This window comes from Brachybacterium sp. HMSC06H03 (genome assembly GCF_001807385.1).
In the GTDB taxonomy this organism is placed as follows: Bacteria; Actinomycetota; Actinomycetes; order Actinomycetales; family Dermabacteraceae; genus Brachybacterium; species Brachybacterium conglomeratum.
Genome location: NZ_KV788775.1, coordinates 1 through 47943, shown reverse-complemented (window position 1 = coordinate 47943; position 47943 = coordinate 1). Strand labels below are relative to the sequence as shown.

At 70.0% G+C, this 47943-nt stretch carries 45 protein-coding genes, 3 tRNA genes, 1 other RNA gene and 4 pseudogenes; 24 read left to right on the top strand and 29 right to left on the bottom strand.

What is annotated here, in order from left to right; translation table 11 throughout:
* The 13 genes and pseudogenes from HMPREF3159_RS18190 to HMPREF3159_RS08240 all read right to left on the bottom strand — a co-directional run.
* Positions 1-75: pseudogene (locus tag HMPREF3159_RS18190) on the bottom strand (heavy metal transporter); the annotation flags it as partial.
* 124 nt (positions 76-199) lie between these two features.
* Entirely contained in the window at positions 200-445 is a 246-nt protein-coding gene (locus tag HMPREF3159_RS08300) for a hypothetical protein (protein ID WP_070500600.1), read from the bottom strand.
* A 13-nt stretch (positions 446-458) separates the two neighbouring features.
* Positions 459-1880, bottom strand: coding sequence for an NADH-quinone oxidoreductase subunit N (locus HMPREF3159_RS08295; protein ID WP_246821571.1), 1422 nt, complete (start codon positions 1878-1880; stop codon positions 459-461).
* A gap of 15 nt (positions 1881-1895) precedes the next feature.
* Positions 1896-3392: a complex I subunit 4 family protein gene (locus HMPREF3159_RS08290; RefSeq protein ID WP_246821570.1), complete on the bottom strand. Its 1497-nt coding sequence runs from the start codon at positions 3390-3392 to the stop codon at positions 1896-1898.
* Entirely contained in the window at positions 3389-5302 is a 1914-nt protein-coding gene (locus tag HMPREF3159_RS08285; RefSeq protein ID WP_070500598.1) for an NADH-quinone oxidoreductase subunit 5 family protein, read from the bottom strand. The genes HMPREF3159_RS08290 and HMPREF3159_RS08285 overlap by 4 nt, the downstream gene beginning before the upstream one ends.
* A complete protein-coding gene (locus tag HMPREF3159_RS08280) occupies positions 5299-5601 on the bottom strand; it encodes an NADH-quinone oxidoreductase subunit NuoK (RefSeq protein WP_010534530.1) in 303 nt (100 codons plus the stop codon). The genes HMPREF3159_RS08285 and HMPREF3159_RS08280 overlap by 4 nt, the downstream gene beginning before the upstream one ends.
* The gene (locus HMPREF3159_RS08275) at positions 5598-6161 is read right to left on the bottom strand and encodes an NADH-quinone oxidoreductase subunit J (RefSeq protein WP_010534531.1); all 564 of its coding nucleotides are present in this window, start codon (positions 6159-6161) and stop codon (positions 5598-5600) included. The genes HMPREF3159_RS08280 and HMPREF3159_RS08275 overlap by 4 nt, the downstream gene beginning before the upstream one ends.
* Before the next feature lie 3 nt (positions 6162-6164).
* Positions 6165-7100: a complex I subunit 1 family protein gene (locus tag HMPREF3159_RS08270; protein WP_070500597.1), complete on the bottom strand. Its 936-nt coding sequence runs from the start codon at positions 7098-7100 to the stop codon at positions 6165-6167.
* On the bottom strand, positions 7093-8304 hold the full coding sequence (locus HMPREF3159_RS17860; RefSeq protein WP_246821569.1) for a hypothetical protein: 1212 nt from the start codon (positions 8302-8304) through the stop codon (positions 7093-7095). The genes HMPREF3159_RS08270 and HMPREF3159_RS17860 overlap by 8 nt, the downstream gene beginning before the upstream one ends.
* A complete protein-coding gene (locus HMPREF3159_RS08255; protein WP_070500594.1) occupies positions 8295-8639 on the bottom strand; it encodes an NADH-quinone oxidoreductase subunit A in 345 nt (114 codons plus the stop codon). Before HMPREF3159_RS08255 ends, HMPREF3159_RS17860 begins: the two co-directional genes overlap by 10 nt.
* Before the next feature lie 239 nt (positions 8640-8878).
* Complete coding sequence (locus HMPREF3159_RS18065) at positions 8879-9001, bottom strand: hypothetical protein (protein WP_256374516.1); 123 nt, start codon at positions 8999-9001, stop codon at positions 8879-8881.
* A gap of 210 nt (positions 9002-9211) precedes the next feature.
* A complete protein-coding gene (locus HMPREF3159_RS08245) occupies positions 9212-10714 on the bottom strand; it encodes a multicopper oxidase family protein (RefSeq protein WP_070500593.1) in 1503 nt (500 codons plus the stop codon).
* 13 nt (positions 10715-10727) lie between these two features.
* Positions 10728-10943: an SHOCT domain-containing protein gene (locus HMPREF3159_RS08240; RefSeq protein ID WP_246821574.1), complete on the bottom strand. Its 216-nt coding sequence runs from the start codon at positions 10941-10943 to the stop codon at positions 10728-10730.
* Between the two features lie 233 nt (positions 10944-11176).
* Between HMPREF3159_RS08240 and HMPREF3159_RS08235 the strand changes: the two genes are divergently transcribed.
* Positions 11177-11860: a response regulator transcription factor gene (locus HMPREF3159_RS08235; protein ID WP_083305873.1), complete on the top strand. Its 684-nt coding sequence runs from the start codon at positions 11177-11179 to the stop codon at positions 11858-11860.
* 67 nt (positions 11861-11927) lie between these two features.
* Positions 11928-12995 carry a sensor histidine kinase gene (locus tag HMPREF3159_RS08230; RefSeq protein WP_371441703.1) on the top strand — a complete coding sequence of 356 codons (1068 nt, stop codon included), beginning with the start codon at positions 11928-11930 and terminating at the stop codon, positions 12993-12995.
* A gap of 39 nt (positions 12996-13034) precedes the next feature.
* Here HMPREF3159_RS08230 and HMPREF3159_RS08225 read toward each other — a convergent pair whose 3' ends face one another.
* From HMPREF3159_RS08225 to HMPREF3159_RS08210, 4 genes are all read right to left on the bottom strand, one after another.
* Positions 13035-13802: a cytochrome c biogenesis CcdA family protein gene (locus HMPREF3159_RS08225; protein ID WP_070500590.1), complete on the bottom strand. Its 768-nt coding sequence runs from the start codon at positions 13800-13802 to the stop codon at positions 13035-13037.
* The gene (locus HMPREF3159_RS08220; protein ID WP_070500589.1) at positions 13802-14425 is read right to left on the bottom strand and encodes a TlpA family protein disulfide reductase; all 624 of its coding nucleotides are present in this window, start codon (positions 14423-14425) and stop codon (positions 13802-13804) included. Before HMPREF3159_RS08220 ends, HMPREF3159_RS08225 begins: the two co-directional genes overlap by 1 nt.
* A gap of 35 nt (positions 14426-14460) precedes the next feature.
* Positions 14461-15024 carry a CueP family metal-binding protein gene (locus HMPREF3159_RS08215; protein WP_070500588.1) on the bottom strand — a complete coding sequence of 188 codons (564 nt, stop codon included), beginning with the start codon at positions 15022-15024 and terminating at the stop codon, positions 14461-14463.
* Between the two features lie 86 nt (positions 15025-15110).
* A complete protein-coding gene (locus tag HMPREF3159_RS08210) occupies positions 15111-15698 on the bottom strand; it encodes a YdhK family protein (RefSeq protein ID WP_070500587.1) in 588 nt (195 codons plus the stop codon).
* Positions 15699-15918: 220 nt separating this feature from the next.
* Between HMPREF3159_RS08210 and HMPREF3159_RS08205 the strand changes: the two are divergent.
* Positions 15919-16122: pseudogene (locus HMPREF3159_RS08205) on the top strand (four-helix bundle copper-binding protein); the annotation flags it as partial.
* 129 nt (positions 16123-16251) lie between these two features.
* Here HMPREF3159_RS08205 and HMPREF3159_RS08200 read toward each other — a convergent pair.
* On the bottom strand, positions 16252-17085 hold the full coding sequence (locus HMPREF3159_RS08200) for a C40 family peptidase (protein ID WP_070500586.1): 834 nt from the start codon (positions 17083-17085) through the stop codon (positions 16252-16254).
* Positions 17086-17636: 551 nt separating this feature from the next.
* Between HMPREF3159_RS08200 and HMPREF3159_RS08195 the strand changes: the two are divergent.
* A pseudogene (locus HMPREF3159_RS08195) lies at positions 17637-18762 on the top strand (IS3 family transposase).
* Positions 18763-19562: 800 nt separating this feature from the next.
* Positions 19563-20720: a tyrosine-type recombinase/integrase gene (locus tag HMPREF3159_RS16675; RefSeq protein ID WP_168165397.1), complete on the top strand. Its 1158-nt coding sequence runs from the start codon at positions 19563-19565 to the stop codon at positions 20718-20720.
* 81 nt (positions 20721-20801) lie between these two features.
* On the opposite strand, the gene HMPREF3159_RS08185 is transcribed toward HMPREF3159_RS16675, so the two are convergent.
* Positions 20802-20875 (bottom strand) — tRNA-Ile (locus HMPREF3159_RS08185).
* A 309-nt stretch (positions 20876-21184) separates the two neighbouring features.
* Between HMPREF3159_RS08185 and HMPREF3159_RS08180 the strand changes: the two genes are divergently transcribed.
* The 4 genes from HMPREF3159_RS08180 (at position 21185) to HMPREF3159_RS08165 (ending at position 22866) form a co-directional block, all read left to right on the top strand.
* Positions 21185-21256 (top strand) — tRNA-Asn (locus tag HMPREF3159_RS08180).
* Between the two features lie 70 nt (positions 21257-21326).
* Entirely contained in the window at positions 21327-21797 is a 471-nt protein-coding gene (locus HMPREF3159_RS08175; RefSeq protein WP_070500583.1) for an OsmC family protein, read from the top strand.
* Entirely contained in the window at positions 21794-22285 is a 492-nt protein-coding gene (locus tag HMPREF3159_RS08170) for a peptide deformylase (RefSeq protein WP_062950737.1), read from the top strand. Before HMPREF3159_RS08175 ends, HMPREF3159_RS08170 begins: the two co-directional genes overlap by 4 nt.
* 89 nt (positions 22286-22374) lie before the next feature.
* Positions 22375-22866, top strand: coding sequence for a DUF3145 domain-containing protein (locus HMPREF3159_RS08165; protein WP_070500582.1), 492 nt, complete (start codon positions 22375-22377; stop codon positions 22864-22866).
* 101 nt (positions 22867-22967) lie between these two features.
* Here the strand turns inward: HMPREF3159_RS08165 and HMPREF3159_RS08160 are convergent, their stop codons facing one another.
* The 5 genes from HMPREF3159_RS08160 to aceE all read right to left on the bottom strand — a co-directional run bounded on the left by HMPREF3159_RS08160 (position 22968) and on the right by aceE (position 29491).
* Positions 22968-24209, bottom strand: a complete 1242-nt coding sequence (locus HMPREF3159_RS08160) for a beta-ketoacyl-[acyl-carrier-protein] synthase family protein (protein WP_070500581.1) — start codon at positions 24207-24209, stop codon at positions 22968-22970.
* A gap of 73 nt (positions 24210-24282) precedes the next feature.
* Complete coding sequence (locus tag HMPREF3159_RS08155) at positions 24283-24531, bottom strand: acyl carrier protein (protein ID WP_010551652.1); 249 nt, start codon at positions 24529-24531, stop codon at positions 24283-24285.
* A 146-nt stretch (positions 24532-24677) separates the two neighbouring features.
* Complete coding sequence (locus HMPREF3159_RS08150) at positions 24678-25679, bottom strand: beta-ketoacyl-ACP synthase III (RefSeq protein ID WP_070500580.1); 1002 nt, start codon at positions 25677-25679, stop codon at positions 24678-24680.
* Position 25680: 1 nt separating this feature from the next.
* Positions 25681-26628, bottom strand: a complete 948-nt coding sequence (locus HMPREF3159_RS08145) for an ACP S-malonyltransferase (RefSeq protein ID WP_070500579.1) — start codon at positions 26626-26628, stop codon at positions 25681-25683.
* Positions 26629-26743: 115 nt separating this feature from the next.
* The gene (gene aceE / locus HMPREF3159_RS08140) at positions 26744-29491 is read right to left on the bottom strand and encodes a pyruvate dehydrogenase (acetyl-transferring), homodimeric type (protein WP_070500578.1); all 2748 of its coding nucleotides are present in this window, start codon (positions 29489-29491) and stop codon (positions 26744-26746) included.
* Between the two features lie 307 nt (positions 29492-29798).
* Between aceE and HMPREF3159_RS08135 the strand changes: the two genes are divergently transcribed.
* Positions 29799-30218, top strand: a complete 420-nt coding sequence (locus HMPREF3159_RS08135) for a DUF3052 domain-containing protein (protein ID WP_053915699.1) — start codon at positions 29799-29801, stop codon at positions 30216-30218.
* A 105-nt stretch (positions 30219-30323) separates the two neighbouring features.
* Positions 30324-30397: transfer RNA gene (locus HMPREF3159_RS08130), tRNA-Val, on the top strand.
* A gap of 271 nt (positions 30398-30668) precedes the next feature.
* Here the strand turns inward: HMPREF3159_RS08130 and HMPREF3159_RS08125 are convergent.
* Positions 30669-30959 (bottom strand): hypothetical protein, encoded by a 291-nt coding sequence (locus HMPREF3159_RS08125; protein WP_246821567.1) that lies wholly within the window; start codon positions 30957-30959, stop codon positions 30669-30671.
* A 70-nt stretch (positions 30960-31029) separates the two neighbouring features.
* On the opposite strand from HMPREF3159_RS08125, the gene HMPREF3159_RS08120 reads away from it, so the two are divergent.
* The 3 genes from HMPREF3159_RS08120 to HMPREF3159_RS08110 are packed head-to-tail and all read left to right on the top strand — an operon-like array spanning position 31030 to position 33640.
* Positions 31030-32307 (top strand): aminotransferase class V-fold PLP-dependent enzyme, encoded by a 1278-nt coding sequence (locus HMPREF3159_RS08120; RefSeq protein WP_070500576.1) that lies wholly within the window; start codon positions 31030-31032, stop codon positions 32305-32307.
* Positions 32304-32762 carry a Fe-S cluster assembly sulfur transfer protein SufU gene (gene sufU / locus HMPREF3159_RS08115; RefSeq protein ID WP_010551644.1) on the top strand — a complete coding sequence of 153 codons (459 nt, stop codon included), beginning with the start codon at positions 32304-32306 and terminating at the stop codon, positions 32760-32762. Before HMPREF3159_RS08120 ends, sufU begins: the two co-directional genes overlap by 4 nt.
* Positions 32763-32767: 5 nt before the next feature.
* Complete coding sequence (locus tag HMPREF3159_RS08110) at positions 32768-33640, top strand: Nif3-like dinuclear metal center hexameric protein (RefSeq protein ID WP_246821566.1); 873 nt, start codon at positions 32768-32770, stop codon at positions 33638-33640.
* A 108-nt stretch (positions 33641-33748) separates the two neighbouring features.
* Here the strand turns inward: HMPREF3159_RS08110 and yaaA are convergent, their stop codons facing one another.
* Complete coding sequence (gene yaaA / locus HMPREF3159_RS08105) at positions 33749-34549, bottom strand: peroxide stress protein YaaA (protein ID WP_070500574.1); 801 nt, start codon at positions 34547-34549, stop codon at positions 33749-33751.
* A gap of 127 nt (positions 34550-34676) precedes the next feature.
* Here yaaA and rnpB point away from each other — a divergent pair.
* Positions 34677-35037: RNase P RNA component class A (rnpB, locus tag HMPREF3159_RS08100), an RNA gene on the top strand.
* Positions 35038-35112: 75 nt separating this feature from the next.
* Here the strand turns inward: rnpB and ppgK are convergent.
* The gene (gene ppgK, locus HMPREF3159_RS08095) at positions 35113-35913 is read right to left on the bottom strand and encodes a polyphosphate--glucose phosphotransferase (protein ID WP_070500573.1); all 801 of its coding nucleotides are present in this window, start codon (positions 35911-35913) and stop codon (positions 35113-35115) included.
* Between the two features lie 197 nt (positions 35914-36110).
* The gene (gene map, locus HMPREF3159_RS08090; protein WP_070500572.1) at positions 36111-36998 is read right to left on the bottom strand and encodes a type I methionyl aminopeptidase; all 888 of its coding nucleotides are present in this window, start codon (positions 36996-36998) and stop codon (positions 36111-36113) included.
* Between the two features lie 37 nt (positions 36999-37035).
* Between map and HMPREF3159_RS08085 the strand changes: the two genes are divergently transcribed.
* Positions 37036-37221, top strand: a complete 186-nt coding sequence (locus tag HMPREF3159_RS08085; RefSeq protein ID WP_070500571.1) for a hypothetical protein — start codon at positions 37036-37038, stop codon at positions 37219-37221.
* Between the two features lie 77 nt (positions 37222-37298).
* Here the strand turns inward: HMPREF3159_RS08085 and panB are convergent, their stop codons facing one another.
* Positions 37299-38129 carry a 3-methyl-2-oxobutanoate hydroxymethyltransferase gene (panB, locus tag HMPREF3159_RS08080; RefSeq protein ID WP_070500570.1) on the bottom strand — a complete coding sequence of 277 codons (831 nt, stop codon included), beginning with the start codon at positions 38127-38129 and terminating at the stop codon, positions 37299-37301.
* A gap of 156 nt (positions 38130-38285) precedes the next feature.
* On the opposite strand from panB, the gene HMPREF3159_RS08075 reads away from it, so the two are divergent.
* From HMPREF3159_RS08075 to HMPREF3159_RS08040, 8 genes and pseudogenes are all read left to right on the top strand, one after another.
* On the top strand, positions 38286-38813 hold the full coding sequence (locus HMPREF3159_RS08075; protein ID WP_070500569.1) for a hypothetical protein: 528 nt from the start codon (positions 38286-38288) through the stop codon (positions 38811-38813).
* Between the two features lie 121 nt (positions 38814-38934).
* Complete coding sequence (locus HMPREF3159_RS08070; protein WP_070500568.1) at positions 38935-39615, top strand: hypothetical protein; 681 nt, start codon at positions 38935-38937, stop codon at positions 39613-39615.
* A gap of 127 nt (positions 39616-39742) precedes the next feature.
* Positions 39743-41080 carry a glutamine synthetase family protein gene (locus HMPREF3159_RS08065; RefSeq protein ID WP_070500567.1) on the top strand — a complete coding sequence of 446 codons (1338 nt, stop codon included), beginning with the start codon at positions 39743-39745 and terminating at the stop codon, positions 41078-41080.
* 10 nt (positions 41081-41090) lie between these two features.
* On the top strand, positions 41091-44222 hold the full coding sequence (locus HMPREF3159_RS08060; protein WP_070500566.1) for a bifunctional [glutamine synthetase] adenylyltransferase/[glutamine synthetase]-adenylyl-L-tyrosine phosphorylase: 3132 nt from the start codon (positions 41091-41093) through the stop codon (positions 44220-44222).
* A gap of 139 nt (positions 44223-44361) precedes the next feature.
* Positions 44362-45279: a PD-(D/E)XK nuclease family protein gene (locus HMPREF3159_RS08055; RefSeq protein ID WP_070500565.1), complete on the top strand. Its 918-nt coding sequence runs from the start codon at positions 44362-44364 to the stop codon at positions 45277-45279.
* A 173-nt stretch (positions 45280-45452) separates the two neighbouring features.
* Positions 45453-46145: a TetR/AcrR family transcriptional regulator gene (locus HMPREF3159_RS08050; protein WP_246821565.1), complete on the top strand. Its 693-nt coding sequence runs from the start codon at positions 45453-45455 to the stop codon at positions 46143-46145.
* On the top strand, positions 46142-47065 hold the full coding sequence (locus HMPREF3159_RS08045) for an ABC transporter ATP-binding protein (RefSeq protein WP_070500563.1): 924 nt from the start codon (positions 46142-46144) through the stop codon (positions 47063-47065). Before HMPREF3159_RS08050 ends, HMPREF3159_RS08045 begins: the two co-directional genes overlap by 4 nt.
* Positions 47062-47943, top strand: a pseudogene (locus HMPREF3159_RS08040) (polyketide antibiotic transporter); the annotation flags it as partial. The gene HMPREF3159_RS08045 and the pseudogene HMPREF3159_RS08040, both read left to right, overlap by 4 nt.

The following is a 47943-nucleotide window of genomic DNA, read 5'->3' as shown; positions in this document are numbered from 1 at the left end:
GACCTCCTCGCGGACGGACATCTCGCAGTGCCCACAGGTCATTCCGGTCACCTGGTACTCGTTCGTCGTCGTCATGGTCGTGCTCCTCTTAATTTGTATACCCCTATGGGGTATCTTTCCGGGATTGAGGCTATACCCCCTCCCGGTATCACGCAAGCTCTGTGGCTGCGAGTGCCGGGCATCGGCTCGCCGGCTCCACTCACCGCACGGATTCCTCGGAGGACCTCGATTCGCACGCGGACTCACCGGTGGGTCGGATATGGCGCAACCGCGTAGCGGCAACGAGTGCGGCGAGAGCGGCGATGACGGCGGAGACCATGCCGGCGGTGTTCAGCCCGCTGGTGAACGCCGGCTGCGCTGCTGTAGTCAGAGACGAGCCCACCGCATCCGGCAGCTGCGGGTCAGACGCGAGGATCACGCCGATGGAAGCGATGGCAACGTCCATGCCGACGCCGTCGTTAGAACAGCAGGGGTCCTTCCAGAGCCGCCCACAGGAAACCGGCCAGGATGCCGAGCCCCAGGCTCGCGGTGGCAGCCACCCCGGCGGTGGCTGCCGGCCAGGTGGCCGTTCCGCCCGGGCCGGGGAAGTTAGCGCCGTTATCGGTAGGACGGGCGAACGCGGGCGCGAACCAGCGCAGGTAGTAGAACAGGCTGAGCACGCTGTTGAGCATCACGACCAGCGCCAACCAGCCGTGCCCGCCGTCCCAGGCGGCGGTGGCGGTGGTGAGCTTGCCGACGAACACGGCCAGCGGTGGGGTGCCCACCAGGCCCAGCAGCGCCACGAGCAGAGCCAGGGCCAGCCCGGGGCGGGACCGGGCCAGACCTCGGTAGTCACTCAGCTCGCGGTGGTGGGGCAGCGCTGCGGTGACGGCGAAGGCGGCGACATTGGCAAGGGCATAGGCGGCGAGGTAGAACAAGAATGAGGGCAGTGCCAGCCCACTGCGCCCCGCCGCGGCCACCGGGACGAGCAGGAACCCGACCTGGGCCACGGTCGACCAGCCCAGCAGCCGGCGGGGATCGGTCTGCCAGTATGCGGCAAGGTTGCCCACGACCATGGAGGTCGTGGCCAGCACGCCTGCGACGACCAGCCAGGAGCCGTCGCCTTCGGAGATCGTGGCCACGAATCGGTAGACGGCTACCAGCGCTCCGATCTTGGGGACCGTGGTCAGGAACGTCGCGGCGGTGCCGCCGGTGCCCTGTGCGGCGTCGGGTATCCAGAAGTGCAGGGGCACGCCGCCGGCCTTGAACAGCAACCCGGCGAGCACGCCCAGCACGCCGACCCCCACGGCTGCGGCCGGGGCCCCGGGCAGCGCGTCCCGCAGCAGGGCGTAGTCGGTGCCCCCGGCCACGGCGTAGAGCACGGTGACCCCGAGCATGAGCAGGATTCCGGACAACGCGCCCATGAGGTAGGTCTTCATCGCCGCTTCGGCCCCGGACCGGCCGCCGGTCAGGCCGACAATCCCATACAAGGGGATGCTGACCAGCAGGAATCCGGCCACGAGCACGAGCAGGTCGGTGGTTCCGGCCAGCACCATCACCCCGGTGGTGGCGAAGAGCAGCAGCGCGTAGATGTCGGACTCTCGCCGCGAGCCAGCGAGTTCCCCGGAGGCCACCCCGAGGACCAACAGGGTCGTCAGGGCCGCGATTATCCGGGCGGCTCCGGTGGCGACGTCCACAGCGAAGGTGCCCGAGAACGCGCTCTGTTCGGGGCCGGCCATCGCCACGGCTGCGGCGACCGTGGCACCGAGCAGGGCGACCGCGGCCACGGCGCGGGCGATCCACTGCCGCTGACGGGGCAGGAACGAGCCGCCCAGCAGCACCACCAGACCGCCGACGAAGACGAGGATCTCCGGCAGCAGCAGGGCGGGCCGCATCTGCATCGAGGCCTCCACCGGCTACCTCCCGACCAAGGAGACCAGGGCCGCGGAGGCCGGCTCGATCACCTCGAGCAGAACTCGAGGCAGCACCCCGATGAGCACGGAGAGGGCCAGCAGCGGACCGACCGACCACAGCTCCCGGACGCGCAGATCCGCGAACCCGGGCGATCGGCCCTCCGTGGGGCCGGTGAACACTTGCTGCAGCGCCCGCAGGAACAGGGCGGCCGTGACCAGGATGCCCGGCAGGGCGATGGCGGTGACCGGGGCGACCGCGATGCTGCCGGCGAAGATTTGGAACTCGGCGATGAAGCCGGAGAACCCGGGCAGGCCCAGGGAGGCGAAGGCCCCGACCGCGAACAGCGCCGCATACCGCGGCGCGGGACCGGCCAGGCCTCCGTAGGAACCCATGTCATAGGTGCCGGCCCGATCCTGCATCACCCCCGCCAGCAGGAACAGCGCGGCGGTGATCAACCCGTGGCTGACCATCTGCACCACCGCACCGGTGACCGCCACCGAGCGGGCCTGCTCGGCACCCTCGGCGACCAGACCCGCCGCACCCAGGGCCAGGACGATGTAGCCCATATGGTTGACGGAGGTGTAGGCGACCATCCGCTTGAGGTCCGTCTGGGCCAGCGCCACGAACGCTCCGTACAGCACCGAGACGATACCGATCGCCACGATCGCCCAGGCCCAGGACCGCCACGCCTCCGGGAGCATCGGCATGGCGATGCGCACGAACCCGTAGGTCCCCATCTTCAGCAACACCGCAGCCAGCACGGCCGAACCGGTCGCCGGGGCGTCGGTGTGGGCTGGCGGCAACCAGGTATGGAAGGGAACGGTGGGGGTCTTCACCGCGAGACCGACCACGATCGCCGCCAGCACCAGCCCCCCGGTCAGCGGGCTGTCATCGAGCGGGGTGGCCGCGACAAGCTCAGGGATGTCGAAGGTGTGCGGTGCGGCGGCCACGTAGAGCCCGATAAAGCCCAGCAGCAGGGCCAGTGATCCCAGAAACGTGTAGAGGAAGAACTTCAGGGCCGAGCGGGCAGCGTTGCCATGGCCCCATCCGGCGATCACGAAGTACATGCCCACGATCGAGAGGTCGAAGAACACGAAGAACAGGATGAGGTCGGCTGCCACGAACACCCCCAGACTCACGCCCTGCAGGAACAGGAACAGGGCCGCCTGAATCCGGGGCCGGTCGGGCTGGCGCAGAGCGTAGACGGCACAGGCCAGGAACACGATCGTCGTCATGGCCACCAGCGGTAACGAGAGACCATCCACTCCCACGTGATAGCTGCTGTTCACCCCCGGGATCCACGGCACCTGCTGGTCGTACGCCAGTGCGTTTTGCCCCGGGTCCTCATAACCGACCCACAGCACTCCGACGAGCACCAGCTCGACCGCGCTCACGGCGACCCAGGCCCAGCGGGCGACCGCGGGGCCGATCGCCGGCATCGCCGCCAGGACGATGGCGCCGGCCAGGGGCAGGAAAACGATCAGGCTCAGCATGCTCATCCCATCACTGCATAGACGAACCAGGCCACGACGCCGATCGTGAGGACCGCGACGGCCTGGAGGAAGTACTGGTGGATGGCTCCGGTCTGCGGGATCCGGGCCAGATGCCCGAGCCGGCGGACCCTACCGGCGAGGATCTCCACCCCACGGTCCACCCCGTCGTCATCGACCCTCGCCGCCAGCTGACCGGTCACGTCGGCGGCGTGCGCGGTGGCGTCGACCCCGCCGTCGAGAATTCGGTCGTCGGCACGGGCGGCGATCCGCGCTAGCACAGGCACCGCCCCGGCGGCGGCCATCACGGTGCGGTCCAGGACGTGGTCATCGAACCGAGCCAGGGCGTGCGCCAGGGACAGGGACGGGCGGACGACGACGGCATGCGCGATCCTCTCCAGCCCCAGCCACTCACGGGCCCATCTCGGCTCGGGGGCGCGTAGCCGCAGCAAAAGCAGCAGCACGGCGGCCGCGATCACGGCCGAGAGAGCCAGCTCGACGGCCGAGACCTCGCCGTGCCCGCCCAGTGTCTGGGCGAGGGCCCGGCTGAGCGGGGGCAGAGCCAGCACGACGAGCCCGGCCGCGCCGGCGGCCAGCACGACCAGCGGCGCCTGCTCCACGGCCCCCACCTGGCCGGTGCCGCCCGCACGGACTCCCGCGCCGTCCCCGCGGCGCCAGATCGCCCACAGGGCCTTGCCGGCATAGGCGGCCGACAGGGCGGACGCCAGCAACCCGGCGGCGTAGAGCCACGGGGAGGCCTCGAGCGCAGCAGCCAGCACGGCGTCCTTGGTCGCCCACAGGGACAGCGGGGCGATCCCCGCCAGGGCCAGCGCCCCCACGCTCGCGCAGACCCCGACAACCCGCCACCGACGCCCCACTCCGCGTAGTCTCGCGAGATCTTCGGTGCCCCACGCTGTCAGCCACGCCCCGGCAGCCAGGAAGAGCAGGGCCTTGGTGGAGGCGTGCGCCACCAGATGGGCCGCGCCGCCACTGACCGCGCCGACACCGGCAGCGAGAACGACGAACCCCAGCTGGGCGACCGTGGAGGCCGCCAGGAGTTGTTTGAGCTCCCGCTGGGCCAGCGCCACGATGCCCATCAGCACCGCGGTGAGCATCCCGAGCCAGGCGGCCACTGGCCCGGCCCACCCGGTCGCAGCCAACAACGGCTCCACGCGCAGCAGCAGGAAGCCGCCCATGGCCACCATCGCCGCTGAGTGCAGCAGCGCGCTCACCGGGCTGGGACCCTGCATCGCCCCGGAGAGCCAGAACGAGAAGGGCAGCTGTGCGGCCTTCCCCAGTGCAGCGACCATGATCCCGGCCGCGACGACGTGGCGCCACGGGTCCGTCGCGGCCGGGAGGTCGGACAGCGCCATGCCTGCTCCGCCGGCCAGGGCGGCGCCGGCGGCGACGTAGAGGCCCAGGTCGGCGGTGCGGGTGGTGAGGAAGGCGGTGAGCCCCGCCGAGACCCGGCGCGGTTCCCGCCACCAGAACCCGATCAGGGCGTAGGAGGTCGCGCCCATCACCTCCCAGGCGAACAGCAGCGCCGGGATGCTGGCGGCGGAGGCCGTGACCAAGGCTGCGGCGGAGAAGATCAGCATCAGCCCGTGGAAGCGGGCCCGGGACTCCCGGATGCTCCCGGCCGCGAAGACCAGCACCAGGAAGGCCACCGCGGCGATCATCGGTGCGGTCAGCGCCGCAAGGGCATCCACCTCCAGTGCGAAGTCGGCGCCGGCCAGGAACGGGGCCGACAGCGCCGGCCGGGCCAGGGCGACGACTGCCGCCAGTGCTGTGGTGAGTCCAGCGGTGGCCACCGCGATCGGTGTCGCAACGCGTTCCCACCGGCGGGTCAGGGCCAGCGCGGCGCCCATGCTCCCCGGGAGCAGCACCATGGCGAGCAACGCACCCTCGGCCCCGGTCATCGGGACAGCTCCTCGGCCATGTCCGTCATGTCGGTCTGGCGCCGGCGGTGCAGCAGCGTGGCCACGGCGAAGCCCATGGCCATCTCCACGGTCATCGCCGCCAGCACCACCAGCAGCAGCACCTGCCCGGAGGGGTCCGGGGCCAGGAACCACCAGAATCCGGCGGCGGCCAGCAGAACCCCGTTGATCATCAGCTCCAGGCCCATCATCACCATCACCACCACCTGCTGGGACAGCGCTCCGTAGAGGCCTACCGCGAACAGCGCGGCGGCCACCACCAGCACGGCTTCCAGGGTCATCGGCCCACACCCCCCGGCTGGGGATCGTCGGCCGGGCGGCGGCGTAGGTCGTCACCGAATCGGTCGTAGCGGGTGCGATGAGCGGCCAGCACCACCCCGGACACGATGGTTGCCACCAGGACCGCGCCCACCACGACCATGACCAGCATCTTCTCGCCCATGATCTCCAAGCCGATCGCGTGCGTGAGGTCCTCGGGCGGGGCGCCGCGTCGCTCCGGCCAGGGGATGAGCAGGGCGCCGGCAGCCAGCATCCCGAAAACGCCGGACGAGGCGCCGATCGCCGTCTTCTTCCCGTGGGTCATGTCCATCGGCATCAGCGCCGGGTTCATGCCCATGAACATCACCATGTAGACGGCCATCACCGCCATCTCCATCACCATCATCAAGATCGTGATGACCCCGAGATAGCTCTGCTGTAAGAGGAGGATCTGCACTCCCACGGCGATGAACGACAGCGCTAGGGCGTAGGTGGCCCGGGCCATGGAGTCCACCACGAACACGGCTACGCCCGCGGCCACGGCCACCACGGCGAGTACCCAGAACACGATTGTGACCAGCACGGTTCAGCCCTTCCCGGCGACGATGAGAGACACGACCAGGTCCTGGAGCACGGCCGCTGGAAGCAGGATCATCCACCCGATCTCCATGAACCGGTCCGGTCGGAGCATCGGCAGCTTCCGCCGCAGCCACACCAGCACGGTCAGCACCGCCACGGTCTTCACCAGCGACCATGCCCAGCCCGGCAGCACGGGCCCGGCGCCCCCGCCCAGGAACAGCGGTACCGCGAAGGCCGCCCCGGCAGCCAGCAACGCATAGCGCCCGGCCAGGAAAACGAGGCGGTCCACCCCGGAGAGTTCGCTCAGCACACCACCGGCAATGTCCGCGGAAAGGGCCGGGGCGAACGGGCCCCACACCGAGAACCCGGTGACACCGATCAGATAGACCAGGAACGCCACCGGCATCCACACCACGAACCACAGGCCCTCCTGCGCGGCAGCCACCTCTCCGACGCGAAGACTGCCAGCCGCGATCGCCGGGGCCACCAGTGCAAACATCAAGGGGAGCTCGTAAGCCAGCCCATGGGCAAGGAACCGGTAGCCACCCACCAGGCTGTGCGTCGAATTTGCGCCCCACCCGGCCAACCACACCAGGGCCCAGACCATGACGTCCACGGCGTTGAACCACACCACCCCCACGTCCAGGTCCGCCAGCGTCCAGCGCCCCAACGGAATCACCGCGACCATTGCGAACGCCCCGACCAGCAGACCTGCGCCACCGATCCGCCACAGCAGCGTGTCCGCGGCCACGGTGGTCCGGCGCCGCTGCCGCAGCAGCCGTGCGGTGCGGGCCACGGGCGCCACCCAGCCACCGGAGGCGCCGTGGGCGCGAGCGGACAATGCCGCCTCCAGAGCAACAGCGAAGAACGCGAGGCCACCCAGAATGATGGCTGCCAGTACGGCCCATCCGGCAGAAACGGTCGTCACCAGGGACTCAGACATGCCTCGTCTCCTGGACGGCTGGGAACGGAACAAGATCCAAGCTCGCCACCGCCAGCCGCACAGAGGCCACTTCCAACCCTGTCACCAGGTGCGGCACTATCGCCCAAGGCACCACGCCCCCGTCGATCGGCTCCACGGGCTCCTCGTTGCGTGTCTCGGCCCGGATCACGTCGAGGCTCCACAGCAACCGGTCGTGGGCGTCCCCGAGACAACGGCTCGGCAAGCCATGACGCTCTAGATCAGCGGAGGTGAGAGGCAGAACGCTCCGCAGAGACCAGCGCAGCAGCCGCGATTTCCGCACTGTGCGGTACAACCGCTCAACGGCGTCCTGGGCAGCATCTTGTTCGCCCTGCAACAGAGTGTCCCGGGCATGGCGGGCACGGGCTGCCGCGTCGTCCGCCCCCGCAAGTGCCAGCAACGCCAGGGCATTGTCGCACCGCACCGCCGCGGACACGGGCATGGGGCCGGGACGCTTCGCCTGCTCCGGAGTCCCGTAGCCCCCGTTATCGATCACAGCTGCCTCGGCGTCGACCACGACATCGCCCTGCAACGAGCAGCGAAGGACCAGCCCTGCCGGCCAGAACGGCAAGACAGGTCCCAACGGCAGTTGCAGGACATCCATCTCCAGACCGTCACGGTCCTCCCCGGCCTGGGCCAACGGGATACCCGCCGGAGCCATGTCCATTCCGCCGTGGCCGCCATGGCCGTCGTGGTTCTCGTGGTCCGTCTGGTCATGTTCCATCTTGTCATGGCCGGGGTTCCTCATACCGGGGTGTTCTTCGGGGGACGTCCCGTCGTGCTCACCATGGTCGAGGTCCCCGTGGTCCATTCCGTTGGGGTCGTCGGAAAGCTGAGGTTCCTGCAGTCGGTCCTGCGCATCTGCTCTATGACGGGGAGTGTCGAGAAGGAGGTCTGCGGCGCTGCGTAGAGCCGATGCCACAGCGTCGGGCGAGCTGATGCTGGTGCGTACCCGCGGACCGGGCATCTGCTCCCAGATGAGGTCCACCAGTTCCGCCAGTTCAGGGCCGGGCACGCCGCACACCGCAAGGACGTCCGCATCGGCTGGGGTCCACGCCCGCCGCCATCCACGGCGCAGCATCTGATGGTCGAGCTCCACACGTGTCGACCACTGGCCCGGCGGCTCGATAACGAGGACGTGGGCAGCACGGACGGCGAGTCCGGCGAGGAGTTCGTTCAGGCCCATCGAAACGCCCCTTCCCGCCAAGCCCAGGCCACAGCGACAAGCAGAGCGCCGAGAAAGAGGAACATCTCGACGACTGCGGAGAGCCCCTTCTCAATCACGACCACGGCCCACGGGTACATGAACAGCATTTCGACGTCGAAGGCCAGGAAGATGATGGACGCAAGGTACCAACGAACGTGGAAGCGCGACAGGGCATGCTCCTGGGGCACCCATCCAGATTGGGCAGGCAACGAGGTCAACGGATCGGCGTGAACGGCCAAGGCACGGTGCGCTGCGAACAGCGCCACGAGGACCAGCATCGCCACCAAGGCCATGGCCACAATCCCGAAATACATCACGATCCGACCTTCCGGCAGGGCGAGACATAGAGCTCTGGGCTCCATGATAGGGAGGAACCCACCATAGCGAGATCTTTCCCTCTCACTCGGAATCATCTGACACGCGGCCGTCGCAGTCTGGCGCGATCATCAGCGTGGTGCTGGGGCGGGGATGACAGCCCCGGCGGCGACAGATGCACTAACGAAGGCCACCGCCAGTCCCGCACAGTAGACAGCGAGCCGGCCTGCGGCGTTCATCAGGCTCGCACCGCCGAGCAACCGGCCTCCTCGACTGCGCTGAGGACCGTGGTGTCGTCGATTTCGTTCTCGGAGGTGACGACGAGGCGAACCGTCTGGGCGCTCACCTGGAGGTCGGTCACCTCGGAGAGCTCCCCGACACCGTCGGAGGATCTCCCCTGGTGGGGGACAACTGGAAGGCACGCTCCATGCGGGCCTTCCGGCGAGCAGGTTGGTCGCTGGCACACGTCTGTTCGTGAACGCCGCGGACGATGAGGTGACGGTCGGTCGAATCGATCGCAGTGACGCAGCCGGTCTCACCGTGGCGCCCTCGGGGGCGTGGCCGTACGACGTCAGGACGCGTAGTCGATCCCTGTCATCATGCCGACTTCCTGGTGGTACGCGTTGTGGCAGTGCGCTGCCCACCGGCCCGGATTGTCCGCATCGAAGTCGAGGGCGAACGATTCCATGGGCGCCATCATCACCGTGTCCTTGCGCAGTCCCGACGGCAGGGCGAAGGTGTGGCCGTGGACGTGGAGGGGGTGACTCATCATCGTCTGGTTGGTCGCGATGATCCGCACCCGCTGCCCCTCGCGGATGCTGAGTGGAGTGTTCTGGCCAAAGGGTGCTCCGTTGATGGCCCACTGGTAGGGCTCCATCGAGCCCTGGAACGCGAGTTCGAGCTCGGTGTCGACGGCGCGGTCCTCGAGTCGCGCGGCCTCGGCCGGTTCCAGAGTGGATCCGATGAGGACCTCCCCGTCGAGTTCCCGGACCTGGACGTCCGCAGCGGGCACCTCCCCGGCACCGGTCCTCAGCACGGCGAGCCCTCGGCCGCCGCTGGTCTTCCCGACGGGACGCGCCACCAGAGGGAACATGCCGTCCTTTACGGTGACCGCCACGTCGTACCGCTCACCCATGCCGAGGTACAGCGCCTTGGCGGTGACCGGCTCGACGGAGAATCCGTCCGAGTGGGTGACGGAGAGGTCGTGGTCGCCGAGCGCGAGGGCGAAGATGGTGTCTGCGGAGGCGTTGATCAGGCGAAGGCGCACTCGCTGGCCGGGTTTCGCCTCGAAGATCTCCGGTGCTTCGGGAATCCGGCCATTGATGAGGAAGTGCGGGTAGGCCACATCACCGGCGTCACCCCAGGGCTCATCGCCCATCGGCATCTCGCCATGATCCATGCCGTCGGAACTACCTTCGCCCATCGGCATGTCGCCATGATCCATGCCCCCGCCGTCTGAGGCGCCGGCGCCGGTCAGTCCGGCCAGGACGTCGTCGGGAGTCTGTCCGGTGCCATCGATCCAGTCATCGAGAGTCACGATCCACTCGGCGTCGTAGCCACCGGGTTCGTCGGGGTCATCAATGATCAGCGGGGCGTAGAGCCCGCGGTCGAGCTGCAGGCCGACGTGGGAGTGGAAGAAGTAGGTGCCGGGATCGGGGACGACGAACTCGTAGGTGAAAGAGGTATCCGGTTCGACCGGGTCCTGGGTCATTCCGGGCACTCCGTCGGCGGCGTTGTGCAGTCGGATGCCGTGCCAGTGGATCGTGGAGGCCTCGGGCAGGCGGTTCTCGAGCGTGATGCGCAGCAGGTCCCCGGCCGTGGCTCGGATCAGCGGCCCGGGGAGGCTTTCGCCGTACGCCCAGGTCGAGACCGTCCTCCCTCCGAGATCGACCGTTGTCGGCGCCGCGGTGAGGGTCTGGGTGACGAGGCCCTGACCGGCTTTCGGCGTCAGGGTAGGAGCCGGCGGGAAGGTGCCGGCTTCGGCGGGGACGGTGCGGTTCCCGCATGCGGCGAGAGTCAGCGCTGCGGCGCCGAAGCCTCCGGTGATAGCGGTGCGGCGGGAAATTCTCTTCACAGTTGCAGTCCTTCTATGCGGAGGTTGGGGGTCGGTCCCGGAAGGCGTCCAGGACAAGCTGTCGGTGCTGTTCGAACTCTTCGGCCGTGATCTCTCCTCGAGCAAGGCGCAGCGAGAGCTCTCCGATCGCCTCGTTCTCGTTTCGAGCGCGGCGGGGACGTCCAGGCAGCACCGCGCATGTCAACAGCAGTGCGGAGGCCCAGAGGAGAAAGAGGAGACCGGCGAGCATCAACCACATCAGCCACGGCAAAGAATCTGTCAGCATCATCTGAGGTCTCCTCGCTGGGTCAAGTTCGAACGCGATACGGTCCCCACCAGGTTCTCTGCAGCGGACGAAGGTCTCGTCGAGAGTTCCTCAAGATCTGATCCAGATCTGCTTTGAACCCCGGGGCGGACCCACGGCGTCCAGGATCGGAGACCACACTGGTGCTCATGAGGAGTGAAGTGGATCGAGTGGCCGCGATGGTTCTCGTCGTCGAGGACGAAGCGGCGCTGTCAAATGTGGTCCAGGCGTATCTCGCGAAGGCCGGTTACGAGACTGCGAGCGCGAGAAGCGGACCGGAAGCGGTGGAGATGGCCCGCACCTTGTCGCCGGACGTGATCGTGCTCGACCTCGGCCTTCCGGGTCTCGACGGTATGGAGGTGATGCGGAGGATCCGAGAGTTCTCCGACTGCTACGTGCTGATCACGACTGCACGATCTGAGGAGGTGGATCGCCTGGTGGGCCTGTCGGTGGGAGCCGATGACTACCTCACCAAGCCGTTCAGCGTGCGTGAGCTCGTCGCCCGGGTCCAGGCTGTGCTGCGTCGGCCTCGCGGCGAACCCGGGGCCGCGTCCTCGAGCACTGTGCGGACGTTCGGAGAGCTCGAGATCGACACGACTGCGCAGGAAGTACGGCTCGCCGGCCGCGCACTTCCGCTGACTCCGACCGAGCGCGGCCTGCTGGTTACCTTGGCGCACAGCCCGGGCCAGGCGTTCAGTCGCCGCCAACTGATGGAAGCCGTCTGGGGTGACACCTGGATCGGGGACGATCATCTCGTCGATGTGCACATCGCCAACCTCCGACGAAAGCTCGAGGAGACGGCTGAGACTGCACGGTTTGTCACCACAGTGCGCGGTATCGGCTATCGCATGGGGAAGGGATGAGCTCATGACGGAAGCCAGTTCAGTCACCCGACGGGTTCGTCCCGGCACCAGCTTGGCATCGCGCCTGATGATCGGACAGCTCATCGTGTTGCTTGCCGGTGCGCTCACCATCGCGGTGCTGACGGTGCTCATCGGGCCCGCGGTCTTCCACTACCACCTACTCCAGACCGATCTCCCCGTGGATAGCTCCGAGCTCGTCCACATCGAGCGTGCGTACCGTGACGCTCTCGCTCTCGCCCTCGGGGTGGGATTGGTGGTCTCACTTCTAGCCGCAGGTGTCGTCACCTGGAACCTGGCGCGACGGCTCCGCCAGTCGCTTCACGGCCTCACCTTGGCCGTCGATGAGCTGTCCCGTGGCCACTACTCTACCCGCGTGCCTTCCCTCGGGGCCGGGGCGGAGCTGGATTCTCTGGCCGCCACACTCAACGACATGGCGGCACGTCTGGACGCGGTCGAGGAGACTCGACGTCGACTCCTTTCCGACCTCGCCCACGAGCTGCGCACCCCGATCGCCACCCTCTCGGCACATCACGAAGCGATGGCAGACGGTGTCATCGAGCCCGAGATCGCCATGCCCACCCTCTCCGGGCAGACCGTTCGACTGTCCCGGCTGGCTGACGACATCAGCGAGGTGTCGCGGGCCGAGGAAGGGCAGCTTCCGGTGGAGCTGCGACCCATCACCGTCGAAGGCCTGTTGGCATCAGCCCTGCAGGAGTGGGGGGAGAGGTTCGAGACGGCCGGGGTGGCATTGCGACAAGACATCGGCCTCCACCACTCGGTGACGATCCACGCGGATCCCGACCGCCTCGCCCAGGTGCTCGGGAACCTGCTGAGCAATGCTCTTCGACACACCTCTCCCGGAGGCACCGTCACCGTCTCGGCATCGGCCCACGGCAGCACCGTGGAGGTCGCGGTGACCGATGACGGCGAGGGGTTCAGAGCGGAGGACCGGGCCCGCCTGTTCGAACGGTTCTTCCGCGCCGACAGCTCCCGCACCCGAGAGAACTCTGGGTCAGGCATAGGCCTGACCATCAGCCGGGCCCTGGTCGACGCGCATGGCGGGACCATGACCGCCGCCAGTGACGGGCCCGGGCAAGGTGCCACCTTCAGCATCAGCCTGCCTCGAGCGAGCTAAGACCGCTGAAGTCGTCTTTGCACCCGGGCGGTTCCGCTCTCAGACGATCGTGGTGAAGTTGCCGATCCGCACTTGCAGCAAGGCCATCCACGTTTCCCACACCCCCGTGAGCAGTAGGAGGCCGATCGCGATGAGTACGGACCCTCCGACAATCTGGAGCATGCGTCGATGCCTTGCCAGTGCTCGCGAGAACCCCAGGGCGCGCCGGAAGACGATCGCGAAGAGGATGAACGGGATCCCGAGTCCGATCGCGTAGCCGAGAGCGAGAAGTGCGCCTCGACTGGCGGACGCCTCGCCGAGGCTGAGGGCCGCGACCGCGGCGAACGTCGGACCGATGCATGGGGTCCAGGAGAAGCCGAACGTGATCCCGAGCAGCGGGGCGCCGGCGAGCCCGGCGTCGGGGCGTTTTCGGATCCGCTTTTCCCCGGCGAACTGCGGGAAGATGCCGACGAACACCAGGCCCATGAGGATGACGAGCACTCCAGAAACCCGATTGATCACGCTCGTGTACTGGACCATCAGTGACCCGAGAGCGCCGATGAACCCTCCGATGACCAGGAACACCGCAGTGAAACCGGCGACGAACAGCACCGCCCCGGCGACCAGGCGCCACGGACGTTCCCCGGGACCGCTGGCGTCGCGCGATCCTGTGCTCTGCCCGGTGAGCCCAGTGATGTACCCGAGGTAACCGGGGACTACCGGGAGCACGCACGGGGACAGGAACGCGACCAGACCGGCCACGATGGACAACAGGAGTGCCATGGCCAGCGGCCCACTCAGCACAGTGGTGGCGAACAGCTCCCCCATCAAGCACCTTCCGCGAGAACCGTGTCCAGGAGACTCTCGAGAATGCTCTGGTCAGCCGCGCCCGAGATTCGGGCGGCGACTCGTCCCTCAACATCCAGGATCAACGTAGTGGGGACAGCGTTGGGTGAGACCATGCCGTCCATGGAATAGAGCACTGCCCCATCGGAGTCCGGGATCGAGGGGTACGTGATGCCGAACGTCTCCTCGAATGCAGCTGCTGGTCCGGCCTTGTCCCGTGTGTTCACCCCCACGAACTCCACCCCCTGGGCGCCGTATTCGGCGTGTACCGCCTTGAGCGCAGGGGCTTCGACTCGGCAGGGCGGGCACGAGGCGTACCAGACGTTGGCTACCAAGGGGGCGCCACGCAGCGACGTGGAGTCGAAGTCGTCTCCGTCGTAGGTCGTTCCCTGGAACGCCAGGGGCTCGGCGCGACCTTCTGGAGGGATCTCGACAACGACACCGTCTCCGGAGACGTATCCGGCACTTGCATCGCTCGCTGCATCCGAGGAACCGCTGCACGCCGCAAGGAGGGGAACTGCGCCGAGCAGACCTCCCCCTAGTCGGAGGAGGGACCGACGGGTCGCGCCCGGCTGTGCTCCGCTCCACGCAGCGGGGCTGGCCATCGATTGCCTAGAAGAGGGGGGAGAACTCCGTCGGGTTAGGCCAGTTGGAGATTGGTCAGACACGTGAGATCATCCTCCGCCTGGGTCGAGATGGGGGCGGACCCCGTGAGCTCGTCGAGGGTGCATGTGAGCTCCCCGGCTATGCCGCGCGGCAGCCAGAGACCGAGGAACCCGTTGTCGTGCGTGGTGCGAGTGCCTTCCTCGAGGATCTTGCCGGAGCTGCTGTCCACCACGTTGACGGCGACCTCGCGATTGCGCAGTTCCCCGCGACACGTCGTCAGGCTGTGGAAGCCGCACTCGTGCGTGGTCTCCACGAATGGTGCCACCGACAAGTAGAACTGGTCCTCAGGAAGGGGCAACTCAGCTTCGCGCCCTGCATCGTCTTCGAGCTGGAGGGACGTCGCGGTGACGCTGGCGATCAAGTCTTGCGGTCGCTCGGCCACCGCGAGCGCCTCGAGCCGGTCGATGATCTCGGGCCCGTCGGCGTCAGCGAAGCCATAGTCCTGGAGCAGGTCCTGATCACCCGTGACGGAAGCAGACTCCGATTCGCGGGTTCCGCAACCGGCGATCACGAGAGGGAGCAGGCCGGCGCCGATCATGAGGGATCGCCGGGGCAGCCGGACGATGCGACGACGGGATTCACCGCCGGAGGAGGTGCGCGGACCGCGGGGCCTCGGTGGGGTGATCACTGGATGGGCTCGATCTCGCTCTCGACGACCCACTTGTGGTTGGTCATCATCATCCCGTCGGCCTCGTAGTCGACCATGTACACGGTCTCCTCGGTGGCGCTGTCGATGGTGGCTTCAGCACCCTCCATGCCCGCCATGTGATCGGCGGTGATGACTACCTCGGTGCCCTCCGCCAGCGGCGGCTCGCCCGGGTTCTCGAGCTCTTCGTGGACGACCCACTTGTGATCGGTGACCGGCTCGCCGCCATCGGTCGGCGTGAAGCTGACCGAGTAGGTCGTTGTGTCGAAGGCGCCGGAGATCGTCGCCGTCGCGCCTTCCATGCCCTCCATGTGGTCCGCGGTGAGCTTCACCTTCGTGCCGACAGGGAACTCAGGTTCCTCGGCAGGGGTCATCCCTTCGGGTGCGGGGCCCCCGTCCATTGGGTGCTCCATGCCGCCGTGGCCGCCTCCATCGGACGCCTCCGACGATTCCGGCCCGCCCGAAGTCTGATTGTCATTAGATCCGCTGTCGGTGCATCCGGCGAAGACGATCGCACCGGTGATGACGACGGCTGCAAGACGACCGAAAGATCGACGAGAATGCATATTTTCTCCTAGTCAGAGTACAGTTTCCACGAGTCTATGACTCACAGATCAAGATATCCTCAAGGCCAGGTGTTGAAGTCTTGAGCAACGTACTGACCAGGAGTCTCGCACTGACACCAAACGTGCGGTCCACTCGCTTAACCGTCTCGGTGTGTACTGGCTAACGTCGCCTGCAGGGCAGACACCCCCCGGCCCGTGCGGGACGAGAAGGAGCAGAACCTTGACCCAACACGTCGCTTCGATGTTTAAAGCCCAGTCGAAGGACCTCGGCACCTTCGACCAGCAGAAGCCCGCCGAACGCATCGAGGCCTGCTTCAAGTACCTGCAGATCTGCATTGCTTGCGCCGACGCCTGCCTGGCCGAGGACATGGTGGCGAACCTGACCCAGTGCATCGGCCTGAACCGGGAGTGCGCCGACGCCTGTCGACGCTGTGAGAAGGCCTGCGCCGAGCTGCTGGCCGCCACCATGGGCTGATAGCGCCGTCGTTGCGCGCGAAGGCGGAGCCCAGACCGATGGTCGCGGCTCCGCCTGCGTCAGCGTCGTGGCGTGCGATCAGCGGAAAGTGACGAAGGTCGGATTGCCCCAGATCGTTCGCTCGGTGACCGCACCCGGGGTGCGCCCCGCGTCGATGACGGTGTCTCCACCGGCGTAGATCCCGAGGTGACCGGGCCACACCACGAGATCACCGGGCTGGGCCTCGGACTTCGAGATCGTGGTCCCGGCCGCCTCCTGCTGCGAGGAGGTGCGGGGCAGGTCGATGCCGGCCTGCGCATACGCGAACGAGCTCAGGCCCGAACAATCGAAGCTGACGCCCGGCTTGGAGGTGCCCCATGAGTAGGAGGCGCCGATCTGGCTACGAGCGGCGTCGACGATCGCCTGACCCGAGCTACTCGACGAGGATGCCGGGGCCGGCGCGGACGTGCCGCCGCCCGAGGCCGTGGCGCCGCCACCGTTCAGAGCGCCCTTGGTTTCAGGGCCGACGACGCCATCGACCTGCAGGTCATGCGAACGCTGGAAGTCCTTCACTGCGCCATGGGTGAGCTTGCCGAACTTGCCGTCGACATCCAGTGAGGTGCCGTGTTCATTCAGCGCGGTCTGGAGCTGCTCCACCGACGCACCCTGAGAACCCCAGCGCAGCTTCTCGGTCCCGAACGCAGACCCCGCGTGGGCGGGTGCCGGCGTTGCCGGAGCGGCAGTCTGCGCGCTGATGGTGGGTGCAGCGGGTGAGACGGCCGGAGCGGCCTGCGCGGGTCCAGCGAGCAGGGCCGAACCGATGACGACCGTGCCGAGCACAGCTGCCCCACCGGTGTTCCGCAGGGCTCGTCCCGTAGTCCCGACAGGCGTGATAGCTCGCCCGAAGGCGCGGTGGGTGTTGTTCTGGGCCATGGTTCTTCTCCGTAATCTTCCCGCTCGGTACGAGGGAGAGTCGATGAGTTCGTCAGTGCCACGGTGACGGCAGGGCGAGCGTCGAAGCGCCGGCTCATGTCGTGGGCAGCGAGATCAACGTACTGGCCGATCCGGCGGCTCCAAGGACGAATGGACCGTTGTGTTTGACAATTTGAGTGAGTCTTTGCACGCACTCCGGAAAACCCCCGGCCGGTATGTGTCGTCTTTGCTTGCGCCGTCGAACATGTGACTCACAAGCTCGAACGCAGCCTCTAGATTTCCTTAAGAGCCTCAAGGGTTTGTCTAGGTTTCACTCCGCGGCTCGACGACTTGGTTCTGCTGGAAGTTGCATACGCGCAGTTGCTAGATGCCGGGCCGAGGCGGGCTTGCCCGGCGCATCGCACTGGAGGGAGTTGGGGACTGATGCGCGGGTAGGCGTCACATTGACCTGCCCTACGGCTAGGTTTCCAGTTGACGTCGCTAGTCGATGGTCTTCATGGAAGGCTCTCCGCACGCCCCGCCCGTACCCTCCCGAGTTCCGTGCCCGTGCTATCGCTCTGGTCCGCGGGGGCCGCAGGTCAAGCAGACCGCACTGGACCTCGGTATCCACGAGGTCACCCTCCACAACTGGCTGCGACAGGACGATATTGACCACGGCCGCCGGCCGGGTCGAAGCAGTCAGGAATCTGCCGAGCTCCGCGCGTCGCGCGGCCGGGCCCGGCAGCTCGAGCAGGAGATCGCGATCCTCCGCCGGGCCGCGACGTGGCTCGACGAGGAGGGAGGAGTCGCCCCAAAAGGGCGCACCCGGTGATCGACCGACTCGTCGACGCCGGGGCACCCACGAGCACCTGCTGCCACCTACTGGGCGTCTCCCGTCAGGGCTACTACCGGTACCGAAAGCGCCCGACCAGTGCCATTGAGCTGCGCCGCCGCTGGCTGACCGGCCTGATCCGGGAGATCCACGTCGCCTCCAGCGGCACCTACGGCTACCGCCGCATCCACGCCGAGCTCACCATCGGAATGAACATTCCGTGCTCCAGCCGGCTCATCTCCGTCCTCATGACTCGCGCCGGAATCAGTGGCCTTCCAGGCCCAGCCAGAATCAAGCGGCTCAAGGGGGTCGCCACAGCGGACGACCTGGTCAACCGCAAGTTCCACCGTCTCGCGCTGAACGAGCTGTGGGTCACGGACATCACTGAGCATCCCACCCGGGAGGGCAAGATCTACTGCGCCGCCGCGCTGGATGCTTGCAGCCGCAAGATCATCGGCTGGGCTATCGACTCCACACAGGACTCCACCCTGGTCGTGAACGCTCTGGACATGGCAATCCTTGCACGTCAGCCAGGGCCAGGAGGGGTCGTTCATGCGGATCACGGAGTCCAGTTCACCTCCTGGGTCTTCACTCAGAAGATCCGTTCAGCGGGACTGCTGCCGTCGTTCGGGACGGTCGGCGATGGGCTCGACTATGCGATGATGGAGTCGTTCTGGTCGACGATGCAGATCGAGCTACTGAACCGGAAGAAGTGGAAGACGCGCATCGAGCTCGCGAACGCGATCTTCGAGTACATCGAAGTGTTCTTCAACCGTCGTCGTCGGCACTCCTCCCTCGAGTACGCGACACCCCACGACTACGACTTCGCCCGCACCCCGCGGGCACTCACCACCACCGGAAGCTAGCGACCAAGAGTGGAAACCTCACCGTAGGTCAGGTCAAGCTGACACCCGAGCGCGCATCAGTCCCGTCGCTCTAGTTTTTTGGATGCGGGGTCAGCTTCCCGTCGCACGCGCTCTCTACCTCTGGGCACGCGGTGCTCAGGTGCCCGAGGTCGTGGGGCCCTACTCGGACTCTGCGAGGCAAGCGCACGCCCGGCTCCGCGGGCCCGGGGAGAGGAGGCTTCGATCGCCCTTGCCGCACCGAGTCAGTCGATCGCCTGTAGCCCGCAAGCAGATCGATTCCCGGTGCGGGCGGCGTGCAGCCTCGCGCTACGGTGTTCTTGTGCTGAGTCGATCGGCCCGCCCGCCAGGCATCGGGGTCTCGAGCTCAACGGTGAGCAGAAGCTCGCCGGAATAGACAATGCTCCGTGCGTGCTCTGGCGCTAATGTGGGGGAGCGTGGAACACCCGAGGGGTATACCTACCAGGCCCCTCGGGGGAAAGATCTCTGAGGAGGGTCTTCAGGATGGCACCCCAAGGCTACTGGGGCAACGACTGTGAGAGAAAGTTTCGTCGCGTATTTCGCGGGGGAACTTCTGTAACTTCATTGCCTCAATCGCCCCACGACTCCGCTATGCAATGGCGGCTGATGTCGCGATGAGCCGAAGGAAGACTCCTCCGGGCTCAACCACGGCGGTCGCTTTTCACGTACGCACTGACGGTGGTCCCTGGCGAGCTGCGGACCCCTCCGATCCTTCGCTGTCGCGAGCAAAGCGTGGCAGGCAGTGGCGAGCGCGGTGTCGGCTACGCCTTGAAGATGGGACGATGACGCAGCTCTCCCGGTCGGCGCAGACGCCATCGCTGGCCCAGTCTGCCCTCGAGCGAGTCGTCGATCACGAGCGAAGGTCCTTCGATGCCGACGATGCGGTACCGACACTCGGTGATCTGATCGCATGGGCAGTCGAGCGGATCGAAAGCGGACGTAACCCGCAGGTCAAGTCCCCGAACTCCGTGTCGAAGTACCTGGGGGTTGCCCGCCTCTGGGCAGGGCGCCCGTCTCCCGCGGACGACGCGGACTCCACTGGAGCGCGCTCCCACATCCGTCGTGCAAAGCCACAGGAGTCGCGTGTGCACGGGATTCCGATCGACCAGCTGACTCCCGCAGATCTCTCAGACGAACTGGAGCGCGTCGCGGAACCGGGCGCTGGGTCGCTCACCCACTTGCGAGCTCTTTGGCGAAAAGCCACCGCTCGTGGGATTGCGCTTCGCTACATCACGGTCGACCCAGCAGCGAACCTTCGCGTCCCCGCGACTACCATTTCTCCAGAGACGCATACGTATAAGAACGGTGCATCTCGTCCGCTCAAAAACTCACTCACCAACGAGCAGCTAGCGACACTGCGGGAGAAGGTGAGAATCCGTCACCCTCAGCAGAGACTCGACATGACGGACCTCATTATCCTCGGTACCTACACGGGCCTACGTATTAACGAGGCGAATTCGCTGCGGTGGGTGGATGTTCACCTGGGAGACGAACGCTCATTCTTGACGGTCCGCGGTCAGGTGTACGGATCTGGGAAGACTCGAGAGTGGAGGCCGATGCTGAAGCGCGACTCGAGTAGGCGAACCGTCCCCCTACCTCCCGCCGCGGCTGAGATGCTGCGGGCTCGTCAGCGAGGGGCGCTGGACGCTCAGCTCCAGGGTGCATCTCCGGGAGCCGCGTTCGTGTTTCCCGCGCAGCGAGGTGGGCTGCCCGATCAGACCGCAGTCCGCAAGGCTGTGCGCCGGAAGCTCGACCGTGCCGGGTTCCCGTGGGTCACATTCCATACCCTGCGCAGAACGGTGGAGCGACAGCTCATGGACGCGGGGGTCGATCCTCGCGTCATCATGTCGGTCATGGGGCATGACCCTGCAACCTCGTGGGCCTCGTACGTGGACAGCAAGAGTGTCGACGTCGACGTGGCCGCGTCTGTCCTGAAGTGACATGGGAGCGTTCATAACTCGTACTTAACTCGTACCTGGTGCGCACCGAATGGTGCCGAGGTCGAGAATCTGCAGGTCAGGTGGCCCAGGCGAGGCTTGAACTCGCGACCGACGGATTATGAGTCCGCTGCTCTGACCGGCTGAGCTACTGGGCCGTGGCCCGCGAGAGGGCCCGGACGAATCTACCACGCACGGCCGCATGACCTGGTTCGACGCCGCGCTGCGGGCCCCGCGGGCACTCCGCCTCGGACGGGCTGTCCGGTCGCTGCGGCGCCACCCGCCTCCTCGAGGTGCTCCGGAGGAATGACGACCTCCTCGATCCGGGAGCGGCGGTCCGGTCGATGACGCGTCAGCATCCACGACGGGACCCGGCGCGGGCGCGTAACCTTCGTCATAGTGGCCGGTCGTGAGGGGGTTCCGGGATGCGAGCCCCGCCCCGATCCTGCTACAGTCGTCCAGGTCGATCCCGCATAGCTCAACGGCAGAGCATTCGACTGTTAATCGAAGGGTTGTTGGTTCGAATCCAACTGCGGGAGCCCCTGAGACTCAGCCCCGGCCTCGTCCGGGGCTGAGTCATTTCCTCCGGTCCCCTGAAGGAGCATGCCGATGCCCTCCCTGCCCGATGACCGCTTCCCGCTCCCGGAGGACTTCGGCCCCGGCAGCGTGTGGGCGGACCGCACCGGCCACCGCACCCTCGTCGGCCGCACCCAGCGCGGCGTCGAGATCCCGATCGGCCACGGCGAGGGCGAGGCGAGCCCCGGCGAGCTGCTCAAGCTCGCCCTGATCGGCTGCGCCGGGATGAGCAGCGACGTGAACCTCGCCCGTCGCCTCGGCGAGGACTTCGAGGCGCGGCTGTGGGCCCACGGCACCTCCGACGAGGCCGAGAACCGCTACCTGTCGATCGCCGAGGAGGTGCAGCTCCCGCTCGAGGGGCTCACCGCGCAGGAGATCGCCACGGTCGTGAAGGTCTTCGGCCGGGCGGTCGCCGCGGGCTGCACCGTCGAGCGCAGCGTCGTCCCCGGCGTCGAGGTCACCCACCGGGTGCTCGGCGTGGAGCCGGGGGAGGAGCAGGCGTGACCGTCCGTCCCATCCGGGTCGTCGGCGACCCCGTCCTGCGCACCCCCTGCGACCCGATCCGCACGGTCACCGACGGTACCCGCACCCTCGTGCGGGACCTGCTCGACACCGTGGACGACCCCGCCCGCGCGGGCGTGGCGGCGAACCAGATCGGCATCGGCCAGCGCGCCTTCTCCTGGCACCTCGTGGAGACCGGCGAGCTCGGCTACATCCTCAACCCCGTCATCGTGGAGCTCTCCGAGGAGCTGCAGCACGACGACGAGGGCTGCCTCTCCGTGCCCGGGCTCTTCTTCCCGCGCACCCGCTCCGCCTACGCCCGTTGCGTGGGCACGGACCTCGAGGGCGAGGAGATCGAGCTGGCCGGCGAGGGGATCATCGCACGCCTCATCCAGCACGAGGTCGGCCACCTCGACGGGGAGCTCTACATCGACGGCCTCGAGCGCTCCGTGAAGAAGCGCGCGTTGCGCCAGATCAGGGAGACCCTCTAAGCTCGTCTTGGACCAGCACGCGCTGCCATCAGCTCCGTCCAGGGTTCCGATTCGTTGGGGAAGACGCATCGGACACCGGAAGGAACGAGATGACCCAGGGCGTTCTGTACATCCACTCGGCCCCGCGCGCCCTCACGCCCCATATCGAATGGGCGGCCAGCGGGGTCCTCGGCATGCCCGCACGCATCCGCTGGGAGGACCAGCCCGTCGGCCGCGGCCTGCAGCGGGCCGAGATGACCTGGCGCGGCCGTGAGGACACCGGTGCCAGGCTGGTCAGCGCCCTGCGCGGCATGCACGAGGTGCGCTTCGAGGTGACCCAGGAGGCGACCGCCGCCGTCGACGGCGCCCGCTGGAGCTGCACGCCCGAGCTCGGCATCCACCACGCCGCGACCGACGCCGCCGGCAACATCGTGCTCACCGAGGACCACGTGCGCGGCTGCATGGAGCGCGCCGGCTCCGACCTGCGCGCCCTCCCGCGCGAGCTCGGCATCGCGCTCGGCGAGCCGTGGGACGAGGAGCTGGAGATCTACCGCCACGCCGGCGAGGGCGTGCCGATGCGCTGGCTGCACCGCGTCAGCTGAGCGCGCGTCGGCCGCGGCCGCACTATGCTCCGATGCGCGAAGGGCGCCCGTTCCCCGAGGGGAGCGGGCGCCCTTCGCGAGCGCTGCGGCAGGGGTGCCGGTCAGGCCGTGGTGACCACCAGCGCGATGTCGTGGCCGCCGAAGCCGAAGGCGTTGTTGAGCACGGCGAGATCGCCCGCCGGGAGCTGCGCCGGGGCGCCGTTCGCGATCGTCATCGGGGTCTCGGGGTCGAGGTTCTCGATGTTGATCGTCGGTGGGACGGTGCGGTGGTGCGCGGCGAGGACCGAGAACAGGGTCTCGAGCGCGCCCGCGCCGCCCAGCAGGTGCCCGGTCATCGACTTCGTCGAGGTGACGACGATCTGGTCGGTCTCGCCGCCCAGCGCGTCCGAGACGGCCTTCAGCTCGCCGATGTCCCCCAGCGGCGTCGAGGTGCCGTGGGCGTTGAGGTGCTTGATGTCCTCGGCGGCGAGATCGGCGTCCTGGACCGCCTCGCGCACCGCAGCGGCCTGCCCCTCGGGGTTCGGGGCCGAGATGTGGTGGGCGTCGGAGGCCATGCCGCGGCCGGCGGCGTAGCCGTAGACGCGGGCGCCGCGGGCCTTCGCGTGCTCCTCGCTCTCCAGCACCAGGATCGCCGCGCCCTCGCCGAGCACGAAGCCGTCGCGGTCCACGTCGTAGGGACGCGAGGCGTGCTCGGGATCGTCGACCCGCGTGGACAGGGCCCGGATGTTCGCGAAGGCCGCGATGGTCATCGGGTGGATGCACGCCTCGGTGCCGCCGACGACGACCACGTCGGCCCGGCCGTCGCGGATCATGCCCATGCCCAGCGCCACGGCCTCCGAGCCGGAGGCGCAGGCGGAGACGGGGGTGTGCGCGCCGGCGCGGGCGCCGAGCTCCATGGAGATGTTCGCGGCGGGGGAGTTCGCCATGAGCATCGGCACGGTGAAGGGATTGACGCGGCGGGCGCCGCGCTCACGCACGATGTCCCACTGGTCCAGCGTCGTCCAGATGCCGCCGATGCCCGTGCCGACGACCACGCCGAGGCGGGTCGGGTCGACGTCGGGCGCGCCCGCATCGGCCCACGCCTCGCGGGCGGCGACCATCGCGTACTGCCCGGAGGGGTCGAGCTTCTTCGACTCGGGACGGCTCAGGGAGTCCAGCGCCCCGGGCACCAGACGGCAGGCGAAGTCCACGGAGAGCCCGTAGGACTCCTTCCAGTCGTTCTCGAGGGTGCGGGCCGCGGAGGTCCCGGCCAGGGCCGCCTTCCACGTCGAGGCGACATCCGCGCCCAGCGGGTTGACGGTGCCGAGGCCGGTGACGGCGACTCGGGAACGGGAAGCGGACATGCGGACCTCCGGGTCGGGGCAGACGGGGAACGGCGACGCCCGGGACGAACCCGTCCCGGGCGTCAGGCGGGGCTCAGTTCTGGGCGCCCGCGATGTACTTGACGGCGTCGCCGACGGTGGCGAGGTTCTTGACCTCTTCGTCGGGGATGCGCACGTCGAACTTCTCCTCCGCGTTCACGACGATGGTCATCATCGAGATGGAGTCGATGTCGAGGTCGTCGGTGAAGGACTTCTCGAGCTTCACGTCCTCGGTGGCGACACCGGTCTCCTCGTTGACGATCTCGGCGAGGCCCTCGAGGATCTCGTTCTCGGTGTGTGCCATGGGTGCTCCTTAGGGATGTTCGGATTGTGTGGCGGGGACAGACTACCCGGGACGCTGTGCTGTTTCGGTCAGGCGGAACGATGTCACTTCCCGGTCGTGATGCGGGTGACAGTCGTCCGGGCGGTACCGGGCGGCCCGGGCGGGGGTCAGGGGAGGACCAGCACCTGGCCGGCGTAGGCGAGCCCGGCGCCGAAGCCGAACTGCACGAGCACGTCGCCGCTCTTCGCAGCGCCCTCCTCGAGCAGGCGGTGGGTGGCCAGCGGGATCGACGCGGCGGAGGTGTTGCCCGTCTCGGCGATGTCGCGCGCGATCACCACGTCCTCCGGCAGCTTCAGCTGCTTGGCGAGCTCGTCGATGATGCGCATGTTCGCCTGGTGGGGGACGAACACGTCCACGTCCTCGATGCCGATGCCGGAGAGCTCGAGCATCTCGCGGATCTTCTTCGCGGTGTGCCAGACGGCCCAGCGGAACACCGTGCGGCCGTCCTGCTCGAGGGTGGGCCATTCGGACTTCCCGTCGCGGAAGTCGATCGACGAGCCGGTCATGCGGATCGTGTCCCAGTGGTCGCCGTCGCTGCCCCAGACCGTCGGTCCGATGCGAGGGGTGTCGGACGGTCCGACGACCGCGGCGCCGGCGCCGTCCCCGAGCAGGAACGAGATCGAGCGGTCGGTGGGGGAGACGAAGTCCGAGAGCTTCTCCGCACCGATCACCAGCACGTTCCGGGCAGCGCCCGAGCGGATCAGGGAGTCGGCCTGCCCGATGCCGTAGGCGAAGCCGGCGCAGGCCGCGGAGATGTCGTAGGCGATGACGTCGGGCCGACCCAGCTCGCCCGCGAGCAGCGTCGCGAGCGACGGGGTCGGGTAGGGGAAGGAGATCGTCGAGACGACGATCGCGTCGAGGGTCTCCAGGTCGATGCCGGAGCGCTCGATCGCCTCCTTCGCCGCGGTGAGGGAGAGGTCCTTGACGCCGACCTCGGTGCTCGCGCGGGTGCGGGTGACGATGCCGGTGCGCTGGCGGATCCACTCGTCGGAGGAGTCGATCGGGCCGACGAGGTCGTCGTTGGGGACGACCAGGTCGCCGCGGGACGCGCCATAGGCGAGGACCTGCGAGCCGGGGACCGTCCGCGGGGCGGTGAGGGTGATCGCCATCTCAGGCCTCCTGGTCCGAGGGGGTGAGCCTGGCGTGCTCGCGCACCAGGGCGCGGGCGGCCTCGAGATCGTCGGGCGTGTTGAGGTTCGCCAGCGCGATCCCCTTCAGCTCGCGCTTCGCGAGCCCGGTGAGGGTGCCCGCGGGGGCGACCTCGATCATCGCGGTCACGCCGCGGTCGCGGAAGGTCGCCATGCAGGCCTCCCAGTCCACGGGCGAGGCGACCTGGGTGACGATCGCGTCGAGGTACTTCGGGCCCGAGGTGACGACCTCGCCGCCGGCGTTGGAGACCAGCGGGAGGGTCGGGTCGGCGGGGGAGAGCGTCGGCGCGAAGGCGGCGAGCTCCTCGCGGGCGGCCGCCATGTACGGGGTGTGGAAGGCTCCGGCCACCTGCAGCGGGATGACGCGGGCCTTAGCGGGGCCGTCCTCGCCGAGCGCGGCGATCTTCTCGGCGCTGCCGGCGGCGACGACCTGGGCGGCGGAGTTGATGTTCGCGGGGTGCAGGCCGTGGCGCTCGATCGCGGCGAGGACGTCTTCGCGGGTGCCGCCGACGACGGCGGCCATCGAGGTGGGCTCGGCCGCGGCGGCGGTGGCCATGGCGCGCGAGCGCACCGCGACCAGGCGCATCGCGTCCTCGTCGGAGAGCACCCCGCCGAGCGCGGCGGCGGTCAGCTCGCCGACGCTGTGGCCGGCGAGCACGTCGGCCGCGGGGAGGTCCTCCTCGGCGCGCAGCTGCGACGCGGCGACGATGCCCGCGGCGACCAGCAGCGGCTGGGCGACCGCGGTGTCGCGGATCGTGTCGGCGTCGGACTCGGTGCCGTGGCGCAGCAGGTCGATGCCGGCCTGCTCGGAGAGCGAGTCCAGCAGCTCCTCGACGCCCGGCAGCTTGCGCCAGGGGGTCAGGAAGCCGGGCTTCTGCGCCCCTTGGCCGGGGCAGACGATCGCGAGCACAGGTACCTCCAGGGGAGTGAGGGACGGCCCGCTCGTGGGACGAGACGGGCCTCGGAGAGGGGGAGAGCGGCCGTCGGGCCGCCCCTCGCACGGAGGAGCGGCCCGACGGGGGCGATCAGGACTCGCCGCCGAACGAGCCGGACTCGCCGGCGTTCACGTTCGTCAGGTCGTACTTGTCGATGGCCTGGCGGACGACCGAGGGGTCGACCTTGCCGTCGCGGGCGAGCATCTGCAGCGTCTTGACGACCATCGAGTGGGCGTCGATCTTCAGATGGCGGCGGGCGGCGGGACGGGTGTCGGAGAAGCCCCAGCCGTCGGCGCCGAGCACACCGTAGCGGCCCGGGATCCACTCGCGGATCATGTCCGGGACCATGAAGTCGTAGTCCGAGGTGGCCACGAACGGCCCCTCGACGCCCTCGAGGCGCTGGGAGATCCACGGGGTCCGCGGGGCTTCGGGGTTCAGGAGGTTGTGCTTCTCGGCCTCCTGGGCCTCCTTGCGCAGCTCGGTCCACGAGGTCACGGACCACACGTTCGCGCGCACGCCCCAGTCCTGCTCGAGCAGCTCACGGGCGTGCTTGGCCCACGGGACGCCCACGCCGGAGGCGAGCAGCTGCGCGACCGGGCCGTCGCCCTCGGGAGCGGCCTCGTTGAGGTACATGCCCTTGAGCAGGCCCTCCACGTCCAGGTCCTCCGGCTCGGCCGGGTGCACCATCGGCTCGTTGTAGACGGTGATGTAGTAGAAGACCTCCTGCAGGCGGTCGTCCTCGCCGTACATGCGCTGCAGGCCGTCGCGGATGATGTGACCGAGCTCGTAGCCGTAGGTCGGGTCGTAGATGACCGCGCCCGGGTTGGTCGAGGCGAGGACGGGGGAGTGGCCGTCCATGTGCTGGAGGCCCTCGCCCGCGAGCGTCGTCTTGCCGGCGGTCGCGCCGATGACGAAGCCCTTGGCCATCTGGTCGCCGGCGGCCCAGAAGAAGTCGCCGGTGCGCTGGAACCCGAACATCGAGTAGAAGATGTAGAACGGGATCATCGGATAGTCGTGCGTGGCGTACGAGGTGCCTGCGGCGGTGAAGGCCGCGGTCGAGGAGATCTCGTTGATGCCCATGTGCTTGATCTGGCCCTGCGCGGACTCCTTGTAGGCCAGCAGCAGGTCGCGATCCACCGAGAGGTAGTTCTGCCCGTCCGGGTTGTAGATCTTCGCCGTCGGGAACAGCGAGTCCATGCCGAAGGTGCGCGCCTCGTCGGGCACGATCGGGACCCAGCGCTTGCCGGTCTCCTTGTCGCGCATGAGGTCCTTGAGCAGGCGCACGAGCGCCATCGTCGAGGCGATCTCCTGCTTGCCGGAGCCGCGCCTGACGACCTCGTAGGCCTTGTCGCCCGGCAGCTCGAGCGCCTTGTGCTCGGTGCTGCGGGAGGGGACCGGGCCGCCGAGCGCCTCGCGGCGCTGCTTGAGGTACTGCATGACCGGGGAGTCGTCGTCCGGCAGGTAGAATGGCGCGTCGTAGACGCTGCCGGACTCGAGCTGCTCGTCGGAGATCGGGATGCGCAGGGTGTCGCGCAGGGCCTTGAGGTCCTCGGGCGTGAACTTCTTCATCTGGTGGGTCGCGTTGCGGCCGGCGAAGTTCGAGCCCAGGCGATAGCCCTTGATGGTGTGGGCGAGGATGACGGTCGGCTTGCCGTTCTTCAGCGTCATCGCCTGCTGGAAGGCGGCGTAGATCTTCTTGGCGTCGTGGCCGCCGCGGTTGAGCTTCCACCAGATGTCATCGTCGGAGAGGTCCTCGACGAGCGCCTTCGTGCGCGGGTCGCGGCCGAAGAAGTTGTCGCGGATGAACGCGCCGTTCTCCGCGCGGTAGGTCTGGTAGTCGCCGTCCGGGGTCGCGTTCATCAGGTCGATGAGCGCGCCGTCGGTGGACTCCTGGAGCAGCGGGTCCCATCCCGAGCCCCAGATCACCTTGACGACGTTCCAGCCCGCACCGCGGAACTGGCTCTCGAGCTCCTGGATGATCTTGCCGTTGCCGCGGACCGGGCCGTCCAGGCGCTGCAGGTTGCAGTTGATGACGAAGGTGAGGTTGTCCAGGTGCTCCTTCGCGGCGATGTGGAGCGCGCCGCGGGACTCGACCTCGTCCATCTCGCCATCGCCGAGGAACGCCCAGGTGTGCTGCTCGGAGGTGTCCTTGAGGCCGCGGTTGTGCAGGTAGCGGTCGAAGGAGGCCTGCTCGATCGCGTTGACCGGGCCGATGCCCATGGAGACCGTCGGGAACTCCCAGAAGTCCTGCATCGCCCGCGGGTGCGGGTAGGAGGGCATGCCGCGCTCGGAGGAGACCTCCTGGCGGAAGCCGTCGAGGTCCTCCTGGGTCAGGCGGCCCATCGCGAAGGCGCGGGCGTAGATGCCGGGGGAGGCATGTCCCTGGAAGAAGACATGGTCGCCGCCGCCTGGGTGGCTGCGTCCACGGAAGAAATGGTTGAAGCCCACCTCGTACATCGTGGCGATGGAGGCGTAGGAGGAGAGGTGCCCGCCGACGGACACGCCCGGGCGCTGGGCGCGATGGACGACCATCGCCGCGTTCCAGCGGTTGATGTTGCGCAGCTCCTTCTCGAGCTCGACGTCACCGGGGTACTCGGGCTGCTGATCCGCGGGGATCGTGTTCACGTAGTCCGTGGTGAGCGAGTCCGGCAGGTGCAGGTCCTCGTCGCGCGCGTGCTGGATGAGACTCTGCATCACCTCGGAGGCGCGGTCGACGCCACGGTGCTCGACGAGACCGTCGAACGAGTCGAGCCACTCCCGGGTCTCCTCCGGGTCCGGATCCTGCGCGTGGCTCGGCAGGTTGATGCCGATGGGACGAGGGGTCTCGTGCGAAGTCACACTGTCCTTCTCTCTGCCGGAGTCGATGGACCGGCCGCGGGAGCTGAAGAACGCCGGTGGGCCCGGCTCCTGTCGGCCTCGGTTCCGTCCAGACTACCGTCGTGCGACGCGCCGAGGACCTTCACAGACCCTCCTCATCTGTGACGCTCGGGACATCGCCGCCTGCGCCGGGACCGACGTCCGGCGCCGGGAATGCAGGAGAGTGCGCCGTGGCATAGAATCGGCGCGCGCAGCACCTGCGGTGGGCCCGTGCAGGCCGATCGGAATGCTGCGCTCGCACTGACACCACGTCTTGAGGAGTTCTTTCTTGTCACCGTCGGCCGACGCCCCCACGCCCAGCGCCATCGCCGAGGCGCTGAACCTCACCACGGGTCAGATCGTGCAGGAGATCGGCTACGACGACGACGTGGACCACGACCTCCGCGACGCGATCGAGGACCTGATCGGTGAGGAGATGGAGGACGAGGACACCCAGGAGATCGTCGACGCCGTGGTGCTGTGGTGGCGCGACGACGACGGCGACCTCACCGACGCCCTCGTGGACTCCCTGCGCAACATCGAGGCGGGCGCCCCTGTGTGGCTCCTCACGCCGAAGGCCGGCCGGCCCGGGCATGTCGCCCCGGGCGAGGTGCAGGAGAGCGCCGAGATCGCAGGCCTGCGCGTGATGAGCTCGCTGTCGCTGGCCGCCGACTGGACCGGCACCCGCCTGGCCAGCCGCACCAACTGATCGCCACCACCGACGGGGCGCCTCGTTGCGGCGGGGACATCCCGCGCTGACGGAGCAGTCCCCGTTCCGGCGGGGTCGCTCCGCTTCGACGGGGCACCCCGTTCCGGGTCGTTAGCTCAGCTGGTCAGAGCGTCTGGTTTACACCCAGAAGGTCGGGGGTTCGAGCCCCTCACGACCCACCCGAAGAGAAGCCCCCGCCCTGCACTGACAGTGCTGGGTCGGGGGCTTTCTCGCGGAGTTGAGCACAGTCTCAGCACGACTCCCGCGATCATTGCGGCCGTGCTGAGCCCCGCCGCGCACGCCCCGTCCTCGTCGCCCGGCCGTCCCTGCACCGAGTGGCGTACTCCGACCGGTATTCCTCAGCAGTACCGGTCGAAGTACGCCACTCGGTCTGCGTCCGCCTCCATCGCGGGGCCGACGCGGGCAGTCGGCGCGCGACGGGGCGCGGGCTCAGCGGCTGACCCAGTAGGCCAGCACCAGCACCACGGGCACGGCCACGACGAGGCAGCCCCAGGTGATGGCGCTGCGGCGGTCGCGCTGCTTCTCCTCAGGGGTGCGTTCGCGCGGCTCGGGACGGCCGTCCCGCTCCCACTGCTCGCGCTCCTCGCGCCGGCGCACCAGCATGCGGCCGATGATGACGATGAGCGAGACCGCGATGGACACAGCGATCGCGGCGAGGATCAGGGTCTCCACGGGCACCTCCGGGGTCGCGGGCAGAGCGGACTGTGCACAGGGTCTCACGGCCCCGCCCCCGGATCCTGGGCGTTCCTATACTGGCCGGACCGCCATCGACCACAGGAGGCCCACGCAGGTGAGCGCAGCGACCAGACCCTTCGACGTGGACGCGATCAGGGCCGACTTCCCGATCCTGCAGCGGATGCTCGACCCCGAGACCCCGATGATCTACCTCGACGGCGGCGCCACCTCACAGCGCCCCCAGCAGGTCATCGACGCGGAGGTCGCCTATCTCACCCGTGACCACGCCGCGGTCAAGCGGGGCGCGCATCGCATGGCCGGGGCCGCGACCGACGCCTACGAGGACTCCCGCGAGCGGCTCGCCGACTTCCTCGGTGCCCCCTCCGCGCAGGAGATCGTCTTCACGAAGAACGCGACCGAGGCGCTGAACCTCGTCGCCCGGTCGCTCGGCGACGGCGACGCCTCCACCCCCGAGCGCCTGCGCGTGCGCGAGGGCGACGAGATCCTCGTGACCGAGATGGAGCACCACGCGAACCTCGTCCCGTGGCAGGAGCTGGCCCGCCGCACCGGCGCCGTCCTGCGCTGGATCCCCATGGCCGAGGACTTCACCCTCGACCTCACGGACCTCGACTCGCTGCTCACCGAGCGCACGAAGGTCCTCGCGTTCACGCACCAGTCCAACGTTCTCGGCACGGTCAACCCCGTCGGCCGGCTCGTCGAGGCGGCGCGCGCGGTCGGCGCGCTGACGGTGCTGGACGCCGCCCAGTCCGCGCCGCACATGCCCTTCGACCTCGCCGCGCTGGGTGTCGACTTCGCGGCCCTGTCCGGGCACAAGATGCTCGGCCCCACCGGCATCGGCGCGCTCTGGGGCCGCTACGAGCTGCTCGAGGCGATGCCGCCCTTCCTCACCGGCGGATCGATGATCGAGACGGTGACGATGGAGGCCAGCACCTTCGCCGAGCCGCCCGCCCGCTTCGAGGCCGGCACCCCGCCGATCTCCCAGGCCGTCGGCCTCGCCGCCGCCTGCGACTATCTCGATGTGCTCGGCATGGAGCAGATCGCCGCGCACGAGCAGGCTCTCACCCTGCGCGCGATCGACGGGCTCTCCGGCATCGACGGGGTGCGGATCATCGGCCCGGCCGCCTCTCCGCAGCGCACCGGAGCAGTCGCCTTCGACGTCGCCGGCCGCCACCCGCACGACGTCGGCCAGGTGCTGGACTCCTACGGCATCGAGGTGCGGGTGGGCCACCACTGCGCCTGGCCCCTGCACCGCCGCTTCGGGCTCCACGGCACCACCCGCGCGTCCTTCTCCGTCCACACCACCGACGCCGAGGTCGACGCGCTCGTCGACGGCGTCGCCCGCACCGTCGAGTTCTTCGGAGCCCTCTCATGAGCACCCATCTCTCCGCGCTCTACACCGAGCTCGTGATCGAGCACGACAAGCGGCCCCTCCACGCCGGGCTGCGCGAGCCGTTCGAGGCCGAGGTCCACCACGTGAACCCCACCTGCGGCGACGAGATCACGCTTCGCCTGCATCTGTCCGAGGACGGCGCCGAGCGGATCGAGGACGTCTCCTACGACGCGGTCGGCTGTGCGATGAGCCGCGCCTCCGCCTCGATCATGGCCGATCTCCTGATCGGCCACGGCGTCGAGGAGGTGGAGCCGGTGCGCACCCACTTCGAGCAGGCGATCGGCTCCCGCGGACGGATCGAGGGTGACGAGGAGCTGATCGGCGACGGCGTCGCGCTGATGGGTGCGGCGAAGTTCCCCGCGCGGGTCAAGTGCGTGCTCATGCCGTGGAAGGCCTACCAGGCGGCGCTCGTCGAGACGCGGGCGCTGCGCGGATGAGCGCCATGAGCGCCCGGACCCCGGCGACCTCCGAGACCACCGTGACCGTCGACGACGTCGTCGGCGTGCTCGAGGCCGCCTATCCGCTCGCCTGGGCGGAGGACTGGGACCGCGCTGGCCTCGTCCTCGGGGAGCGGGAGGCGCCGGTCTCCCGCGTGCTGCTGGCCGTGGACCCGACGCTCGCGGTCGCCCGCGAGGCGGTCGCCTCCGGCGCCGAGCTGCTGATCACCCACCATCCGCTGCTGCTGCGCGGGGCGAGCTTCCTGCCTGCCGACGACGGGAAGGGCGCGGTGGTCACCGACCTGCTGCGCGCCGGGACGGCGCTGTGGTGCGGGCACACGAACGTGGACCGCTCCACCCGCGGCACCGTCGGCGCCTGGCTGCGGGCGCTCGACCTGCAGGACCCCCGCCCGCTGCTGCCCGATGACGAGGGGGAGGAGACCGGTCACGGCTCCACCCGCTTCGGGCTCGGCGCCGTCGGCGATCTGGCGACGCCCACCACCGTCGGCGGCCTCGCCGAGCAGATCGCGGCCCTGGTCCCCGCGACCGCGCGCGGGATCCTGCACACGGGCGAGGCGGAGCGTCCCGTGCGCACCGCCGCCGTCTGCCCCGGGGCGGGCGACTCCTTCCTGGAGGCCGCCACGCGCAGCGGTGCCGACGTGTACATCACCTCCGACCTGCGCCACCACCCGGCGCTCGAGCACCTCGAGTCCGCGGCGGACCCCGCCGCCGTGCCGGCGCTGATCGACGTGCCGCACGCCGCGAGCGAGGCGCTGTGGCTCCCGCTCGCCCGCGAGCTGCTCACGGAGGCGCTGCCGGGCCTCGACGTGCAGATCACCGCGCAGGTCACCGACCCATGGGGCGGCCGGGCCAGCTGAACCCGGTCGGGTAGGCCGAACGCGACGGGGCCGCCCGGGAGCCGGGGCCGCGGCGCTCGGCCGGACCCGTGGGACGCGGCCGGGCGGACCACGCCCGTCGAGTCGGCGTCAGTCGACCCGGTCGACCACGACGAGCCTGTCCCCGTCCAGTTCGACGCCGAGCCGGGAGCTGCCGCGCCCCGAGATCCCGGCGAGGCCCTCGCCGACGACGCCGACCAGCTCCTCCGCCGTGGCGGGCGCGGCCTCAGCCGCCAGCAGGACACGGGTCACCAGGCCCCGGTAGCGCTTCGCGTCATGGGAGATGACCTTGCGGACCCCGCCGCTCTCCTGCACCGGCGCGACCTCCAGCACCCGCACCCCGTCCCCGCTGCGCATCGCCATCATCGAGCGGTAGGAGCCCGAGCGGCAGTCGACCACCAGCGGTGAGGTCCCCGCGGCCTCCTCCTCTCGCAGCTGTGCGGCGACCGGCTTCAGCCGCGGCGCCCACCAGGACCCCGCCTTCCCCAGCCGCGAGAGCTGCGAGGAGGCGGAGAGACGGTAGGCGGGGATCCGGTCCCGCCCGGCGTCGACCAGGCCCAGCAGGGCGCTCTGGACCAGCACGCGACGGTCGCCGGGGATCTCCGTGCCCGGTTCGAGCTGGTCGTAGAGCACCCCCGAGTACACGCCGAGCGGCGCGGCGGCGGGCTCCTGCTCGAGATGCAGCATGCGCCCGACGAGCTCCGGGGAGGAGGCCGGGACCCCCAGCCGGGAGGCGGCGTCGGACCCCGCGGCGGTGCGGTGCGCGGCCCGCAGCATCGTCCCGCGCGCCTCCCGCAGCGCCGGCAGCGCGAGCTCGTCGAGGTCGAGCGGACGATGCCCCTCCTCGGCGGGCCGGGTCTTCGTCTCCGAGGGCGGCAGCAGGATCAGCATCAGACCATTCTCCGAGGTGGCGGGGCAGGGGCGAGGGAAGGCGCCGCGAGAGCTTCGGCACGTCGGCGCGGGAGCCTGCCCACGGGGGAGGGGGAGGCGCAGGTGGGAGCGTAGACTGCCGGGCGGACCAGTCGGCCGGGCAGCCGCGTCCCCGCGGCTTGCGCCGCGGGGCCGAGGAAAGTCCGGGCTCCATCCGGCACGGTGGTGGGTAACGCCCACCCGGAGTGATCCGCGGGACAGTGCCACAGAGAGCAGACCGCCGCCGCGCCCTCGGGCGGGGCGGTAAGGGTGAAAGGGTGGTGTAAGAGACCACCGCGGTCTCGGTGACGAGACCGGCACGGTAAACCCCACCGGGAGCAAGGTCAGACAGGGAACGCATGAGGGCGCCGGCCCGAGTTCCCGGGTAGACCGCTGGAGGTCGTCGGCAACGGCGACCCGAGAGGGATGGCTGCCGATCACAGAACCCGGCTTACAGGCCGGCTGGTCCGCCCCGCGGGGCAGCCCTGCGAGGGCCGCGCCCGACGGGCGCGGCGCCGGCCGCGGGACGCCCCCGGCCGACGGGCTCAGCTGCCGGCGTGGTGCTTGTCGTCCTTCTTCTTGCCCTTCCGAAGGGCCTTCTCCTCGCGATGGGCGAGCACCGCAGCGCCGATGATCCCGGCTTCGTTGCGCAGCTCGGCCGGCACGATCTCGGCTTCGAGGTCCAGCAGCGGCAGGAACTTCTGGTGCTTCTTCGAGACGCCGCCGCCGACGATGATGCGGGTGGGGCTGAAGAGGAACTCGATGTGGGAGAAGTACTCCTGGAGGCGACCGGCCCAGGTCTCCCAGTCCAGGTCCTCGCGCTCCTTGGCCGAGGAGGCCATGTACTTCTCGGCGTCGTCGCCGTGCAGGAGCACGTGGCCGAGCTCGGTGTTGGGCACCAGGCGGCCGTCGACGAAGGTCGCGCTGCCCACGCCGGTGCCGAGGGTGAACACCTGCACCACGCCGGAGCTCTTCCGGCCCGCGCCGAACTCCATCTCGGCGATGCCGGCGGCGTCGGCGTCGTTGACCACGAACACGTCGTGGCCGGTGCGCTCGGTGAACAGGGCGTCCACGTCGGTGCCGATCCAGGACCTGTCCACGTTCGCGGCGGTCTTCGCCACGCCCTCCTGGATCACGGCCGGGAAGGTGACGCCGACGGGCATGTCCTCTGGGATGTCGAAGGAGCCGAGGAGCTCGGCGACGGTGTCCGCCACGGCCTCGGGGGTCGAGGGCTGCGGGGTCGGGATCCGCACCCGGTCGGCGGCGAGCTCGCCCTTGCCGAGGTGGACGGGCGCTCCCTTGATGCCGCTGCCGCCGATGTCGATCCCGAAGGCCTTCTTGCTCATCGTCTCTCCCTGGTCGTGCGATGCGGGAAGGCCCCGCCCGGTGCCGGGGCGCCGCCCTCGGCGCCCTCTCTCGGGCGCCCACGATACCCGGGCTGCGCAGGCACGCGACGGGGACGTCCGAGGACGGCCCCGCACGGCCACCGGACCCCCGCGGCGGTCGCGGCGAGCGGTCCGCGGGGTCCGGGAACGGACCGGTCTCAGACGACGGTGAGGAGCTCGGGGCCCGCGTCGGTGATGAGCATGGTGTGCTCGAACTGGGCCGAGTAGGACCCGTCGCGGGTGACGACCGTCCAGCCGTCGTCCCACTGGTCCCAGGCCTGCGAGCCGAGCGTCACCATCGGCTCGATGGTGAAGGTCATGTTCTCCTCGATGACGTCGTCGAACATCGGCGCGGAGTCGTAGTGGGGGATGACCAGCCCGTTGTGGAAGCCCTCGGCGACGCCGTGGCCGGTGTAGTCGCGCACCGACTCCATGCCGTGGCGGGAGACGAACTTCTCGATGACGCGGCCGATCACGTTGACCTCGCGGCCGGGCCGGGCCGCCTTGATCCCGCGGAGCATCGCGTCGTGGGCGACATCGACCAGCTCCTGGGCGCGCGGGGCGACGTCGCCGACGAGGAAGGTCGCGTTGCAGTCGCCGTGGACGCCGTGCACGAAGGCGGTGACGTCGACGTTGAGGATGTCCCCGGACTCCATCACGGTCGAGTCGGGGATGCCGTGGCAGATGACCTCGTTCAGGCTCGTGCAGCAGGACTTCTCGAAGCCGAGATAGCCGAGCGTGGAGGGGTAGGCGCCGTTCTCGAGCAGCACGTCGTGGACCACCGCGTCGATGTGGTCGGTGGTGACGCCGGGCTGCGCGGCCTCGCCGGCGGCCTGGAGGGCGAGCGCCGCGACGCGGGAGGCCTCGCGCACGCGGGCGATCACGTCGGCGCTCTGCACGAACGGGCCCGTGTCCGAGACCGCCTCGTCCTTGCCCACGTACTCGGGGCGCTCGATGCGCGCGGGCACGGGCCGACGGGGGCTGAGGGTTCCGGGCACCAGCAGCGCGCGCCCCTCGGGACGGATCCAATCCTGCTCTACAGTCATGTCCACCAGTCTCTCACCGACAGCGAAGGAGACCGACGTGACCGAGGGCACGCAGTACTACTACAACCTGAGCACCGGCGCAGTCGAGGAGGGGGCGCAGTCCCCGGCCACCGAGCGGATGGGCCCCTACGCCACGCGCGAGGAGGCCGAGCGCGCGCTGAGCACCGCCGCGAAGCGCAACCAGGAGTGGGAGCAGGACGACGAGGAGTGGGAGGAGGGCTGAGCCCTCGTGCACGCGGGCTGACCGCACCCGCGTGAGGGCCGTCCGCACCCGCGCGGGCGGCCGGCCCGTCGGCCACGTCAGTCGAAGGAGTGCTCGGCCCCCGGATAGCTGCGCTCCTCGACCTCGGCACGATAGGCGGTCGCGGCGCCGAGCAGCTCGCCGCGCAGGTCCGCGAAGGCCTTGACGAACTTCCCCCGGAAGCCGGACAGGCCCGCCATGTCCTGCCACACGAGCACCTGGCCGTCGCAGCCGGCTCCGGCGCCGATCCCGATCGTGGGCACCCGCAGCGCGGCGGTGACCTCGGCGGCGACGCGCGCCGGCACGAGCTCGAGGACTATTGCGCTGGCCCCGGCCTCTTGGATCGCGAGCGCGTCGTCGAGCAGCTTCTTCGCCGCCTCCTCGTCGCGGCCCTGGACCCGGTGCCCGGAATGGGCGTTGACGGACTGGGGCGTGAAGCCGAGGTGCCCGATCACGGGGATGCCCGCGGCGACGAGCGCCTCGATCTGGGGGACGACCTCGGCGCCGCCCTCGAGCTTGACCGCCTCGGCGCCCGCGCGCACCAGCTCGATGCCGTGCAGCACCGCATCCCGCGGCCCGGTCTCGTAGGTGCCGAAGGCGAGGTCGGCGACGACCAGCGGGCGGGTGACGCTGCGGGCGACGGCCGCGGTGAACACGAGCATGTCCGCATGCGTGGTCGCGGTGGTCGAGGAGTGGCCGAGCACGGTGGTGCCCACGGAGTCGCCGACCAGCAGGGTCTCGATCCCGGCCTCCTCGAAGACGCGGGCGGAGAACTGGTCGTAGGCGGTCAGCATCGCGAAGGGGCGGCCCTGCTCCTTGGCCTGCTGGAGGTGGCGCAGCCGGATCTTCGTCGGAGCGGCAGGGACGGCGGCGGGGGACTCAGTGCTCACAGCGGGCTCCTGGACGGGGACGGGGATCCGGCGCTCCAGCCTAGCGCCGTCCGCGTCGCCCCGGGGCGCCAGCTTCCCGCCGATCAGGTGCGGTGCGGGGCTGGCGTGTGCCACCCTTGGAGCGTCGTGCGCAGACGTCGCCGAGAAGAGGTCACCATGGAACCGCATCCCCTGCGCGGCCCCGCCCGTCGGATCGCCGCCTGCGCCTCCGCCCTCGCTCTCGCGCTCGGCGCCGCCGCCTGCACCGGCGGGGACGACGTGCAGCCCGCCCCGGAGACTCCCAGCACGTCGCCGAGCGGCTCGGCGGGCGCCGCCCCGGAAGCGAGCGACGGCGGCGAGGTCACCGACGCGGATCTCTCCGCGGCGACCGACCGGTTCCTCGGCTTCCTCGGCGTGATCGACGACCAGGACTGGGAGGCCGCCTGCGGCTACGTGCTCGACCCGGGCACCGGCACCGCCCCCGAGGGCGAGCGCCTGCAGCAGTGCGCCGACGGGGCGCGCGGCGCCATGGCGGACTACGAGGAGATGCTGGAGCCGGGGGTGTTCGACCAGCTGGACGCCTCGATGGTCCAGGCCGAGGCCGCCGAGGACGGCACCATCTCGCTGAGCCTGCTCGAGCAGCCGGTGGGGATCCCGATGACCCGCGGCGACGACGGGCAGTGGTACCTCTCGATCCCGTTCTGATCCCGGCCCCGCCGGGCACGGTCATGGCGATGGGGAGTTCTCCCCAGCGACAGCGGCGCCCTTCCCATGTCACTCTTCTCTGGTCAGGGGAACGGCCCCGGCATTGAAGGAGGACAAGACCATGAACTCGATCATGCGCAGGACCGTCAGGGGAACGGCCACCGGGCTGGGCGCCCTCGCGCTCATCGCAGGCGCGTCGGCCTGCGGCGCGATCGGAGATCTCACCGGCGGAGCCGAGGGAGGCGACGACCCCACGGCCGAGCAGCCCGCCCCGGAGGGCGAGGAGTCCGAAGGCGGGGAGTCCGAGGGGTCGGACACCGAGAGCGAAGGCTCGGAGAGCGAGGGCGCCGAGGTCTCCGAGAGCGAGGGCGCCGAGGGCGCAGACACCGAGAGCGAGGACGCCGAGGGGTCCGAGGGCGAGGACGCCGCCGGCGGGTCCGACGGCGAGCCCGTCTCCGAGGAGGAGCTCACCGCCGCGGGGGACCAGGCCTTCGAGTTCGTCAAGGCCGCCGCCACCGGGGAGGCCGAGACCGCCTGCTCGCTGGCCATGGACCCCACCACCGGAAGCGGCATGTCCGGTTCGAGCCTGGAGTCCTGCGTCGCGGGCTTCGAGGAGAGCGCAGAGGAGGCGGGCACGGAGTTCGATCCGTCGGTCGCCGATGCCCTCGACCGCTCGATGGTGGAGACCAGCGACAACGGCGACGGCACGGCGGCCGTCAGCCTCGGGGGCATGGACGCCGGGTTCGCGATGGTGCAGGGCGAGGACGGCAAGTGGTACGTCGACTCCGCCGGGCTGATCTGAGCAGTTCGGATCCGCGTCCAGCGACGCACCCGCCATGCGCCCCGACCTCCGCAGGAGACCGGGGCGCATCCCGTCCGGGGGAGCCCGGAGCCCGCACCGCGCCGGGGACCTGAGGCAGACTTACCCCATGGGACATCTCCATGACGACGTCATCCGCACCGTCTCCGACAAGGACGTGCGGTTCATCCGGCTGTGGTTCAGCGACATCGTGGGGACGCTGAAGTCCATCGCGATCTCGCCGGCGGACCTCGAGATCGCGTTCACCGAGGGCATCGGCATCGACGGCTCCACGATCGAGGGCCTCACCCGCAGCTACGAGTCCGACATGATCCTGCGCCCGGACCCCGCGACCTTCGAGCTGCTGGCCTGGCGCGGCGAGACCAACGCGACCGGCCGCATGATGTGCGACGTCCTCACCCCCGACGGCGAGCCCGCGGCCTCCGATCCGCGCCGTGTGCTGAAGGACGCACTCGCCCGCGCGGAGGAGAAGGGGCTGGAGTTCTTCACGCACCCCGAGATCGAGTTCTACCTCTTCGAGCAGCCCTACGAGGAGGGCTCCCCGCTGCGGCCGGTGGACCACGCCGGCTACTTCGACCATGTCCACCGCGGCCAGGGCCAGGACTTCCGTCGCGCCGCCATCCAGCACCTGGAGGCGATGAACATCCAGGTCGAGTTCTCCCATCACGAGAACGGTCCGGGCCAGAACGAGATCGACCTGCGCTACGCCGACGCGCTCACCACGGCCGACAACATCGTCACCCTCCGCACCGTGGTCAAGGAGGTCGCGCTGTCGCTGGGGCAGGTCGCCTCCTTCATGCCCAAGCCGATGATCGACCAGCCCGGCTCCGGCATGCACACCCACCTCTCCCTCTTCCAGGGCGGCAAGAACGCCTTCCACGAGCCGGGCGCCGAGTACGGCCTCTCCCGCACCGGTCGCCAGTTCATCGCCGGACTGCTGCGCCACGCCCCCGAGTACGTGGCGGTGACGAACCAGTGGGTGAACTCCTTCAAGCGTCTCTGGGGCGCGCAGGAGGCCCCGAGCTACATCTGCTGGGGCCACAACAACCGCTCCGCGCTGGTGCGCGTCCCCTTCCACAAGCCCACCAAGACCACCTCCTCTCGGGTCGAGTTCCGGGGACTGGACTCCTCGGCGAACCCCTATCTCGCCTTCGCCGTGCTGCTCGCCGCCGGGATGGCTGGGGTCGACGGCGGCTACGAGCTGCCCGAGGGCGCGGAGGACGCAGTATGGGAGCTCACCGAGCGGGAGCGTCGCGCGATGGGCATCGAGCCGCTGCCCACCGACCTGTTCCGCGCCCTGGAGGTCTTCGAGGGGTCCGAGCTGATGGCGGACACGCTCGGCGAGCAGGTCTTCGAGTACTTCCTCCGTGACAAGCGCGAGGAGTGGCACCGCTATCGCGAACAGGTGACCGACCACGAGCTGCGCTCGACCTTCAGCCGGATCTGACGGGGACCCCGTGAACGCCGCGACACCGCCCGAGCAGTCCGGCGCGAGCGAGGAGCCGGCGACCACCACCGGCGCCCTCGCCCGCCTCGGCTTCAGCCGCACCGACCGCGTCAGCCGCTTCCTCTCCGAACCGGCGCTGCGCGGCCTCGGCGACGGTGCCGCGGAGGCCCTCGGCGCGACGGCCGACGGGGACGACGCGGTGCTCGGCCTGCTGCGCCTGGCGGAGTCCGCCCGCGAGGCCGGCCAGGACGCCCTGCTCGAGGAGTTCCTCGCCGGGGTGGGCACCGCCGACACCCCGGGACACCGGCTGATCCGCCTGCTCGGCGTCTCGGTCGCGCTCGGCGACGTGCTCGCCCGCCACCCCGAGAGGCTCGAGCTCCTGCGCGAGGGGGACGACGAGCTCGCGGTCCCCGCCGCCGCGGTGCGCGAAGCGCTGCTCGAGGCCGTCGGCGCCGATCCGTCGGCCCAGGTTCCCGTGGCGAGCTCCGGCGGCCGCGAGGAGCGCGACGCGCTGCGCGCCGCCTACCATCTGCGCCTGGCCCAGATCGCCGCGGCCGACGCCGTCGCCGCCGACCCTGACGCCCTCCAACCCCGCGTCTCCGTCGCGATCAGCGACCTCGCCGACGCCGCCCTCGAGGCGGCCTCCGCGATCGCCCGCGCCACCGTCGAGGGGCACGAGCAGGTGCGCTGGTCCGTGATCGCGATGGGCAAGACCGGCGCGCGGGAGCTCAACTACATCTCCGACGTCGACGTCATGCACGTCGTCGCCCCCGCACAGGAGGGGTGCGAGGAGGAGGACGTGATCACGATCGGGGCCGCGCTGGCGAGGGAGCTCGCCCGCGCCTGCTCCGAGCGCACCGCCGAGGGATCGCTGTGGCAGGTGGACGCGAACCTGCGCCCCGAGGGCAAGGACGGACCGCTGGTGCGCACCCTGGACTCCTACCGCCGCTATTACACCGAATGGGCGAAGTCCTGGGAGTTCCAGGCGCTGCTGAAGGCCCGCGCCGCCGCCGGCGACCGTGAGCTCGGCGCCGCCTACGAGGCGATGGTCGAGCCGTGGGTGTGGCAGGCCTCCACCCGCGAGGGCTTCGTCGAGGACACCCGGGCGATGCGCCGCCGCGTCGTCGCCCACATCCCGCGCGCCGAGGTTGACCGCAACATCAAGCTCGGTCCCGGCGGACTGCGGGACGTCGAGTTCACCGTCCAGCTGCTGCAGCTGGTGCACGGCCGCGCCGACGAGCGGCTCCAGGGCCGCTCCACCCTCGACTCCCTCGCCCGGCTCGGCGAGGGCGGCTACATCTCCCGCACCCACGTCGCCGAGATGGACGAGGCCTACCGCTTCCTGCGCTGCGTCGAGCACCGCCTCCAGCTGCACCGCCTGCGCCGCACCCAGGTGCTGCCCACCGCCGCCTCGGACCTGCGCCGCCTCTCCCGCAGCCTGGGCCTGAGCACCGACGAGTTCGCGGGGCGCTACCAGCGCACCAGGCGACGCGTCCGCCAGCTGCACGAGGAGATCTTCTACCGGCCGCTGCTGCTGACCGCCTCGCAGCTGTCCGACGGGGAGATCGCGCTGAGCGCCGAGGACGCCCAGGCGCGCCTGGCCGCGATCGGCTATCGCGACCCCGGCCGGGCGCTCGCGCACATCTCCTCCCTCACCGAAGGGATCTCCCGCCGCGCCAGGATCCAGCGCCAGCTGCTCCCGGCGATGCTCGAATGGTTCGCCGACGGGATCGACCCGGACCTGGGGCTGCTCGCCTTCCGCCGCCTCTCCGACGAGATCGGCTCCGCCCACTGGTACATGGGGCTGCTGCGCGATTCCGGGCTCGCCGCGAAGCGTCTGACGAAGGTGCTGGCGGCGAGCAGGTACGTCGGCGAGGAGCTCGAGCGGATCCCGGAGGCGGTGCGCTGGCTGGCCCGCGACGAGCAGCTGCGGCCCCTGTCCCGCGAGGTGCTGGGCCGGGAGTTCCTCGCCGTGATCACCCGCGTGGGCACCGTCGAGGAGGCGCGGGACGTGCTGCGCCGCACTCGCAGCCGCGAGCTGCTGCGGATCGCGCTCGCCCATCTCACGGACGTCGCCTCCGCCGCGGAGGTCGCCTGTGCCCTCACCGACCTCGCCGAGGCGGTGCTCGAGGCCGGGCTGCTGGTCGCCTATCACGTCGTGGCCCGCGAACGGAAGGTCGTCGGCGAGGAGGCCGAGCCGCTGGACGGCGTCGACGAGGTCGACGAGACCACCGCGGCGGAGTTGCGCGAGCGGCGCTCGGATCCCGCGCGGGCGCTCGGCGTGGAGCTGGCGATCATCGCCCAGGGCAGCTTCGGCGCCCGGGAGATGGGGTATTCCTCCGACGCGGACGTGCAGTTCATCGCCGTGGACCGGGGTGCCGGCGGCGACACCGTCGAGATCACGAACGCCGTCGCGACCCAGATCCAGAAGATCCTCAACGCCCCGGTCGCCCGCTCCGACATGAAGGTCAGCGCCGAGCTGCGCCCAGAGGGGAAGGTCGGTCCGCTCACCCGCACCGCCGAGTCCTGGATCGACTACCTCCGCCGGGATGCCGAAACCTGGGAGAAGCAGGCGCTGCTGCGGGCCCGCGTGGTCGTCTCCTCCGAGGGCCTCGGTGAGCGGCTGACCGAGGAGATGGACCGCCACCGTTATCCGGATGGCGGTCTGGAGGAGCAGGACCGTCGGGCGATCACGCGCATGAAGGCGCGGGTGGAGTCCGAGCGCCTGCCCCGCAACGCCGACCCCGGCCGGCATCTCAAGCTCGGACGCGGCGGGATGACCGACGTCGAGTGGTGCACGCAGCTGCTCGCCCTCGAGCACGGCCACGAGGTCGAGGGCCTGCGTACCACCTCGACCCTCGCCCAGCTCGAGGCCGCGGTCGCGGCCGAGCTGCTCGAAGGTCGCGAGGCCGAGGAGCTGCGGGCCGCCTGGACGCTCGCCTGGCAGCTGCGGCGCGGTCTGTTCCTGTGGAAGGGGCGCGAGGGGGAGGTGCTCCCCAGCGATCGGAACGACCTGCGGGCCCTGGCCCTGCTGATCGACGGCGAGGACGCGACCGCGGCGGAGCTCGAGGACCGTTATCTCAAGGTCACCCGCCGCTCCCGCACCCTCGCCGAGCAGATCATCTTCGGCGAGGACGGCTGAGCCGACCCGCCGACGTGAGACGCGCCCGCCCCCGGCGCGTCGGCCCCTCCCCGGACAGGCCCGGGGCGGCCGAGCGCGTACCGTGGGAGGCTGTCCGCCCGCGTCGCCCCGCGCGACCCCCGCACCCCTCCGAGGACCGATGACCACCCCCTCCCTGAGCGCAGACACCCCGCGCGGCCGCATGTACCGCCTCGAGCCCGAGGGTCCGCTGATGTACCCCTCGATCACCACCGTGGCGGGGATGCGGGCCAAGGACTTCCTGCAGGGCTGGTACGCGACCATGGCCTCGAAGCGGGCGCTGGACATGTACGCCTGGCTCGAGCGGAACCCCGACCGCGCCGCCTCGGAGATCTCCCGCGTCACCCGCGATCGCTGGGGCACCCAGAAGAAGATCGCCGCGGCCGCGCCGGAGTACACCGCCGCCGCCTCGGACTTCGGCACCCTGGTCCACTCCGCCTGCGAGGACTGGGGCACCAGCGGCACACGGCCCGACGCGGATCACATCGGCGGGATCATCGAGCGGATGCGCACCGGCTCCGGCGCCTTCGCCACGGAGAAGGACCTCCGCGGCCTCGTCGCCCGTGCCGAGGTGCGGCTGGACGGCTACGGCCGCTTCCTCGACGACTTCCAGCCCGAGTTCGTGGAGGTCGAGCAGACGGTCGTGAACCACTCCGTCGGCTACGCCGGCACCACCGATGCGATCGTGAGGATCGGGAACACGCTGCTCAGCGCCGACATCAAGACCTCGAAGAAGGTGCGCGGCGACTACGCGCTGCAGGGGGTGGCCGTGTGCCGTGCCGAGCTGCTGCTCGACGACGACGGCTCCACCCGCGAGATGCCGGAGCTGACCGGAGCGTTCATCATCCATCTCCCCGAGGAGGGCGGCTACCAGGCCGTGCCGCTGAGGACGGGGGAGGAGGAGTTCGAAGTGTTCCGGGCTCTGCGCGCGGCGTGGTCCTTCGAGCCCGACGAGTGCGCGCTCGAGCCCGCCGCCGACCCCAAGGGCCTCGTGCTCTCGCTGCTGCGCACCAAGGGAGGGCTCGACGCCCTGGGCTGAGCACTTCACGCCCTCCGACTCCGCGCGCCGGTCCCTTCGGGGCCGGCGCGCTCGCATCTCCGGACGATGAGTCCCTTGCCCCTCATTGAACGCACGTATAGCGTGTTGAACGTCAGTTCAATACAGGGCCTGCGCGCATCCGCGGAGCGGGCCCGATGCCCGAGGAGAGCTGCATGGCAGAGTCCGCCCCCGTCGACGAGCGGATCCTCCAGGCCGCGATGCGACGCTTCGCCGTCGACGGCCTGGGCGCCCCGCTGCGCGCCGTCGCACAGGACGCCGGGGTCAGCGCGGGCCTGATCATCCACCACTTCGGCTCGCGCGAGAAGCTCCTCGAGGCCTGCGACCGGCGCGCCCTCGAGGTCACCCGGCAGCAGAAGAGGGCGGCGGTGACCGGTGGCGTGGGCACGATGCTCGCCCAGCTCGCCGCCGTGGAGCAGTACGCGCCCGAGACGGGCTACGTGCTGCGCCGCCTCCAGGCCGGCGGCCCGCTCGCCCAGCGGCTGATCGAGGACTTCATCGCCAATGCGAGGGACTACTGCGAGGAGGGGGAGCGGGCAGGGGTGCTCAGCCCCAGCCGCGACCCCGAGGCGCGCGTGCGGGTGCTCGCGCACATGGCGCTCGGCTCCCTCGTGCTGCAGATGCCGGGCCAGGGGGCGCAGATGGACCTGGAGGACCTCCCGCGGTGGATGCGCGAGTACACCGACTCGCTGACCCTGCCCCTGCTCGAGCTCTACACCACCCCGCTGCTCACCGACGCGAGCCTGCTGGACGCCTATCTCGCCGCACAGGGCGACGCGGACACCGCGGCCGACGAGGGCGCGAACGCCACCGACACCACCTCACCGACCGACGGGAGCCCGACATGACCAGCCCGGAGCCTGCGGTCCACGTTCGCGACCTCACCAAGACCTTCGGCGCCACGAGGGCGCTGGACGGCTTCGACCTCACCGTGCCCCACGGCGAGGTGACCGGCTTCCTCGGCCCCAACGGCGCGGGCAAGTCCACCGCCATCCGCGTGTTGCTGGGCCTGTTGCGGGCTACCTCCGGGACGGCCCGCGTCCTGGGCAGGGACCCCTGGAGGGACGCCGTCGCGATCCACCACCGCCTCGCCTACGTCCCCGGCGACACGAACCTCTGGCCGGGCCTGACCGGCGGCGAGGCGGTCGACGTGCTCACCCGCGGCGAGAGCGGGGAGCGCCACCGCCGCCGACGTGAGGAGCTGATCGAGCGCTTCGAGCTCGACCCCACCAAGCGCGCCCGCACCTACTCCAAGGGCAACCGCCAGAAGGTCGCGCTGGTCGCCGCGCTCTCCCGCGACGTGGACCTCTACATCATGGACGAGCCGACCTCCGGCCTCGATCCGCTGATGGAGGCGATCTTCACCGACGAGGTCGCCCGCCTGCGCGCCGCCGGCCGCACCGTGCTGCTCTCCAGCCACATCCTCGCCGAGGTGGAGAAGCTCTGCGACACCGTCACCATCATCCGCGCCGGGAAGGCCGTGGAGTCCGGCACCCTCGCCGAGCTGCGCCACCTCACCCGCTCCACCGTCGCCGCGACGACCGACGCCGATCCTGCGCCGCTCACCCGGCTCGACGGGGTCCACGATCTCGTCGCCGAGAACGGGCGCCTCCGCTTCGACGTGGACGACCGGGCGCTGCACGACGTGCTCCCCGTGCTCACGGCCCTCAGCGTCACCGGCCTCACGATCACCCCGCCCTCCCTCGAGGACCTCTTCCTGCGTCACTACGGCGAGGAGCTCGAGCCCGTGTCCGAGGACGCGTCATGACCGCCGCGACCGCCGCCCCCGCCCATCGCGGGCAGCGCCGCGCGGCCGGCCCGCTCACCGGGCTGCGCTCCCTGCTCCGCCTCCACCTCCGGCTCGGCCGGCGCGGCATCCTGATCTGGACCCTGGCCGTGCTCGTGCTCGTGCCCGCCTCGATCTATGCGATGGAGGGCATCTACCCCGACCAGGCCGCGCTCGACGCCCGGGCGACGCTGCTGGACAACCCCTCGGCCGTGATGATGACCGGCCCGTTCTTCGCCGCCGACCACTACACCTTCTGGGCGATGGTCGCCAACGAGCTGCTGCTCTACCTGCTCGTCCCGGCCGCGATCATGTCGATCCTGCTCACCGCCCGCCTCACCCGCGGCGAGGAGGAGTCCGGACGGCTCGAGCTGCTGCGCTCCCTGCCCACCGGCCGCCTCGTCCCGTCGGTCTCCGCCCTGCTGGTGGTGGCGCTGGCGAACCTCGCCCTCGGCGCCGCGGTGGCCGCAGGGATGCTGATCGGCGGCGGGGCCGTCGTCGACTCGCTCGCCCTCGGGCTCGCGACCGCGCTGACGGGGCTGGTGTTCGCTGCGGTCACCGCCGTCATGGCGCAGCTGAGCGAGCACGCCGGCACCGTCTCCGGCGCGACGCTCGGGATCCTGGCGCTCGCCTTCATGGTGCGCGGCGTCGGCGACGTGATCGACCGTCAGGGCTCCTGGCTGTCCTGGTTCTCGCCGCTCGCCTGGGCGCAGCAGACGCGCGGCTTCGTGGACCTGCGCTGGTGGCCCCTGCTCGTCTCCCTCGCCGCCGTCGCCGTGCTGCTGGTGATCGCCGGCCGGCTCTCGCACCGCCGCGACCTCGGGGCCGGTCTCCGCCCCGCGGCGGCCGGACGCGCCGCC

What these genes read in the sequence shown, in the direction of transcription:
- HMPREF3159_RS08300 (WP_070500600.1), bottom strand. Translation starts at nt 445, where the DNA reads ATGGACGTTGCCATCGCTTCCATCGGCGTGATCCTCGCGTCTGACCCG.
- HMPREF3159_RS08295 (WP_246821571.1), bottom strand. Translation starts at nt 1,880, where the DNA reads ATGCAGATGCGGCCCGCCCTGCTGCTGCCGGAGATCCTCGTCTTCGTC.
- HMPREF3159_RS08290 (WP_246821570.1), bottom strand. Translation starts at nt 3,392, where the DNA reads ATGAGCATGCTGAGCCTGATCGTTTTCCTGCCCCTGGCCGGCGCCATC.
- HMPREF3159_RS08285 (WP_070500598.1), bottom strand. Translation starts at nt 5,302, where the DNA reads ATGACCGGGGCCGAGGGTGCGTTGCTCGCCATGGTGCTGCTCCCGGGG.
- HMPREF3159_RS08280 (WP_010534530.1), bottom strand. Translation starts at nt 5,601, where the DNA reads ATGACCCTGGAAGCCGTGCTGGTGGTGGCCGCCGCGCTGTTCGCGGTA.
- HMPREF3159_RS08270 (WP_070500597.1), bottom strand. Translation starts at nt 7,100, where the DNA reads ATGTCTGAGTCCCTGGTGACGACCGTTTCTGCCGGATGGGCCGTACTG.
- HMPREF3159_RS17860 (WP_246821569.1), bottom strand. Translation starts at nt 8,304, where the DNA reads ATGGGCCTGAACGAACTCCTCGCCGGACTCGCCGTCCGTGCTGCCCAC.
- HMPREF3159_RS08255 (WP_070500594.1), bottom strand. Translation starts at nt 8,639, where the DNA reads ATGTATTTCGGGATTGTGGCCATGGCCTTGGTGGCGATGCTGGTCCTC.
- HMPREF3159_RS08240 (WP_246821574.1), bottom strand. Translation starts at nt 10,943, where the DNA reads ATGCTCGCCGGTCTCCTCTTTCTCCTCTGGGCCTCCGCACTGCTGTTG.
- HMPREF3159_RS08235 (WP_083305873.1), top strand. Translation starts at nt 11,177, where the DNA reads ATGGTTCTCGTCGTCGAGGACGAAGCGGCGCTGTCAAATGTGGTCCAG.
- HMPREF3159_RS08230 (WP_371441703.1), top strand. Translation starts at nt 11,928, where the DNA reads ATGATCGGACAGCTCATCGTGTTGCTTGCCGGTGCGCTCACCATCGCG.
- HMPREF3159_RS08225 (WP_070500590.1), bottom strand. Translation starts at nt 13,802, where the DNA reads ATGGGGGAGCTGTTCGCCACCACTGTGCTGAGTGGGCCGCTGGCCATG.
- HMPREF3159_RS08220 (WP_070500589.1), bottom strand. Translation starts at nt 14,425, where the DNA reads ATGGCCAGCCCCGCTGCGTGGAGCGGAGCACAGCCGGGCGCGACCCGT.
- HMPREF3159_RS08215 (WP_070500588.1), bottom strand. Translation starts at nt 15,024, where the DNA reads ATGATCGGCGCCGGCCTGCTCCCTCTCGTGATCGCCGGTTGCGGAACC.
- HMPREF3159_RS08210 (WP_070500587.1), bottom strand. Translation starts at nt 15,698, where the DNA reads ATGCATTCTCGTCGATCTTTCGGTCGTCTTGCAGCCGTCGTCATCACC.
- HMPREF3159_RS08200 (WP_070500586.1), bottom strand. Translation starts at nt 17,085, where the DNA reads ATGGCCCAGAACAACACCCACCGCGCCTTCGGGCGAGCTATCACGCCT.
- HMPREF3159_RS16675 (WP_168165397.1), top strand. Translation starts at nt 19,563, where the DNA reads ATGACGCAGCTCTCCCGGTCGGCGCAGACGCCATCGCTGGCCCAGTCT.
- HMPREF3159_RS08175 (WP_070500583.1), top strand. Translation starts at nt 21,327, where the DNA reads ATGCCCTCCCTGCCCGATGACCGCTTCCCGCTCCCGGAGGACTTCGGC.
- HMPREF3159_RS08165 (WP_070500582.1), top strand. Translation starts at nt 22,375, where the DNA reads ATGACCCAGGGCGTTCTGTACATCCACTCGGCCCCGCGCGCCCTCACG.
- HMPREF3159_RS08160 (WP_070500581.1), bottom strand. Translation starts at nt 24,209, where the DNA reads ATGTCCGCTTCCCGTTCCCGAGTCGCCGTCACCGGCCTCGGCACCGTC.
- HMPREF3159_RS08155 (WP_010551652.1), bottom strand. Translation starts at nt 24,531, where the DNA reads ATGGCACACACCGAGAACGAGATCCTCGAGGGCCTCGCCGAGATCGTC.
- HMPREF3159_RS08150 (WP_070500580.1), bottom strand. Translation starts at nt 25,679, where the DNA reads ATGGCGATCACCCTCACCGCCCCGCGGACGGTCCCCGGCTCGCAGGTC.
- sufU (WP_010551644.1), top strand. Translation starts at nt 32,304, where the DNA reads ATGAGCACCCATCTCTCCGCGCTCTACACCGAGCTCGTGATCGAGCAC.
- HMPREF3159_RS08110 (WP_246821566.1), top strand. Translation starts at nt 32,768, where the DNA reads ATGAGCGCCCGGACCCCGGCGACCTCCGAGACCACCGTGACCGTCGAC.
- yaaA (WP_070500574.1), bottom strand. Translation starts at nt 34,549, where the DNA reads ATGCTGATCCTGCTGCCGCCCTCGGAGACGAAGACCCGGCCCGCCGAG.
- ppgK (WP_070500573.1), bottom strand. Translation starts at nt 35,913, where the DNA reads ATGAGCAAGAAGGCCTTCGGGATCGACATCGGCGGCAGCGGCATCAAG.
- map (WP_070500572.1), bottom strand. Translation starts at nt 36,998, where the DNA reads ATGACTGTAGAGCAGGATTGGATCCGTCCCGAGGGGCGCGCGCTGCTG.
- HMPREF3159_RS08075 (WP_070500569.1), top strand. Translation starts at nt 38,286, where the DNA reads ATGGAACCGCATCCCCTGCGCGGCCCCGCCCGTCGGATCGCCGCCTGC.
- HMPREF3159_RS08070 (WP_070500568.1), top strand. Translation starts at nt 38,935, where the DNA reads ATGAACTCGATCATGCGCAGGACCGTCAGGGGAACGGCCACCGGGCTG.
- HMPREF3159_RS08065 (WP_070500567.1), top strand. Translation starts at nt 39,743, where the DNA reads ATGGGACATCTCCATGACGACGTCATCCGCACCGTCTCCGACAAGGAC.
- HMPREF3159_RS08055 (WP_070500565.1), top strand. Translation starts at nt 44,362, where the DNA reads ATGACCACCCCCTCCCTGAGCGCAGACACCCCGCGCGGCCGCATGTAC.
- HMPREF3159_RS08050 (WP_246821565.1), top strand. Translation starts at nt 45,453, where the DNA reads ATGGCAGAGTCCGCCCCCGTCGACGAGCGGATCCTCCAGGCCGCGATG.
- HMPREF3159_RS08045 (WP_070500563.1), top strand. Translation starts at nt 46,142, where the DNA reads ATGACCAGCCCGGAGCCTGCGGTCCACGTTCGCGACCTCACCAAGACC.